Annotated in this window: 56 protein-coding genes and 3 pseudogenes (1 of these 59 running past the window's edge); 48 read left to right on the top strand and 11 right to left on the bottom strand. The window is 53.6% G+C overall.

The genetic code is table 11. The features are described from left to right. Positions 1–16, bottom strand: partial view of a ParB/RepB/Spo0J family partition protein gene (locus tag KP806_RS24660; RefSeq protein ID WP_224726415.1) — the beginning only. Its footprint begins 1136 nt before the window's first position; only the first 16 of its 1152 coding nucleotides appear in the window; its start codon is at positions 14–16; its stop codon lies beyond the left edge, outside the window. A gap of 304 nt (positions 17–320) precedes the next feature. On the opposite strand from KP806_RS24660, the gene KP806_RS24655 reads away from it, so the two are divergent. The 4 genes from KP806_RS24655 (at position 321) to KP806_RS24640 (ending at position 3981) form a co-directional block, all read left to right on the top strand. Next, positions 321–1913: a plastocyanin/azurin family copper-binding protein gene (locus KP806_RS24655; protein ID WP_224726414.1), complete on the top strand. Its 1593-nt coding sequence runs from the start codon at positions 321–323 to the stop codon at positions 1911–1913. A gap of 4 nt (positions 1914–1917) precedes the next feature. Further along, entirely contained in the window at positions 1918–2592 is a 675-nt protein-coding gene (locus KP806_RS24650) for a plastocyanin/azurin family copper-binding protein (RefSeq protein WP_224726413.1), read from the top strand. A gap of 80 nt (positions 2593–2672) precedes the next feature. Further along, the gene (locus tag KP806_RS24645) at positions 2673–3242 is read left to right on the top strand and encodes an RNA polymerase sigma factor (RefSeq protein WP_224726412.1); all 570 of its coding nucleotides are present in this window, start codon (positions 2673–2675) and stop codon (positions 3240–3242) included. Position 3243: 1 nt separating this feature from the next. Next, positions 3244–3981, top strand: a complete 738-nt coding sequence (locus tag KP806_RS24640; protein WP_224726411.1) for an anti-sigma factor — start codon at positions 3244–3246, stop codon at positions 3979–3981. A gap of 363 nt (positions 3982–4344) precedes the next feature. Here KP806_RS24640 and KP806_RS24635 read toward each other — a convergent pair whose 3' ends face one another. After that, on the bottom strand, positions 4345–5007 hold the full coding sequence (locus tag KP806_RS24635) for an AlkZ-related protein (protein ID WP_224726410.1): 663 nt from the start codon (positions 5005–5007) through the stop codon (positions 4345–4347). Positions 5008–5107: 100 nt separating this feature from the next. Here KP806_RS24635 and KP806_RS24630 point away from each other — a divergent pair, with 100 nt between their 5' ends. Further along, positions 5108–5527, top strand: coding sequence for a DUF2203 domain-containing protein (locus tag KP806_RS24630; RefSeq protein ID WP_224726409.1), 420 nt, complete (start codon positions 5108–5110; stop codon positions 5525–5527). A 101-nt stretch (positions 5528–5628) separates the two neighbouring features. Here the strand turns inward: KP806_RS24630 and KP806_RS24625 are convergent, their stop codons facing one another. Further along, on the bottom strand, positions 5629–6522 hold the full coding sequence (locus tag KP806_RS24625; RefSeq protein WP_224726408.1) for an immunoglobulin-like domain-containing protein: 894 nt from the start codon (positions 6520–6522) through the stop codon (positions 5629–5631). Positions 6523–6999: 477 nt separating this feature from the next. Between KP806_RS24625 and KP806_RS24620 the strand changes: the two genes are divergently transcribed. The 6 genes from KP806_RS24620 (at position 7000) to KP806_RS24595 (ending at position 11645) form a co-directional block, all read left to right on the top strand. Further along, positions 7000–7773 carry an IclR family transcriptional regulator gene (locus KP806_RS24620; protein ID WP_224726407.1) on the top strand — a complete coding sequence of 258 codons (774 nt, stop codon included), beginning with the start codon at positions 7000–7002 and terminating at the stop codon, positions 7771–7773. Between the two features lie 126 nt (positions 7774–7899). Further along, a complete protein-coding gene (locus tag KP806_RS24615) occupies positions 7900–8640 on the top strand; it encodes a type 1 glutamine amidotransferase (RefSeq protein ID WP_224726406.1) in 741 nt (246 codons plus the stop codon). Continuing rightward, positions 8609–9256 carry a FusB/FusC family EF-G-binding protein gene (locus KP806_RS24610; protein ID WP_224726405.1) on the top strand — a complete coding sequence of 216 codons (648 nt, stop codon included), beginning with the start codon at positions 8609–8611 and terminating at the stop codon, positions 9254–9256. The genes KP806_RS24615 and KP806_RS24610 overlap by 32 nt, the downstream gene beginning before the upstream one ends. A gap of 84 nt (positions 9257–9340) precedes the next feature. Continuing rightward, positions 9341–9745 (top strand): VOC family protein, encoded by a 405-nt coding sequence (locus KP806_RS24605; protein ID WP_224726404.1) that lies wholly within the window; start codon positions 9341–9343, stop codon positions 9743–9745. Between the two features lie 239 nt (positions 9746–9984). Further along, on the top strand, positions 9985–10428 hold the full coding sequence (locus KP806_RS24600; RefSeq protein WP_224726403.1) for an Rrf2 family transcriptional regulator: 444 nt from the start codon (positions 9985–9987) through the stop codon (positions 10426–10428). A 200-nt stretch (positions 10429–10628) separates the two neighbouring features. Next, on the top strand, positions 10629–11645 hold the full coding sequence (locus KP806_RS24595) for an LLM class flavin-dependent oxidoreductase (RefSeq protein ID WP_224726402.1): 1017 nt from the start codon (positions 10629–10631) through the stop codon (positions 11643–11645). 326 nt (positions 11646–11971) lie between these two features. Here the strand turns inward: KP806_RS24595 and KP806_RS24590 are convergent, their stop codons facing one another. Further along, entirely contained in the window at positions 11972–12613 is a 642-nt protein-coding gene (locus KP806_RS24590) for a M15 family metallopeptidase (RefSeq protein WP_318153792.1), read from the bottom strand. 168 nt (positions 12614–12781) lie between these two features. Between KP806_RS24590 and KP806_RS24585 the strand changes: the two genes are divergently transcribed. The 4 genes from KP806_RS24585 (at position 12782) to KP806_RS24570 (ending at position 16601) form a co-directional block, all read left to right on the top strand. Continuing rightward, positions 12782–13228, top strand: coding sequence for a MarR family winged helix-turn-helix transcriptional regulator (locus KP806_RS24585; protein ID WP_224726401.1), 447 nt, complete (start codon positions 12782–12784; stop codon positions 13226–13228). Between the two features lie 37 nt (positions 13229–13265). Then, positions 13266–14249, top strand: coding sequence for a ring-cleaving dioxygenase (locus KP806_RS24580; RefSeq protein ID WP_224726400.1), 984 nt, complete (start codon positions 13266–13268; stop codon positions 14247–14249). A gap of 171 nt (positions 14250–14420) precedes the next feature. Continuing rightward, the gene (locus tag KP806_RS24575) at positions 14421–15659 is read left to right on the top strand and encodes a TraB/GumN family protein (protein WP_224726399.1); all 1239 of its coding nucleotides are present in this window, start codon (positions 14421–14423) and stop codon (positions 15657–15659) included. Between the two features lie 177 nt (positions 15660–15836). Continuing rightward, on the top strand, positions 15837–16601 hold the full coding sequence (locus KP806_RS24570) for a hypothetical protein (protein WP_224726398.1): 765 nt from the start codon (positions 15837–15839) through the stop codon (positions 16599–16601). 5 nt (positions 16602–16606) lie between these two features. On the opposite strand, the gene KP806_RS24565 is transcribed toward KP806_RS24570, so the two are convergent. After that, positions 16607–17107, bottom strand: a complete 501-nt coding sequence (locus KP806_RS24565; protein ID WP_224726397.1) for a DinB family protein — start codon at positions 17105–17107, stop codon at positions 16607–16609. Positions 17108–17283: 176 nt separating this feature from the next. On the opposite strand from KP806_RS24565, the gene KP806_RS24560 reads away from it, so the two are divergent. The 24 genes and pseudogenes from KP806_RS24560 (at position 17284) to KP806_RS24445 (ending at position 42384) form a co-directional block, all read left to right on the top strand. Next, on the top strand, positions 17284–17736 hold the full coding sequence (locus tag KP806_RS24560) for a DUF4362 domain-containing protein (protein WP_224726396.1): 453 nt from the start codon (positions 17284–17286) through the stop codon (positions 17734–17736). A 299-nt stretch (positions 17737–18035) separates the two neighbouring features. Continuing rightward, positions 18036–19382, top strand: a complete 1347-nt coding sequence (locus KP806_RS24555) for a glycosyltransferase family 2 protein (protein WP_224726395.1) — start codon at positions 18036–18038, stop codon at positions 19380–19382. Between the two features lie 340 nt (positions 19383–19722). Continuing rightward, positions 19723–21558, top strand: a complete 1836-nt coding sequence (locus KP806_RS24550; RefSeq protein ID WP_224726394.1) for a cache domain-containing sensor histidine kinase — start codon at positions 19723–19725, stop codon at positions 21556–21558. Positions 21559–21563: 5 nt separating this feature from the next. Further along, on the top strand, positions 21564–23069 hold the full coding sequence (locus KP806_RS24545; protein WP_224726393.1) for a response regulator transcription factor: 1506 nt from the start codon (positions 21564–21566) through the stop codon (positions 23067–23069). Between the two features lie 119 nt (positions 23070–23188). After that, the gene (locus tag KP806_RS24540; RefSeq protein WP_224726392.1) at positions 23189–24484 is read left to right on the top strand and encodes an ABC transporter substrate-binding protein; all 1296 of its coding nucleotides are present in this window, start codon (positions 23189–23191) and stop codon (positions 24482–24484) included. Positions 24485–24560: 76 nt separating this feature from the next. Further along, positions 24561–25442 carry a carbohydrate ABC transporter permease gene (locus tag KP806_RS24535; protein ID WP_224726391.1) on the top strand — a complete coding sequence of 294 codons (882 nt, stop codon included), beginning with the start codon at positions 24561–24563 and terminating at the stop codon, positions 25440–25442. After that, positions 25439–26263 (top strand): carbohydrate ABC transporter permease, encoded by an 825-nt coding sequence (locus KP806_RS24530; RefSeq protein WP_224726390.1) that lies wholly within the window; start codon positions 25439–25441, stop codon positions 26261–26263. The genes KP806_RS24535 and KP806_RS24530 overlap by 4 nt, the downstream gene beginning before the upstream one ends. Positions 26264–26298: 35 nt before the next feature. Then, a complete protein-coding gene (locus KP806_RS24525; protein WP_224726389.1) occupies positions 26299–27243 on the top strand; it encodes a glycoside hydrolase family protein in 945 nt (314 codons plus the stop codon). A 429-nt stretch (positions 27244–27672) separates the two neighbouring features. Continuing rightward, positions 27673–28266, top strand: a complete 594-nt coding sequence (locus KP806_RS24520) for a TerD family protein (protein ID WP_224726388.1) — start codon at positions 27673–27675, stop codon at positions 28264–28266. Between the two features lie 28 nt (positions 28267–28294). After that, positions 28295–28876: a TerD family protein gene (locus tag KP806_RS24515; RefSeq protein ID WP_224726387.1), complete on the top strand. Its 582-nt coding sequence runs from the start codon at positions 28295–28297 to the stop codon at positions 28874–28876. A gap of 64 nt (positions 28877–28940) precedes the next feature. Continuing rightward, a complete protein-coding gene (locus KP806_RS24510) occupies positions 28941–29519 on the top strand; it encodes a TerD family protein (RefSeq protein ID WP_224726386.1) in 579 nt (192 codons plus the stop codon). A gap of 33 nt (positions 29520–29552) precedes the next feature. After that, positions 29553–30131: a TerD family protein gene (locus KP806_RS24505; protein ID WP_224726385.1), complete on the top strand. Its 579-nt coding sequence runs from the start codon at positions 29553–29555 to the stop codon at positions 30129–30131. A gap of 83 nt (positions 30132–30214) precedes the next feature. After that, entirely contained in the window at positions 30215–31480 is a 1266-nt protein-coding gene (locus KP806_RS24500) for a TerD family protein (protein WP_224726384.1), read from the top strand. Positions 31481–31504: 24 nt separating this feature from the next. Next, positions 31505–32302, top strand: coding sequence for a TerC family protein (locus KP806_RS24495; protein ID WP_224726383.1), 798 nt, complete (start codon positions 31505–31507; stop codon positions 32300–32302). 128 nt (positions 32303–32430) lie between these two features. Continuing rightward, a complete protein-coding gene (locus KP806_RS24490; protein ID WP_224726382.1) occupies positions 32431–33636 on the top strand; it encodes an HpcH/HpaI aldolase/citrate lyase family protein in 1206 nt (401 codons plus the stop codon). Next, positions 33578–34879, top strand: a pseudogene (locus tag KP806_RS24485) (phosphoribosyltransferase family protein); the annotation flags it as partial. The gene KP806_RS24490 and the pseudogene KP806_RS24485, both read left to right, overlap by 59 nt. Beyond that, positions 34871–36058: a cysteine protease StiP family protein gene (locus KP806_RS24480; RefSeq protein ID WP_224726428.1), complete on the top strand. Its 1188-nt coding sequence runs from the start codon at positions 34871–34873 to the stop codon at positions 36056–36058. The pseudogene KP806_RS24485 and the gene KP806_RS24480, both read left to right, overlap by 9 nt. Next, the gene (locus KP806_RS24475; RefSeq protein WP_224726381.1) at positions 36055–36849 is read left to right on the top strand and encodes an HAD family hydrolase; all 795 of its coding nucleotides are present in this window, start codon (positions 36055–36057) and stop codon (positions 36847–36849) included. Before KP806_RS24480 ends, KP806_RS24475 begins: the two co-directional genes overlap by 4 nt. A 79-nt stretch (positions 36850–36928) precedes the next feature. Next, the gene (locus tag KP806_RS24470) at positions 36929–37948 is read left to right on the top strand and encodes an ATP-grasp domain-containing protein (protein ID WP_224726380.1); all 1020 of its coding nucleotides are present in this window, start codon (positions 36929–36931) and stop codon (positions 37946–37948) included. A 66-nt stretch (positions 37949–38014) separates the two neighbouring features. Continuing rightward, positions 38015–38695 carry a hypothetical protein gene (locus tag KP806_RS24465; RefSeq protein WP_224726379.1) on the top strand — a complete coding sequence of 227 codons (681 nt, stop codon included), beginning with the start codon at positions 38015–38017 and terminating at the stop codon, positions 38693–38695. Between the two features lie 18 nt (positions 38696–38713). Then, the gene (locus tag KP806_RS24460; RefSeq protein ID WP_224726378.1) at positions 38714–39802 is read left to right on the top strand and encodes a toxic anion resistance protein; all 1089 of its coding nucleotides are present in this window, start codon (positions 38714–38716) and stop codon (positions 39800–39802) included. Positions 39803–40039: 237 nt separating this feature from the next. Next, positions 40040–40609 (top strand): hypothetical protein, encoded by a 570-nt coding sequence (locus KP806_RS24455; RefSeq protein ID WP_224726377.1) that lies wholly within the window; start codon positions 40040–40042, stop codon positions 40607–40609. A gap of 293 nt (positions 40610–40902) precedes the next feature. Continuing rightward, a complete protein-coding gene (locus tag KP806_RS24450) occupies positions 40903–41697 on the top strand; it encodes a TerC family protein (protein WP_224726376.1) in 795 nt (264 codons plus the stop codon). A 90-nt stretch (positions 41698–41787) separates the two neighbouring features. Further along, positions 41788–42384, top strand: a complete 597-nt coding sequence (locus KP806_RS24445; RefSeq protein ID WP_224726375.1) for a thymidine kinase — start codon at positions 41788–41790, stop codon at positions 42382–42384. Between the two features lie 307 nt (positions 42385–42691). Here the strand turns inward: KP806_RS24445 and KP806_RS24440 are convergent, their stop codons facing one another. Next, complete coding sequence (locus KP806_RS24440; RefSeq protein ID WP_224726374.1) at positions 42692–42925, bottom strand: hypothetical protein; 234 nt, start codon at positions 42923–42925, stop codon at positions 42692–42694. 533 nt (positions 42926–43458) lie between these two features. Here KP806_RS24440 and thpR point away from each other — a divergent pair. Continuing rightward, positions 43459–44028, top strand: a complete 570-nt coding sequence (gene thpR, locus KP806_RS24435; RefSeq protein WP_224726373.1) for an RNA 2',3'-cyclic phosphodiesterase — start codon at positions 43459–43461, stop codon at positions 44026–44028. Positions 44029–44223: 195 nt separating this feature from the next. Then, on the top strand, positions 44224–46104 hold the full coding sequence (gene htpG, locus KP806_RS24430; protein ID WP_224726372.1) for a molecular chaperone HtpG: 1881 nt from the start codon (positions 44224–44226) through the stop codon (positions 46102–46104). Between the two features lie 294 nt (positions 46105–46398). Here htpG and KP806_RS24425 read toward each other — a convergent pair whose 3' ends face one another. Then, positions 46399–46848, bottom strand: a complete 450-nt coding sequence (locus KP806_RS24425; RefSeq protein ID WP_224726371.1) for a hypothetical protein — start codon at positions 46846–46848, stop codon at positions 46399–46401. Positions 46849–46962: 114 nt separating this feature from the next. On the opposite strand from KP806_RS24425, the gene KP806_RS24420 reads away from it, so the two are divergent. Beyond that, on the top strand, positions 46963–47694 hold the full coding sequence (locus KP806_RS24420) for an aminoglycoside 3'-phosphotransferase (RefSeq protein ID WP_224726370.1): 732 nt from the start codon (positions 46963–46965) through the stop codon (positions 47692–47694). Between the two features lie 90 nt (positions 47695–47784). Here KP806_RS24420 and KP806_RS24415 read toward each other — a convergent pair whose 3' ends face one another. From KP806_RS24415 to sigJ, 3 genes and pseudogenes are all read right to left on the bottom strand, one after another. Beyond that, positions 47785–52023: a GH32 C-terminal domain-containing protein gene (locus tag KP806_RS24415; protein WP_224726369.1), complete on the bottom strand. Its 4239-nt coding sequence runs from the start codon at positions 52021–52023 to the stop codon at positions 47785–47787. 187 nt (positions 52024–52210) lie between these two features. Further along, positions 52211–52530: pseudogene (locus tag KP806_RS24410) on the bottom strand (helix-turn-helix transcriptional regulator); the annotation flags it as partial. A 170-nt stretch (positions 52531–52700) separates the two neighbouring features. Beyond that, on the bottom strand, positions 52701–53561 hold the full coding sequence (sigJ, locus tag KP806_RS24405) for an RNA polymerase sigma factor SigJ (protein WP_224726368.1): 861 nt from the start codon (positions 53559–53561) through the stop codon (positions 52701–52703). Between the two features lie 168 nt (positions 53562–53729). On the opposite strand from sigJ, the gene KP806_RS24400 reads away from it, so the two are divergent. The 6 genes and pseudogenes from KP806_RS24400 to KP806_RS28040 all read left to right on the top strand — a co-directional run bounded on the left by KP806_RS24400 (position 53730) and on the right by KP806_RS28040 (position 57447). Beyond that, positions 53730–54209 (top strand): carboxymuconolactone decarboxylase family protein, encoded by a 480-nt coding sequence (locus tag KP806_RS24400; protein WP_224726367.1) that lies wholly within the window; start codon positions 53730–53732, stop codon positions 54207–54209. Between the two features lie 19 nt (positions 54210–54228). Further along, complete coding sequence (locus KP806_RS24395; protein WP_224726366.1) at positions 54229–54984, top strand: SDR family oxidoreductase; 756 nt, start codon at positions 54229–54231, stop codon at positions 54982–54984. 120 nt (positions 54985–55104) lie between these two features. After that, positions 55105–55746: an FMN-dependent NADH-azoreductase gene (locus tag KP806_RS24390; RefSeq protein WP_224726365.1), complete on the top strand. Its 642-nt coding sequence runs from the start codon at positions 55105–55107 to the stop codon at positions 55744–55746. Positions 55747–55870: 124 nt separating this feature from the next. Continuing rightward, positions 55871–56566, top strand: a complete 696-nt coding sequence (locus KP806_RS24385) for a hypothetical protein (RefSeq protein WP_224726431.1) — start codon at positions 55871–55873, stop codon at positions 56564–56566. Positions 56567–56705: 139 nt separating this feature from the next. After that, positions 56706–57140: a GMC family oxidoreductase N-terminal domain-containing protein gene (locus tag KP806_RS24380; protein WP_263575868.1), complete on the top strand. Its 435-nt coding sequence runs from the start codon at positions 56706–56708 to the stop codon at positions 57138–57140. Continuing rightward, a pseudogene (locus tag KP806_RS28040) lies at positions 57035–57447 on the top strand (GMC family oxidoreductase). The gene KP806_RS24380 and the pseudogene KP806_RS28040 overlap by 106 nt, the downstream one beginning before the upstream one ends. A gap of 8 nt (positions 57448–57455) precedes the next feature. Here the strand turns inward: KP806_RS28040 and KP806_RS24370 are convergent. Then, positions 57456–57671 (bottom strand): hypothetical protein (locus tag KP806_RS24370; protein WP_224726363.1); only part of this gene is annotated, 216 nt, incomplete at its 5' end.

The following is a 57671-nucleotide window of genomic DNA, read 5'->3' as shown; positions in this document are numbered from 1 at the left end:
TGTTGGTAATGTCCATATCTGGTCTCCTTCGGTATGGTGGTTTTCCTATTATATCGCATGGGCGGGGATGAGCAAATGAGCCGGACAGCCTCAATGCCGCTTGGTTACTCGAGTTCAGCTCTCGCTCAGCGCCGGATTGCCTGGTTGTTTGCGGCGCGTTCAGCGGACCGTGAATCCGCTATTTTTGGAGAAAACGCTCTATTAGCGGGGGGCGAGGACAGAGGATACGTTATGGCAAATTTTTTTATTTTCGCGTCAAACCGTTCTTTCTCCCTCATCGTTATCTCTATATGAACCTATGAAAAAGGGAGGAAATGATTATGTTATCGCATTTGAAAAAAATAGCTTTAATCTCCGCCATGTGTTTGACGTTCGTTGCGGGACCGCTCGGCACGGCGTCCGCGGAAGCGGGGGCGGGCATCCGATCCGACGCCGACACGGCGTTCGGGCTGGGCCTGCTGATCGGCGACGGTTCCGGCATGAGCGAGGCTTATCTGAGCAAAAGCTCGACGAGAATGCAGGCCGCCATCATTTCACTCCGGCTGAACGGCAAGCTGCAGGAGGCGCAGGCTTTCACCGGCGGCACGACGTTCTCGGACGAAGGAAGCGCGGGAAAGGCTAACCGGCCCATACTGGCCTACCTGAAGAACCATCCGGAGCTGGGCTGGCAGGGCACCGGCGGCAACCGTTTCGAGCCGAATACCCGAATCAGCTCCCGGCAATTGTACAAGGTGCTGCTGGAAAACCTCGGCTACCGGTCCAGTCAGGACTTTGCTTACCGGGATACGGAGCCGTTTGCCGCAACGCTGGGCATAGACCGCATCGCCGGGAATACGTCCCTGGTCAACGCGCATTTGGCAACCGCGATCGTCGAAGCTTTATCGGCCGGTACGAAGGAAGGCGGCACGCTGTTCGATTCGCTGCAGGCAAGCGGCGTCATTGCACCGGGTGCGGAGCTGCCGCAGGGGGAGAGAATCGAGCTTGGCCGCAATGAAAAGCTGGGGACTTATTTTACCGATCAAAACGACCGCGCGCTCTACTTTTTCTCGAAGGATGCGGAGGACGTTAATTCCTGCACGGCGGATTGCCTGAAAAACTGGCCTGTCTTCTACAGCGAGCACCTGCAAATTCCGGCCTGGCTGGATAAAGCCGATTTCGGAGTGTTGACCCGCACGGACGGCACGAAGCAGCTTACCTATAAAAACTGGCCTCTCTATTATTTCGTAAAGGACAGCAAGGCAGGAGACGTGACCGGCGAAGCGGTAGGCGGAGTCTGGTTTGCGGCGAAATCCGATTATGCGGTTATGATCGGCGCATCAAAGACGGCGGGCCTCTACTTGACGGACGATTACGGCCGGGCGCTCTACTATTTCGATAAGGATCCGCGCGGAAGCAGCGTCTGCGAGGGCAATTGCCTGGTTAACTGGCCGGCGTACTCGACTACGGCAGCCGGCGTCCCGACTACGGTGGACGCAGATGACATCGGCACGGTTACCCGCTCCGACGGAAGCAAGCAAGCCTCTTTCAAAAGCTTCCCGCTCTATTATTTCATTAAGGACAAAGCGCATGGCGATTTGTTAGGGCAAGGTGTGGGAGATGTCTGGTTCACGGTCGACCCGGCCAAATTCGAAGGAACGAGCGCGTCGGCGGAAATGAAGACGTACCGGATCGACATCAAGGAGTTTTCGTTCGGCACCGAGCCGCTTACGATAGAAGCAGGATCGAAGGTGATTTTCACGAACCTCGACGAAATGAAGCATAACGCGGTTGCGCTGGACGGCTCCTTCTCCGTACCGCTGCTGGCCAAAGGCGACTCCTTTACCGTCACCTTCGATCAGCCGGGAACCTATAATTATTTCTGCGAGCCCCATAAGGCGTTTATGACGGGGCAAATCATTGTAAAGGGAGGGTGAGGCCATGAGAAGGAAAGCCCGCATCTATAGCTGGCTTGTTCTAATGCTTTGTCTTCTGTTTGCAGCGGGCTGCGGGGCGTCGACGGATGCTCCGGCGGCAGGGCAGGCGCAGGAAACGCCTCAGTCATCCGCAGCGGCAGCTCCTTCGGCAAGCCCTGAAGCCTCGGACGGGCACGGCGCTCATGCGACGACGGAAGCGGCGGGTACGGCCTCTCCTTCGTCAAGTCCGGAGGCAACGGCGGCTTCGACGGAAAAACCGGAGCGGACCGAAAAGCCTGAAAAAACCGAGAAACCCGAGAAAACCGAAAAGCCTGAAAAAACGGACAAGCCGCATCAGTCGGACAAGCCGTCCGCAGCGCCGTCTGCGAAGCCGACGCCAAAGGCTTCCGAGGCACCGGCGCCGGCAACCGCCAAACCGGCGGAGAAGGCGACCGCTCATACGGTCGAAATTACGAACTTCGCTTTCTCGCCGGAGACGCTGGAAATTTCCAAAGGCGATACCGTAACTTTTATTAACAAAGACGAGGTCAGCCACACGGCTACCGCGGATGACGGGTCGTTCGACACCGGTTTGCTGGCGCAAAAGGAAAGCAAGACGGTAACCTTCAACAAGACCGGGGAGTTCGGCTACTATTGCCAGCCCCATCCCGGCATGCGGGGAACGATCGTCGTGAAATAAGAAGTGCGGGAGCAGCTGTTCACGGCTGCTCCCTCTTCTGATAAGATGAACAAAACAAGCCTGTCGTGGAGGGCTATTCGATGAATAATCTGACCGATCACGAGCTGATGCAGCTCATCCGGAAGGGCAGGAATAAAGCGCTGTCCGTTCTCTATGACCGGTATGGGGCGCTTGTATATTCCTTCGCCTATAAAGCGGTCCGGGACGAAGCCGCCGCGAAGGATATCGCCCAGGCGGTGTTTATGCGGCTGTGGACGACGGAAGCGGAATACAACCCCGAGAAGGGACGTTTTACGAGCTGGCTGTTGACGTTAACCCGCAACATCACGACGGACTTTATCCGCAAACAGCGAAGAAACGCCAGCGGTCTCGTTCAGCTGACGAAGGAAAGGCTTCTGGAGCTGCCCGACACTCATGCGCTGTCGCCCGAGGAGCATGTCGTCCGCGATTCCGTGCGGGAGCAAATTCAGCAGGCTTGCCTGCATTTATCCAAGCAGCAGAAGACGCTGCTCGAGCATTTTTACTGGCAGGGGTATAGCTTAAGCGAGCTGTCGCAGCTGTACGACCAGCCGCTTGGAACTATAAAGAACAGGCTTCATCAGACTTTGAAAATATTACGAAGGCATCTGGCGGCAAAGGGGGAGCTATGAGATGAGCGGCGAAACGAACATCAACGATTGCGGCGGATTGCTCGACTACATATCCGGCGCCTGCACAGAAGAGGAAAAAGCGGCATTCGAAGCTCATTTGCAAAGCTGCGGCTCCTGCAGGCAGGAGCTGGCCGAATGGCAAATCGTATGGGAGGCGCTGCCTACGGATATGGATCTGCTCGAACCTCCGCGGGATTTGAAGGAACGGATTATGACAGCGGCCAAGGCCGCGCCAAGGCGCAGGGGGTCAAAAGTCAGCGGCTGGAGGAAGCCGGCGCTTGCTGTCGCGGCGGCGGCGGTTGTTTTTTGCGCCGGAACGCTGTGGCCTAATCCCTGGATAGAGCGGGAGCCGGCCGTGCCGACGATTGAGCAGGCCTTGGAAGTACCGGCCTCCCAGATCGTACAGCTGAACATGCTGAAGGCGGAGCCCGGCGGGAAAACCAATGCGTACGGCGTCGCCTGCATTGTCGATAACGGGCAAAGCAGGCAGTTCGTCGTCTATGTGTTCGGGGCGCAGGAGACCAAGGATGAGGAGGCCTACCAGGTGTGGCTTGTCCGGGACGGAGTGCGCACAAGCGCGGGCACGTTCCGAGTCGATGACAAAGGCGTCGGCCTGCTGACGATGGCGGTCGGTGCCGAGGAGCTGGCTTACGACCGGATCGGCATTACGCTGGAGCCCGACGAGTGGGGCGACCGGCCGCGCGGCCCGAAGGCGTTCGGAACGGAAGCTGTGCTGTAAGTTTATTATTGTTGCGGATGAGGCAGGCGGTAGGCGGGAGGTTGTCAGCGTTCTGCTGTATAAAGTACATCCAAAACCTTACATGGCGTGCTCAGGCGCAGCTTCTGCTGCATTCCCTGCAGTAGAAGCTGGTCATAATCAGGTGCAGCTGCGAATCTCCGGTGCTTCTGTTGCAAAAACTGCAGCAGAGCACTCCGCCATACAACCTCACTCGTCTTCTGATGCAAAACGTGCATTCCAGCTGCGAGAGGAAGCCGACATTGACGGCAACATATACTAGCAGGGCCATCCGGCAGCGATCGATTCGTCGAGCCAGTTGGCCCTTTTTATTATTTGACTCCTAAAGGCGTGCCGGCTCCCGGCTCACCACCCCAGCTTTTTGCCCAAATACTTCATCGCTTTCTCCGAACAAACGCCGCTTAATTCCTCCTGTACCGCTGCCCGGATGTCCGCGAGCTCCCGCTGCGGATCGGTCTGTCTGCCCAGCGTCTCCTGCAGCCAGTGCTCGGAGCTTTCGAAGCACATGCTGCTCCAGCCTCCCTCGAAATCGGCCTCCTGCGCCCCCGTAATGACGATATCCGCAAAATTTTGCAGCTCGACAAGCGCCTTCTCATACTCCTTCTTCTGCTCGTTGTCCGTCAGGCCGGACGCCTTGCGCAATTGGCGGGAGTCGATTGTGCCGGCCTCCGCGATGATCGAATACAGATGGATGGCGTGCTGCGACATCATGCCGTCCCTGTACCTTTCCTGAGGGCTTTTGCCCTTCGCCAGCAGCGCTCTGACGGAAGGGAACAGCTCCGTTTGGATAAACGTCAGCTTGGAACCGAAAAATTTCGCATAAGCCGCATGCTCGTCCTTAACGACCCGGACCCGCCACAGCCAGGGATCAAGCTCTGTGCCGGTATGCCAGGCGTTATCGGCGGTAATCGCCGTCAGCGAAGGGTGATCGGGGATCAAATCGGAAAACGGAAAAATTTTATAGTGTTTTATCTGCTGAATAAACTCGGAATAGGTTGAAATTGGCATGCGTTCACCTCTAATATAGATTCATAACCCATTCTAGTATTGCCTGCTACTATCCTGCTATAGACCATAGCCAAAATTAATATAAAAGGAGTGATCAATCGTGGTCAAGAAGCTGTTCACGCTGGAGGAAGCGAACGCGCTGCTGCCGCGGCTGAAGGAGGATCTTCGGCAGCTGCAGGACGCATCCGGCAAGTTTGAGACGCTGCTGCTGGAGTACCAGAAAATGAAAGCGATTCACAAGCAGGCGTTTCAGTCGCCTGACGGGAAGCATGACCCTTTTTTCGAAACGGAAAGCCGACTGGAATTTATGAAAATGGAAACGGATCTCCTCATTGAAAATTTCAAGCGCAAAGGCGTGCTGCTCAAAATGGTCAGCCCCGGCCTGATCGATTTTCCGGCCGAGCTGGACGGGGAAGAGGTGCTGATCTGCTGGAAGGAAGGCGAGGAGAGAGCCACCCACTATCACGGCTGGAACGACGGGTTTGCCGGACGCAAGCCGTATCCGGAGGAAGGGAATTGAACGGCCGGCCAGCTTAATGCCGGCTCTGCTCCGATTCTCGGCCGCAAATATAAGACTGTAGACGCACACTGTCGCAGTCTTTTCTTTTTTGTCTGAGAAAACTACCGTATTTCGAAGTCAGCCGCCAGCCGCGTGCTTAAGTCGGTTTCGTATCCGTCGAAGCTTTTGGCGATGCGATATTTCCCGGGAGAGAGGCTGTTAGGCAGGAAAACCTTCTCCTCGAAGGTTTTGCCTGGGTCCAGCTGGATCCCGATCGCGTCGACTGCCCGTTCGTCGTCCGGCACGATCGTCCAGCCCTCCTTCTCCAGGCGGTAGATCGAATAGCCATATCCGAAAAACAAAGAGGCCGGACCTGCATTGTACAAGCGGAGAAGGGTTTCGCCGGATCCTTTTGCCGGAGCATCCACTGTCAGCTTGACGTTCAGCTCATGATACGGGACATACAGCGGGGTTAAAAAGGTATCCTCGACCTTCCCGTCGGCCGTCAAAATTTCAATGCTCAACAAATAGTTTACGTTCGCTTCCGTGGGCAGCTTGGCCGTAAAATCAGCCCGCCCGTATACGGGATCCCCTTCCGCCGCCGTGTATTCTTCGATTAACTCCTTCCGTTTGCCGGCCTCATCCCGGCTCGTCAGCTGAAACCGGACGGACCTGTCCTTCGGCACTTCGTTTAAAGCGGCGCCGACCGTGCTGCCTGCTTCTTGTTCCCCGGCAGAAAACGAAGCGATAAGATTAAAGCCGCCGTCTCCTTCGAACCATTTTCCGGTACGCGGCCCGTAATCGCCGGCTGCCTCCAGCCCCTTGTCGCGCGGCAGCATGCCGGATTGCCGGATCGTATCTGTATTTCCGATAGTGCTGGAAAGCGCCGCGATGGCGGGATCGGCTTCCCGCGGCCGTTCCGGCGGCTGCTCGCTGGCTCCGCCTTTAGCCGAATGTCCGCATGCGGTCAGCATGAACGACAGGACAATCGCGAGAATAAGCATCAACTTTCGCATAACAGACATCGCCTCCTGGATGAGGGGGTTCGTAAATTCGACTGGCCTGCATGTCGGATTGTACTTGCTGCATGATGGATTCTATTTGCTATATGTAGAGACGTTTGCGACGGGAGAATGGTTACAGCAGTATTCGAGTTTCAGTTTGCTGAATAAACGAATAAATGGATTTTGTACATCTAATTTCAGCTTTTTCCCCCAACTAACTAAAATAACTGTATGGAGTGTATATAAATCGACGAATAACCGTGATTTTGGGCAGTTGGTGCGAATTAAATACATCAAATCCAGCTACTTCACCAAAGATGGATGCCTCCTCAAAAATAAGGGTATCCAATCCAGTTATTTTGTTGACAGGCACAGCTCAAAAAAGCCGCTTATCCCGCAAAGCCTGCGGATTTACGATTGCCGCACGAATATGAGATGATAGAGGCATAAGGCGGACCAACGCATTCAGCCGGAGAAAGGGGGAAGCGAATGTCAGGCGTCATAACCAAGGCGATTCAAATGCTGGATCTGCTGCTGCCCCAAGGGACCGAGAAGGAAATGAGCGTGACCGAAATCAGCCGCGAGCTCGACATGCCGGTGCAAAGCGTTCATCGCATTTTAGGCTCATTGGTGGAACACGGCTTTGTCTCGCAAAATGCGAAGACGAAGAAATATAAGCTCGGCCTATCGATTATGAAATACGGCTTTCTGATGTGGGACAGCTTGATGCTGCGCACCGTAGCCCGGCCTTTCATGGAGGAGCTGTCGCACAAGACGAAGGAGACGGTTTACCTGGCCACGCGCGAAAATGCGGAGGGCGTCTATATCGATTCGGTCGACTCGCCGCAAATTTTAAAAATCTCCGAGCCGATCGGCCTGAAGCTGCCTCTCTATATTGGGGCGTCGAACCGGGTCATTCTCGCTTACCTTCCCCGTAAAGCGCAGGAAGCGTTATTGGACGGGGCGGATTGGGAGCGGGCGCCGTCGCTGAAGCCGCTGACCCGGTCCTATATCGAGTACGAAATTTCACTCATCCACGAACGCGGCTATGCGATGACGGACGGAGAGGCGACCGAAGGCACGACCGGCATCGGGGCGCCGATTTTCTCCTATGAGAACACGGTGATCGGCTCCTTGAACGTGGCGGGCCCGACGCTCCGGTTCACGGAAGAGACGATCGAGCGGAACAGCCAGCTTGTCAAAAAATACGCCGAGCGCATCTCGAACGAGCTCGGATACCGCTATAGGCTGAACCGCAGCTAGCAAGCGGATTATGCCAAAATAAATTTCAGTTTTCCCGATATTCGGGAAATTCCCATTCATTATCCTGAATAACGGGATTATAATCATTGTCAAAAACCGTGCGAAGGTACGGAAGGAGACGGGACAATGAGAATCCTGGCTTTTAGACATTTTGATTTTGACGATGATTATGCGTTTGCTTCTTGGGCAAGGAAGGGCGGCCATCGCCTCGAGGTCCGCGATCCGGCTCTGGGAGTGCGCCGGGAATGGCTGGACGGCCTGGATCTGCTGATCGTATGCGGCGGGCCGATGAGTGTGTACGAAGATGCCGCATATCCGTGGCTTGCGGAGGAGAAGATGTTCGTGAAGCGGGCGGTCGACCGCGGCATCAAGGTGCTCGGCATTTGCTTCGGCGCTCAGATGCTGGCGGAGCTGCTCGGCAGTCCCGTGTTCCGCAATAGACACAAGGAAATCGGCTGGCACCGCGTATTCCGTACGGAGGAATCCCATCCGTGGCTGGAAGGGCTGGACGCTGAGTTCGTCTCGTTTCAGTGGCACGGCGATACGTTTGAGCTGCCGGAGGAGACAAGGCTGCTGGCTTACTCGGAGGCTTGCAGGGTGCAGGCTTTTTCCTATCGGGAGCATGTGCTGGGGCTGCAATTCCATCTCGAGACGACGCCGGCCTGCATGGAGGAAATGTTCAGGCATTGGTCCGCAGAGCTGGCGGACGCGCCTTATATTCAATCGGAAGAGCAAATTCGCCGGGAATCCGGCAGAAGCGGGCAGTCCGTCGATGCGCTTCACCGCATTTTGGACCGGATCGGCGCGCAAGGGGCTGTCCCGAAGGAGGAGCAATATGGAGAGGTTTATCCAAAACCATCAATTTAATGCCATAAAACGGCATACCGAAACGGTGCAGAAGACATACAATACGATCGCGGACCGGAAAGTTATTGAGGCGGTTAAATATTCGGCGGAAACCCATGTGAAGGAGCTGTTTCCCGTACTGGCGGAGGAGCAGTGGCTTCTGCTTGAGCCGTTGTTCGCGCGCAAGAGCAAGATCGAATACGAGGAAGCGCTGAGTGCGGTTGCCGCCTTCGTGCTGCCGTTTCCGGACGTCACGGAGGCCGGTCTCAAAAAATTGTTTCCGAAGGTGAAAAAACTGAAGGCGCCCGAGCTGGCGGCAGTGAATTTCGCCGCGTTAACTTATTTGGGCTGGGTCGACGGCGGTTCCTCCAAGCTGTACATCGTTTATGAGCACGCGGCTAGGCTCGTCGGGGTGGAAGCGAGACTGACGCCGACGGGCAGCAAAGGCGTATGCTCGCTCTGCAGCAGGCATGCGGAGGTCGGGCTTGTAACGGCGGTTTCCAAAGCGAGATCCGCAAGCAATCCGGATTATTACAAGGCGGTCGGCAACTATATGTGCGTCGACAGCACGGCTTGCAACAAGCAAATTACGGACCTGTCGTACTTGGAGAGGTTTATCGGGGAGATCGTGGACTGATCAGGAAAAACTGTAAAATAAACCGTTTACAGAACGTTTGTTCTATTGTATTATATTTCCAAAAGCCGAAGGAGTTGTGGGAATATGATCAATAAAATCGAATGCGCCTATGTGCCGGTATCGAATCCGGAGAAATCCGCGGAATGGTATGAAAGGGTGCTCGGCATGAAGCTCCGTTCTCCCGTAGAGCCTGGGAGGGGCGCAATCATGATCATGAAAGAGGGCGGCTGGCTGTTCCTGCTGCCGAGTGAAGGGAATACGCCGATGACCTTCTCCACGACGGCCTGGGCAGACGACGGAGCTCCGTTTGAAATGTTCCCGATTTGCTTCGAAACTTCAGAGATCCGTGCCCTGTACGCTTCCTTGAAGGAAGCGGGCGCATGGGTGGAGCAGGACATCCGCGACGAGGGAAGCTGCGGCTTCCAGCTGAACTTCAAAGACCCGGACGGGAATAAGTACCAGGCGTTTCAGGCGCCCGCTGCCGGTTAGCCGCGAACTCGAACTGAATCGGCGAACCCGACTTTTATAGCATTACGATCAGGGCACCCGGCCGGGTGCCTTTTTACGTGCCTGCCGCTCACAGCCTCTAACCAGCCAAGTCCACGACAAATCGTTCACGTCATAAATCATAAAGCGGTGATTCCACTGCCTGGCCGTAATAAACGTTTGACTTTACCAACTGTATGAAATATGATTACAGTATCCTTCCTGAGAGGGAGTTGCAAAGGATGAACAGTGAATTTACGGTTGCCGTGCACAGCCTGGTGCTGCTCGCCTACCTGCCGGAGCATATGGCCAGCAGTGAGACGATCGCCCGCAACGTCGATACGAATCCGACGAGAATCCGCAAAATTATGAGCATTTTGAAGAAAAACGGTTATGTGAAGACAAAGGAAGGCATCGGCGGCGGATATATTCTGGACTGCGAGCCTGAGGAGGTTACGCTGGCGGAAATTTACCGGACGTTGTCCGGCGGGACGCTGAAGCCCCATTGGTGCTCGGGCAACCCGGAGGAATCCTGTCTCGTATCAGCCAATATTCAGAATGTCATGGACCATTTCTTCTATGAAGCGGAGCGGCATTTCGAGGCGTATCTGGAACGTAATACCCTTCAGACGGTGCTCGACCGGATCAGGCAGTGTCAGCAGAAGTACAAGCAGGAGCAGGCTTAACGGCGTAAAAGATCGCTGCGGAAGCGCAGCGGGCATCTTTTAAAATATAAGAAAGTATAAATTTAACCTTATACGATGCTTATATTTCACCGCGAAACGAGCTTATGCCGCAAAGGCGGCGTCAGCCGTTTACGCTTGCTGTTCGATATGTATAAATAATTATCACAGTTCACGTAGTCCATAGAAAATAGGTGAATTTCATGACAGCAAATCAAACCAACCACCGGGCTTTCGAGATCCCGTTCTCCGTGCTCGACGTTTCTCCGATCGTGGAGGGCGGCACGGTCGCCGAATCGCTCGCGAACACGCTGGATCTGGCGCAGCATGCCGAGAAGTGGGGCTACAACCGCTACTGGCTGGCCGAGCATCATAACGCCCCCAGCATAGCGAGCTCCGCCACTTCGGTCGTCATCGGCCATGTGGCCGCCGGAACCTCGACGATCCGCGTCGGCTCCGGCGGGATTATGCTGCCCAACCATGCGCCGCTGGTGATCGCGGAGCAGTTCGGCACGCTGGAATCGCTGTTTCCGGGCCGCATCGATTTGGGGCTGGGCCGCGCTCCAGGAACGGACGGCCTGACCGCCGCGGCACTGAGGGGGAACCGCCGGAGCAACGGCCACGATTTTCCCGAGCAGCTGGAGGAGCTGAGAGCCTATCTCGACCCGGCCGGAGCGAAGGTCGGCATGCCTGTCCGCGCGATTCCGGGCGAAGGGCTGGACATCCCGATCTGGCTGCTTGGCTCAAGCGATTTCAGCGCGATGCTGGCCGCCCAGCTGGGGCTTCCGTTCGCGTTTGCCGGGCACTTCTCACCGAACTTTACCGTGCCGGCCATGAACTTATACCGCAGCAACTTCAAGCCGTCCGAAGTGCTGGATAAGCCTCGCGGCATGGTCGCCGTTAACGTGATCGCAGCCGATACGGACGAGGAAGCGGCCTACCTCGCGACGTCCATGCAGCAGCTGTTCCTGTCCTTCATTCGCAACACGCGGGGACCGCTGCCGGCGCCCGTCAAGGATATGGAGCAGGTGTGGACGATTCAGGAGAAAGCGGCGCTTCAGCAGCAGCTGGGATCGTCGATCATCGGCGGACCGGACACGGTCCGCACTAAGCTGCAGGCTTATATCGAGTCGACCCAGGCGGACGAAATTATGGTGGCCGCGCATATTTTTGAGCACAAGGCGCGTTTGCGCTCGTATGAAATCATCTCCGAGCTATAATCAAAGGGCCGTTCAAGAAGGTTTAATCACCTTTTGAACGGCCCTTATTCACGGTAAGCTGGATTGTGGATGGGTGCCTAGTCGACGCGAATGAATTGATGGATTTTATGTCCTTATTTTTCTTTAAACGTCAAACTGCGATGAAATAACTGTAATCGTTGTATCTAATTTGCAGATGCCATCTGGATGTATGGAAAACAGAAAATTTAGATGCACCATTTCCAGTTATTTCTCGAATACGAGGAAGAAAGCCTAAATAAATACACAAAATCCAGCTATTACTCCTTCATGAAAGGATGGTCAAGATTCATGCACCAGCTTCAGCATTACTCCACGGGAGGCCAATGCCCCCTCTTTAGCTGGCGGATCGAATAACCGAAGTCCATTTGCAAATGCGGGTAGTCGGGGAAGTTGTTCCAGTCGCCGCCCCATGTGAAGCCGAGCTTCTTGGCCGCCTTAACGACCTCCATCCAGTCGGCTTCGCCGTTGCGGTTGCCGTCATATTCCATATCCCATACCACCTCGCCTTGCTTCGTCCGGAGAGCGAAGTCAATCGCAAGACCGTAATTGTGATAGGAATCTCCGCCCTTCACCTGCGTCACAACCGGTCCCTCCGTCGTGCGCCCTTTGGCGTATATCGCATCCTGCTCTTCGCTCGAGCGGAAGCCGTCGGTAATTAAAATATCGATGCCAAGCTGTTCAGTCTCTGCGATGAGTTCGTTTTGTTTGGCAAGCACGCTGGGGTGAAGTCCGGTGATTGGTACGGCGGGCGGGTTTTCCGGAACAATGTCGTTATCGGGAACGAACCGTTCCACTTCCCAGATTCCCTTCCAAAGTAGGCCCGCAGCAAGCGCCAAAATAATAAACCCCAGCACCCGGTTCCGTTTGCGTCTATTTTTTAAAACAAGCTCCGTTCGTGCCGGCGCTGCCGGCAGCGGATGCCTCGTTAAAGGATTGCGTTCGATCATGAATGGATGAGCTCCTTACAGTTTCTTTCCGCTAATATTACCACAAGGAGCGGCATGATGCCCTAGTCCAAGGTAGGGGATTTCTGGAACGGATTCGGCTGCAGCAGACGTTGACGTTTTATCAGTTTAGGATTAAACTGATGTTACAACGAAAGCCGAGGTGTTGAAATGGCTGAACAAAGTCCGCCTGAAACTGACCGGTCCGGCCGCGATAAGCGTTTAGGCTTATTGATATGGTACCGCATATCGCGCATTTATAACCAAAGCTTGAAAGAAACCGGACGTCACTTGAAGCAATGGAGCATATCCCCGGCCCAATTCGATGCGCTGGCACAGATTGGCGCACATGGACGCCTGTCGCAGCAGCAGCTTGCGGATAAGCTGTTCGTGACCAAGGGAAATATAACCCAGCTTCTAAGCAAGCTGGAGGAGTCGGGCCTCGTCAAGCGCGAGCAGCAGTGGAAGACGAAATACATTTCATTGACCGAGGCTGGCAAAGAGCTCTTCGACGGGGCCGTCCCGGAGCAGGAATGGTTTCAGGCCTCGCAATTTGACGCACTGGACCGCGAGGAAAAAAAGCAGCTGCTTGCACTGCTGAAAAAGATACAGCATTAACCATTCGCACAATTAACGAATTTAGGAGGTCATTTCAATGCAGCTGAAAGGCATTCATCACGTATCTGCGGTAACGGGCACGGCTTCGGGTAATTTTGAGTTTTATACGCAGCTGCTAGGGCTGCGTCTGGTGAAGAAAACGGTCAATCAGGACGACACCTCGGTTTACCATTTATTTTACGGGGATGAGAGAGGGAACCCGGGGACGGAATTGACGTTTTTTGAATTTCCGGTGACGGCACGCAACCGGGCGGGCACAAGCAGCATTTCTTCTCTCTCGCTGCGCGTCTCCGGCGACGCAGCGCTGCAATACTGGAAAGAGCGTTTCGAGGCGCATCAGGTGGAGCATGACGAAATTACCGAGCGTGCCGGCCGGCTGACGCTTGCTTTCAGAGATTTCGAAGGGCAGCGCCTCGTGCTGGTATCGGATGAGCGCAACAAGGGAGTACCGGGCGGCACTCCATGGGCCAAAAGCACGGTACCGGCCGAATACGGTATTCTTGGCCTCGGTCCGGTTCAGCTGACGGTACGCGATCCGGAGCCGACCGCGCGCGTGTTAACGCAGCTGATGGGCTTCCGCATGAAGGGAGCGTACCCGTCTCCGGCAGAGGGACAGCCGGACATTCTTGTATTTGAGACGGGCGAGGGCGGCAGCGGCGCCGAGTTGCATCTGGAGGAGCGGCATGACCTGCCCGAAGAGCGGCTGGGGTATGGCGGCGTCCACCACGTGGCGTTCCGCGTGGATAACGACGAAGAGCTGCGCGAATGGATTGAGAAAGTACGCGGCGTCCGGATCCCGAATTCAGGCTTTGTCGACCGCTACTATTTCCGTTCCCTTTATTTCCGGGAGCCGAACGGCATTTTGTTCGAGCTGGCGACCGACGGGCCCGGCTTCGATACGGACGAGGAGCTTGCGCATTTGGGCGAAGCTCTCGCGCTTCCCCCGTTCCTCGAGCCGCAGCGCGGGCAGATCGAGTCGCGCTTGAAGCCGCTGCATACGGCTCCGTCCGACAATTCATGAAGGCAGGATGGCCCCGCGAAAGCGGGGTTTTTCTTTTTGTCCCCGGACTCTATTCAATAAAACTAGCATGATACGAAAATAGATAAAATATGGAACGGCAGAGAGAATCTCCCGTATTACTAGAGCCCTTCCCGGGAAAACATCATTCTAATCAGAGGAGAGAGTATGTTCATGAAAAAGTTTGCGGCATTATTAGTATCCTTCGCTCTACTATTTTCATTCGTTACAAGCGTTCAGGCTGAAGCAAAGCCGATCTCGATTTGGTTAGACGATGAACCGCTGCAGCTTGGACAATCCGAACCGATCATCGAAAAAGGGACGACGCTCGTTCCCGCAAAGCTTATTCTCGAAAAGCTGGAATTCAAGGTAAGCTGGGATCAGGAGAATAAAGCGGTCATCGCCGAGAAGGCGGGTTTGGTGCTTGCGCTGTTAACCGGCCATCAGACGGCTTATATCAATAACGTTGAAAAAGCGCTGCCGGCGGCTCCGAGAGTCATCGGCGGGACGGCATACGTGCCGCTGCGCTTCATCAGTGAAGCGGCCGGCTACAAGGTTTCGTGGAACAACGCGGAGCGCGCCGCTCTGCTGGAAGAGAAGGAAGCAAGCCGCGGGTTCCTTTGGAAAACCGAACATGCAGGCAATACCGTCTATCTGCTGGGCTCCATACATATTGCAAACGAGGCGATGTACCCGCTGCGCAAGGAAATTCAGGAAGCGTATGAGTCTTCCGACTATTTGGTCGTTGAAGCGGACATCAGCAAAGCCGGCGAGCCGGCTATCCAAAAGCTCGTCGAGGAAATAAGCACCTACAAGGACGGTACGACGCTAAAAGACCATATTTCCGCGGAAACGTACGCGGAGATTGGCAAGATTTTGAAAGGCTTCGGCTTGGAGCCGAACGCTTTCGACGCGTTTAAGCCTTGGAATGTATCGTTAGGCCTGGACGGATTGACATCGCAAAAACAAGGCTTCAGCGCAGGCATCGGCATCGACGCGTTTTTCCTGCAGCAGGCGATTGCCGGCTCGCTGCCGATCATCGAGCTCGAGTCGTTTGAGCTGCAGCTCCGCATGTTCGACGGCTTCTCGGCCGAGCTGCAAGAGGAAATGCTGAAGGGCTCCATTGAGAGCTTCTATGCCGAGGATTCGGGCATCGACGAGTTATCCGATATGTGGGTCTCGGGCAACGAGGAGGAGCTGCTCGCCTTGACGAACGAAACGGCGGGCAATGAGGAGCTTTACAAGGCGATGCTTGAGGACCGCAATCTTCCGATGGCCCACAAAATTAAAGGTTACTTGAACGGCGAAAAAGGCGAAACGTATTTTGTCGTCGTAGGCGCGGCTCATATGCTTGGCGAGCACGGACTTGTTCCGCTGCTGGAGAAGGAAGGATTTACGGTTACGCGTCAATAAGGTCCGAACCGGACAGAGGGCATGCCCGCTTTATGCGGAGCATGCTCTCTTTTTTTGCGCCTTTTGCCGAGGGACCTACAAAAGTTAGAACTGCACGCTGCGGCGGCATCGGACTAAGATGGGGAAAAGAAGGAAGACGCAGCCTCATCGCAGCGTCGCTCCGTAGGGAGGATTCCTATGACAAAGCAGCAACGTACCATACAAACTCTGGATTATTTATCGGCGAAGCTTACCGGAGCCGGCGGTGTTTTTGTCCTGTTTTTGCTCGTAGCCGGCGGCGTGGATCGGGTTCAATGGTCGGAGCTGGCTCAAATGCGAATCTGGTGGATCGTCTTCTACGGATATGCCGTCGTGTTCTCTGTTTTGACGGATCTGGCGTCGCTTAAAGCGAAGCCGCATATCCGCTATCCGCTCCGCATGCTTTTGTATACCGCGGGAGGTTTGGCTCCTTTTTTCTTTTGGTTTAATGGCAATGTTTATGCCGCGTTATTCGTCGGTCTGATTGGAGTGGCTTCCGCGTACACGTTTTATGCGCTGTCCGGCACGATAAAAGGAAAATGGCCGTATTCAGGCGCAGCGGCTGTTTTGCTGCTTATAATCCTGCTTGTATTGTCGACTTCGGATTTGACGATAAAGAAGGGATGGAAAGAGGTCCGTTCCTTGCATGTTTACGAAGCAAGCTTCACCCTGCTTCATGGGGAAGTGAAAATTCCGATTGAGGCGGTTGAAGGGCAAACGGTTACTTTTGAAGTGGACTGGGGGGCTTTGGGCAGCGGAGGTTACGGAATGAGCGTGCTGGACAGTAAGGGTGACTATACGGGGATGCGCGACATCGGCTCCGGAAAGCACAGCTTCACGGCGGAGAAATCCGCCGTGTACCACATTGTGCTGTCGGGTGACCGTTTGCGCGGGAGCTTTAAGGTGAGCTGGGAAATCGAATAAGCGGATTAATAAGCCGGCGCTTCCATGCCGAAACGCTCCCACTCCTCCTTGGAGGGGCCGTATACGCCCGCGATCGGCAGCCCGGCAATGCGCATAAGGACTGTCAGCTGGCCGCGGTGGTGGATTTCATGCTTCAGAAAAAGGTAGAGAAGATATCCTTTGGTCATCTTTCTTCCGAATTGTTCGATGGTTTCGGCCAAAAGCGCATCCGTCAGCCGTGCCTGAGCGGTTTCCAAGATCGCGTCGGCCGCTGTCTTGTACGCCTGCGCGATGGTACTCGCATAGGCCGGATGCGGGCTGTCCTTTTCGGGATGCGGGACGGTCAGGCCTGCAGGCGCCAGGATTTCGCAGGCCTGAGCCAGATGCCAGGCGATTTGCCCGAGCGGCCGGCCGTCTTTCGTTGCTTTTTGCCTTAAAGAGTCATCCGCTAATGCATCCAGCAGGCGCTGGGTAGCTATCGCCTCGTTTTTGTATTCCGTAATAAAGCTTTGTACGTCAGTGAACATTTGAAATTCCTCCTTAAAATTAGCTGTTTTCTAACGGCTAACCCCATCTTACCCGGCTATTGCTGACAGCATCCTGTCAGTATTGAATACGGCTCGTTGTTTTTTTGCGAATAGTGGAACCTATAAGAAGGACTAACCGTCTGTTTAAGCAGGGAAAGATAAAAGGGGGATTGGGAATGGGATTCAAAAAATGGCTGCTGATCGGCGCGCTGCTCCTGCTGGCTTCAGGCTGCGGTGCCCGGACAGACGGGGAGGACCCTGGAGAGCCCGGGACCGGTACGAAGAAGTATGACCATGCGGTCGACGAGTCGACAGATGTGATCGACATGCATGGCCGAATAACGAATTTGGAGAAGCTGGACGCTTTTTTCGCCGGCGAGACGGACAATCAGAGATTAGTCAGATACACCATTGAAGGGGATCCGATCTTTTACGAATTGACTCGCAAGCAGGACAGTGTCGAGGTTCGTTACGATACGTCGCAGGACAAGTTCGGCTCGCCTTCGGTGAAGACATACGGGTGCGAAAGTCTGGGGAAGAAAGAAACGGAACGCGGAGTATCGTATGTGCTGACAGGCTGTGATGCGGACCGTGAAATTGAGGTGCTGACCGTCGCCGTAGAAGGATAAGGAGAGAACTTGTGGCGTTTCTTGATATCCTCAAATGGATCGCTACCTTACTAAGCTTTGCGTTCACTATCCGGAAGCTCTATCGATGGATGAGAGGGAAGCTAAACAAGCGAAAACCCACCGCGTAAGGTTGACCGCCTAACGGTGGGTTTCGCTTATGGAACCCTGCTATTGAAAACTTCATCCTTTTGTCACAATTTAACGTTAATGATGGACTTGCCGGTCCAGTATCCCCTCTTAAGCGCCACGCTCTCCGAATGCTCTATTGGAATCGAATAATTGGAGAGTGAGAGAAGAAGATGCAGCCCAAATTAATGACCGACAGGCTTCATGGCAAACGGCTTACACGTACTGCCGAACCGAATGCGGGGAAATTTTGGATAAGCCAGATTGCGGCTTTCAGTTGGCTTGCTTTCGTAATCTGGTTATCCCAGCCGTGGATCCATCAATTATCACAATCAACGGGCATGATCGCCGCCTATATGATAATTGCAGGTATCGCTTATTTCCCTGGTTATATCAGTGCATTCACATTGACCAGCTTATTAATGGACACGAAGGTGAAGCTCCCTACAGAGAACCCCTCCACTCCAGTCACCATATTAATCGCAGCCAGAAATGAAGAAATGGGAATAGGTGCATCGCTTGAACACATTGCCCGGCAAGAATATGCAGGACTTATTGAAATTATCCTCATTGACAACGGTTCTACGGATGGAACGGTGGAAGCTGCCCGGCAAACTGCGGACAGACTGGGAATGTCCCTGACTATTCTTCATGAGGAAATCCCGGGCAAGCACAATGCCTTAAACCGCGGCTTGAAGGAAGTAAACACTCCTTATTTGATTACGCTGGATGCAGATACGTACTTACATCCTAAAGCCATCCGGTTTCTGGCAGCAAAGCTGCAGAGCTCCAGCCCCGATGTCGATGCGGTTGCCGGCTCTTTGCTTGTCCAGAATAGCAGCGGCTCGTTTCTGGCCCGCATTCAGGAGTGGGAATATTATTTGAGTATCGCCTCCATCAAAAGAATGCAAAGCATTTACCAATCCACCCTCGTAGCCCAAGGCGCCTTCAGTATCTTTCGCTCGGATGCGGTCAAAGCAGCCGGAGGCTGGCCGGATTCGATCGGCGAGGATATCGTCCTGACGTGGAAATTTTTTGAAAATCATGGTCGTGTCTGCTTTGAGCCGGCCGCCGTCGCCTTTACAGAAGTTCCTGAGAAATTCATCCATTTAATCCGCCAGCGCAAACGGTGGGCGAGGGGAATGATCGAGGCGCTTAAACAAGTTTCACCTTGGAAAATCCAGAACCCGGTAAGCCGGTTTTTTACAGGACTTGATTTGGTCGTTCCTTATATCGATTTGTGCTTTTCCTTGATTTGGATACCGGGACTTATTTTATGCGCTTTCGGGTATTACGGAATCGTCGGGCCCAATTCCCTGATCGTATTACCTTTAACGCTATTTATTTTTTATGTTCTTCATCTTTATCAGAAAAGAGTGCTCGGGAAGCTCGGCATCCGTCAAAAAAGAAGCTTTGCAGGGCTGTTAGGCTTCATCTTCCTATTTCCAATGCTCATCGCCCCTGTAGCTCTATCCGGTTATGTCGAAGAGATTTTCAAACAAAAACGTGTATGGAAATAAACGTGCTGCTCAGAACTCCTTGTGAGTAGCGCTAACCAAAGTCTTTGCCGTTACAGCGGCGAAGGCTTTTTTTGTAGCTAACGAATCTGCTTCACGCTAATCGGCCTCAAAACAACGAATTGTACTTCTGCAGAACTCAGCGCACGTTATTACCCAAAATTGAACCGATTCAGGCAGCTTAACACCCAAATTAGAATTGCGCGGTTCGTTACATCTCAATAGCCGGCCTAATCGTCTAAATAGCGACTGTGCGGTTCGTCAGCGAGTAATGCTATAATACCCTCTAATGACATGACCGGGGATTAGTCCGACTAGCCCGAAGGTCGGGGAAGGTGACATCATGAAGAAAGCGGCTCTGTTTTTGCGGCATACGTTTTTGGACCGGACGATCGTGAGGACGATTCTGGTTTCTTATTTGCTCGTCAACGTCCTGCTGCTGCTGTTGCTGGGCTATTTGTCGATCAAGGATTCCACCAAAATGATGACGGACGAAATCATCCGCTCCAGCAACAAAGTGATGGAGCAGGCGGCGCTCGGGCTCAGCTTCAATCTGGAGGAATCGAAGCGCTCGCTTGTCATGCTGGCCGGCAATTATTCCGTTATTACGATGATGAAGGAGCATGACAAGATCGAAATCCCGAACAGGCTGCAGCATGAGCGGAACATCGCGGAGATCGCCCACGGCGTCAGCACCTACCAGACGCTGATCAGCGATGTGCTGATGATCGGCAAAACCGGCTACATCAACAATCTGGACGGCCGCAAAACGCTGCAGTGGGATTTCCCGTTCCTTACCCAGGACTGGGTACAGGATACGTTCCGCGCCCACCGGGAAGGAAGCTTCTTCAGCATCGGCGTGCACAAGCAGGACTATTATCTCGAAACCAACTTTACCCGTTACAACCAGCCCGCTTTATCCGTCGTCATGCAGGTGAAGGGGTATCAGGGGCAGACGCTCGGAGCCGTGATTGCGAATCTGAATTTGGGCAAAATCAACGGCATGTTCGAGCAAAGCACCTATCAGAACCGGGGCAGCATTTTCCTTGTGGATGAGAACCGCAACATTATCGTTCATAAGGATAGCGCCAAAATCGGCGAGACGCTGGAGTTCCCCTCGGAGGAGAAGCTGTACGAGCAGGCCGCCGGCCATTTTACCGAAACGATCGACGGGACGGAGACGCTGGTCATCTATCAGCCTACGGCCGTCAGCGGCTGGAAAATGATCGCGACCGTGCCGATGTCCGACATTACGGCGCAATCGCAGCCTCTCAAATCGAATTTGGCCCGTCTCTTGTATTTATGCCTAATTGCCAATACGCTGATCAGCCTGCTCATTACGCTGCGCATATCGCTGCCCGTACGGAGGCTGCTCGCAACGCTCGACCGGATGGGCGAGGACGATTCCCTGTACGTGAAGCCGCGCGACTACCGCTACCGGGAGCTCAACCATATCGGACACAAGTTCAAGGAGCTGATGGGCCGTATCGACCTGCTCATCAAACAAAATTATTTGACTCAAATCAGTTTGAAGGAAGAGGAGCTGAAGACGCTCCAATCCCAGATCAATCCTCATTTTTTGTTTAACACGCTGCAGCTGCTGCAAACGGAAATCGTCTGCGGCAACACGGAAGAATCGAATCACATCGTCTTGTCGCTCAGCAGCTTGTTCCGGTACTCGATGAAAAGGTCGGAGGAGGAGGTGGCGCTGGAGCGGGAAATCAACAACGTCAACGATTATCTGTATATTTTGAACAAAAAATATAACGGAGGCATCTCGGTTTCCTTCCGGATCCCGGACCGGAGCGTGCTCCGCTGCCGCATTCCGAAGCTGACCCTGCAGCCGATAGTCGAAAATGCCATCCGCCACGGCTTCGGCGACCATGTCCGGGAAGGGAAGATCCGGATTACAGCCGTCTCCGGCCGCAAAGGGCTGCTGCTTGTCATCGCAGACAACGGGCGGGGGATCGAGCCGTCCGAGGTTAAACGGCTGAACCGGCATGTGAACAGCCAAGGCCAGAAGTCGGACAATATCGGCCTGTACAATGTGGGACAGAGAATTAAGCTGAAATACGGGGAGGATTACGGCATCCGAATACGCAGCCGGCCTGGAAAAAGCACTTCGATATCGATCCTGCTTCCGATTCACGGCGAACCGGCATTTGACCGAAAGGAGTAAAGCTCATGAAACTGCTTATAGCGGACGATCAGCAATCGCTGCATACGTTTTTGGACAAGGTAATGAAATGGGAGGAGCTTGGCATCACGGAGATCAAGCATGCTTACGACGGGAAAGAGGCGGCCGAGCTTGCGGAGGAGTATTTGCCCGACTTGATGATTATCGATATTCAAATGCCTTACATGAACGGAATTCAGGCGTTAACCCGGCTGCAGTCGCTGCCCCGCAAGCCCAAAACCGTTATTTTGAGCTCGTATGACGAGTTCGAGTATGCCCGGGATGCGCTAAGGCTGAGCGTTGCGCAGTATTTGCTTAAGCCCGTCGACTCGGCGGCGCTTGAAGAGGCGCTGAGGGAGCTGATCGGAGAGATTAGGGAGGAGCGCGAAAAATCGCTGGAGCCTGTCCTCGCCGGCCTTCAGCAAGGGGAGTCCATGCAGCCGGAGGCGCTCGCGGCCGTTCAAGCCGCCTTTCGGACGTTCGGCATACGCAGCTACTCCGTGCTGACCGTATCGGGAATCGCGCCGGAAGCGGCCGCGGTCAAGGAGACGATCAACCGCCATTCGCCGCATGCGATACCTCTTCCGTTTCATACCCATGCGCAGGGCTGCACCGTCATCCTCGGAAATGGCGGCTCCTGGCGGCAGGAAGAATTGATGCAGCTGTGCCGGCAGGCAGCGGAGTCGTTTGGCGGACTTGGAGCGGATGCCGGCGTCAGAATCGGAGTCGGCGGCATCGGCGATGCGCCGGCCTTGCTGCCTGAGCTCGTTCTGCATAGCCGCCAGGCGGCGGCGTCAGCCTTCTATTCGGAAGCTGCGGTACATGCCTATTCGGAGAAGGAAACGCCCGGACAATGGACGGCGGCCCATTACCGGAAGTTCGATCAGGCGTTCGAGGAGAAAATCGACCTTTCCTTTTCACGCGAAGCTCTAAAGGAGCTCGTATCCGGTCTGTTTCGGGAGTTCGCCGGCCTGAGGCTTAGCCCCTTCCGCGTTTACGAGCTTGCCGGCCATTATATGATTCTGACGGAGCAGACGCTGAAACGGTCGAACCGGCTGCCCGCCGAATATGCCGGAGTGCCTTTGGACAGGCTGAGGTCATATGGCACGGCCGACGGGCTGGAACGTTTTTTTCACTCCATAATCGACGAAATCGCGGACGATACGAGTCCGGCGGCGGCTATGACAGAGGAAACGATCGGGAGGATCAAGCGTTACGCGGAGCTCCATCTTGCCGAGGATCTGTCGCTCCAGACCGTCGCGGCCGCATTCGGTATCGACAAATACCAGTTAAGCCGATTGTTCAAGCAGCAGTACGGGATCAACTATTGGCCGTTTGTGACCGAGGTCCGGATGAAGAAGGCGGCCGAGCTGCTTGCGGGAACCGCTTTGAAGAACAGCGCGATCGCCGAAATGACGGGTTTTGTGGACGAGAGCCATTTCAGCAAGGCGTTCAAGAAGTTTTACGGCGCATCGCCGAAGGAGTACAGAGCGGGACCGCAGCGGAATCAGTAAATGTAAGCGTGCAACAATATACAATAAATCGTGCAACAATGTAAATTCATCGCCTCCTGCTCATGCGGTATCCTAATATTGAAAGTGCTTACAACAACAATAGCCAGGGGGAATGAAACATGAGAAAAACGAGCTATATGCTGCTGGTCGCGATGATGGCCGTTACCCTTCTGTTGTCCGCATGCGGCGGCAGCGGAAATAACGGGAACGGCAATCAGACGGGGGCTGCGGACGGAGAAGGAACGGCTTCCGAACAAAAGGTCAAGCTGAGCCTGCTTTCCTGGAACAACGAGACAGAGATGAAGCCGGTTATCGACGGTTTTACGAAGAAATACCCGAACATCACGATTGACTTCCAGACGGCGCCGCCGGTCAAGGACTATATCGCCAAGCTGCAGACGATGCTGCTGTCCAATTCCGCAACCGACGTGTTCATTATGGCGGCGGAAAACCGCAACGAGCTGATCGACGGCGGTTACGCGCTCGACTTGACGGATCAGCCGTTCATGTCGCAAATGACCGATGCCAGCAAAGGGATGTTCACCCGCGACGGCAAAACGTACGCATTCTCCCAAGCAGGCTGGGTGGGCGGCATCTATTACAACAAAGACCTGTTTGCTAAGGTCGGCGTAACGGAAGAGCCGAAAACCTGGCAGGAGTTCATCGATCTCTGCTTAAAACTGAAGGAAGCGGGCATTGTGCCGCTTTATGATAACGCTGGAGATATTTCCACGATTCAAGGGGCTTTGGTGGCGAGCATGACGCTGTCCAACGATCCGGAGTATGACGCTAAATTGTTCACCGGCGAAAAAACGTTTGCCGACGGCTGGTCCGAGCCGCTTAAGCTGTGGAAGGAAGGCCTCGTCGATAACGGCATCATCGATTCCGGCATGATCGGATTGACCGGCGACCAGATCGTCAACGAGTTTGCGGTAGGCAATGTAGCCATGATTCAAGGCGGACCGTGGAATATTCCGGCTATCGAGAAAGCGAATCCGGAGCTGCAGTTCAGCATGATGGCGGTACCGGGCGTGGAGCCGGGCCAGGAATTTTACGCAGGCGCGCCTAACGTTGGTTTTGCGGTGAACAGCAAATCGAAAAATCAGGATGCCGCGCTGAAATTCGTCGAATATCTCTCCACGCCGGAAGGGCTGGAGCTGTTCGAGAAGGGAACCGGCCAGATCATCACGGTAGCCGGCTATGAGAGCAAGGTTCACCCGGCTCTTGAAAAAGCGTATAAAGAAGGCTTGCTCGCAGGCAAATTCTATCTCCCTATGGTTTCCTGGCCGAGACATCAGGAAGCGCTTCGCAATCAAATGGTTGTCTCCGTTCAGGACTTGCTTGTAGGCAAAGGATCGCCGGAGGATGTCACCAAGGCGCTCGATCAGAAGCTGAAAGAGATGGAGAGCAAATAAATAAAGACCGTTAAAGCAAACGGAGGGGGCGCCCACGCGTTGCCCCCTTCCTGCTTTAGAGGAGGGAGCCTGCGGGATGAAGCTGCTTAGAGGATTACAGTATCAACTATTTCTGCTGCCGATTTTGTTTTTCTATACGATCTTCACCATTTACCCGCTGATTAAGTCATTCTTCTTCAGCCTTACGAATTTCAACGGATATTCGAAGGAATACGATTTTGTCGGGCTTGCGAATTACCTGAAAATATTCAAGGACACAGCCATTATGTCCGGCATTTCGTACACGCTGCTTTTCGCGATTTCGACTACGGTTCTGACCACGCTGCTTGCCATCGTGCTTGCGCTAGTGCTGGATCGGAATTTCTATACAAGAAACATTCACCGGGCGATCTTTTTCTTTCCGTCCATTCCGAGCGGTCTTATTCTGGCCTATGTATGGGGTTTTATTTTGTCGCCGATCGCATCTGGCGTACTGAACAGCGTGCTGCACGATTTGTTCGGCATGGGACCGCAGCCTTGGCTTTCGGAGCCGTTTCTGGCGAAGCTGTCGACCATCCTGGTGGCCGTATGGGCGGGAGCCGGCTGGCATGCCGTGCTTTATCTCGCCTTCCTGCAAGGGATCTCGAAGGATTATTACGAAGCCGCCGCCATCGACGGGGCGACGCGCTTCCAGCAAATCCGCAGCATTACGCTGCCTCTGCTTGCGCCTGCCATGACAATCAGCGTCATGCTGCTCTTGACCGGAGGGCTTAAGGTGTTCGAAATTCCGTTCGCGCTCACCAAGGGCGGACCGGGCTTCGAGACGCATACGATCACGCAGGTCATTGTGCTCCGCGGCATATCCGAGGTGCAGTTCGGGCTTGCTTCGGCCATGTCGATCGTCTTTTTCCTGATCGTTCTCGCCCTGACGTACTTCCAGGTGACCGTAATGCAGCGTAGAGAGGAGAAAATGTTATGACGGAATCCGCCCGCAAAAGCTGGCTGCTGGACATACTGATGCTGCCGGTCGGACTTGTTACGTTTTTTCCGTTTTATTTAATTATCGTCAATACGCTGAAGTCGCCGGTCGAAACGGCCGCCAATCCGATGAGCCTGCCGACGAAGCTGAATTTCGATACCTATGCAAGGGTGTTCAAGGAGATACCGCTGGCGCAAAGCTTTGGCAACAGTCTGGTCATTACGATCGTTTCGGTGCTCTTGATGGTGCTGATCGGCGCGATGGCCGCCTATCCGATCGTCTTTAATCCGGGAAAGCTGAACCGCGTCATTATGGGTTATTTGCTGGCGGGCTTTCTCATTCCGTTCCAGACGACGCTGATTCCGCTGTTCGAGCTGATGACGGATTTCCGGCTGATCGACAAGCTGTACGGGCTTATCTTCATTTACATGGGCGGGGCCGTGTTCGTTTTTTTCCTGATGATGGGCTACATGAAGACGATTCCGAAGGAGCTGCCCGAGGCGGCGATTATCGACGGCTGTACCGTAGGGGGCATTTTCTGGCGGATCATTTTCCCGCTGCTCAAGCCGATTACCGTAACGGCGATTATTTACCAGACGATGTGGGTATGGAACGATTTTCTGGCTCCTATGCTGTTCCTCAATTCTTCCGATAACGCTACGCTTGTGCTGCAGGTGTATAAAGCGAAGGGAGAATTCGCCGTCGATTGGCCTCTATTCATGACCTTGACGGTGATCGTGCTTATTCCGATCTTCATTTTCTTTATTTTGATGCAAAAGCAAATCGTAAAAGGAATTGTCGGAGGAGCAGTAAAGGGATAAGCCGGCTACATTAACCTGAGAGGACGATACGAACGATGAACGCACCAAACGCACCCTTATTCCGTGATCCGATTTACGACGGCGCAGCCGACCCGGTTGTCGTCTGGAACAGAGAAGCCAAGGAGTGGTGGATGATTTATACGAATCGCCGGGCCACCGCCGAGGGGCCGAAATTTTCATGGGTGCACGGTACCGACCTGGGGGTAGCCTCTTCCCGCGACGGCGGGCAAAGCTGGCTTTACCGCGGCACGCTGCAGGGGCTCGACATCGAGTGGGGCCGGAATACTTTTTGGGCTCCGGAGATTTATTATCACGACGGCGTCTACCATATGTATGTCAGCTATATTCAGGGAGTGCCGTCCGATTGGCCGGGTCACCGCCGCGACGTTATGCATTATACAAGCTCCAATCTGCTTGATTGGACCTTTCAGTCCAAGCTGAAGCTGAGCTCGGACCGCGTGATCGACTCGTGCATTCATGCGCTGCCAGGCGGCGGCTTCCGTATGTGGTACAAGGACGAGGGCAACGGCTCCGCAACCTATGCGGCGGACAGTTCCGATTTGTACGAATGGAAGGTTATCGGTCCGGTCATAACGGGGCGCGGCCACGAAGGACCTAACGTATTCCGGTTCAAAGGCTCTTACTGGATGATCGTGGACGAATGGAGAGGCCAGGGCGTGTACCGCTCGGACGATTTGGACAAGTGGGAGCGGGGCGGTCTCATCCTCGATCAGCCGGGCAGCCGGGAGGACGACGGGGGAATCGGCCTGCATGCGGATGTGGTTGTGCAGGGCGATGAAGCTTATATTTTCTATTTCACGCATCCGGGCAGAAACGGCGCCCTTAATCAGGAGGGGCAGGAGCAGCGTTACGAGAGCAGGCGCTCCTCGATTCAGGCAGCCAAGCTTGAGGTCGAGAACGGCGTGCTCGTCTGCCGCCGCGACGAACCGTTCGAGCTGAAGCTTCTCCCGGAAGAATAGCAGCAGCAAGGAGGACCGGTCCTGCAGCCGTTTGGCTGTCGGGCCGGTCCTCCGCTCGTCGATCCGCTTGGACTAGTCCTTCGGCAGAAGAACCGCAAGCAGAAAGATTCCGTTAATCAGCAGCAAAACCCCGAAGATGAGGGCGGTTTTGTTCTTTTTCAAAAATGCCATGGAACCACCCCGAACAAATGATTTACTGCCTTTATTATCTCGCTTAAAGATTCCTTTTTCCAGCTTATTTTTTCCATTCGGCGGCGTTTGTCATCAGCCTTCTTGAATTGTTGAAATTTGTAAAGCGCAGGTCCTATGATATAAAATAAATAACGGAGCGAAAATAACGATTTCCTTAAATTTTTTGGAACCCCGGTGTCGAATGGGCGTATTTCTTGTTATGACTGTTGAACCTTATGGAAAGGGGGTGCAAATACGATGGGAATCTCTCTCGTGAAAGGCCAGAAGGTTGATTTGACGAAGGGCAACGCAGGTTTGACCAAGGTGATCGTCGGCCTCGGCTGGGACCCTGCGGAGCAGAAGAGCGGCTTTTTCGGAATGAAGAAGGCGGCTAACGTGGACTGCGACGCATCGGCCCTGCTGCTGGATGCGAACGGCAAGCTTAGCGGCGAGCGCAACCTGGTATGCTTCTACAATAAGCAAAGCGGCGACGGCTCCGTCATCCACAGCGGCGACAACATTACGGGACAAGGCGAAGGCGACGATGAGCAAATCCACGTTCAGTTGGACCGCGTTCCTGCGAACATTCACAGAATTCTTTGCGTCGTTAATATTTACGAATGCGAATCGAGAAAACAGGATTTCGGCATGATCAAATCCGCGTTCATCCGGATCGTTAATCCGGCGAACAATCAAGAGCTGGTCCGTTTCAACCTGACCGAAAACTATTCCGGCAAGACCGCACTGGTCGTCGGCGAGCTGTACCGCCACAACGGCGAATGGAAGTTTAACGCGATCGGCGAAGGCACGCATGCTGCCCATGTCGATATCCTTGCTCGTCAATACCAATAATTCTATTGAGAAAGAGGGCATCTTATCAATGGCGATCAGCTTATCCAAAGGTCAAAAAATCGATCTTACGAAAACGAATCCCGGCCTAACGAAGATTATGGTAGGCCTCGGCTGGGATACCAATAAATATGACGGCGGCAAGGATTTCGACCTTGACGCTTCCGTGTTCTGCCTGAACGCTCAAGGCAAAGCAAATTCCGAATCCGACTTCATCTTCTACAACAATCCGAAGAACAGCAACGGCTCCGTTGTCCACACGGGCGATAACCGTACGGGCGCCGGCGACGGCGACGACGAGAAGGTTGAAGTCGATCTTGCGGCCGTTCCTGCCGAAATCGACAAAATCGCTTTCTGCATTACGATTTATGAAGGACAAGCCCGCAGCCAGAATTTCGGTCAGGTATCGAACGCTTTCGTCCGCATCGTGGACGAGCAAAGCGGCACCGAGCTTATTCGTTACGATCTGGGAGAAGACTTCTCCGTAGAAACGGCTGTTGTCGTAGGCGAGCTTTACCGTCATTCCGGCGAATGGAAATTCAGCGCGGTAGGCAGCGGCTTCCAGGACGGCCTTGGCGGACTTGCGCGCAACTACGGCCTTTCAACCAACTAACAGACTACCCGTGAAGGGTCGCCGGCGGCGGCCCTTTTAAAATGACAAGAATGGAGGAAATCCGATGGCCGTTAATTTGTCGAAAGGACAGAAGGTCGATCTGACCAAATCCAACCCGGGACTTACCCAAATCGCAGTCGGATTGGGCTGGGACGTGAACAAATACGACGGGGGCAGCCAGTTTGACCTCGACGCCACCGCGTTTTGCTTGAATGCGGCCGGCAAGGTGAACAGCGAGAAGGACTTTATTTTCTATAATAACCGTTCCAATTCGAACGGCTCCATCGTATCGTCCGGGGATAACCAAAGCGGCGTGGGCGCCGGCGACGACGAGACGATTAAGGTGAATTTGGCCGCCGTGCCCGCCGATACGCAGAAGGTGGCGTTTTGCATTACGATTCATGATGCGGCGCAAAGAAATCAAAACTTCGGCCAAGTGGCGAATGCTTATGTGCGCGTCATGAACGAAGCGACAGGGGCGGAACTGATCCGTTACGATCTCGGAGAGGATTTCTCCGTGGAAACGGCAGTCGTCGTAGGCGAGCTGTACCGCCACAACGGCGAGTGGAAATTCAGCGCGGTAGGCAGCGGCTATCAAGTCGGCCTGGCAGGCCTTTGCAATGATTTTGGCGTCCAGACGTAAAATCAAGCTTGCCCGATAAGGAGGAGTAAAGCGATGTCGATTAATCTTTCCAAAGGACAACGGATTGATCTTACCAAGACGAACCCGGGGCTGACCAAAGCCGTGCTCGGTCTGGGCTGGGATACGAACAAGTATGCCGGGGGCGGTGAAATCGACCTCGACGCGAGCGCATTTCTGCTGCATCAGGACGGCAAGGCGAAGGACGAGAAGGATTTTGTTTTTTACAACTCCCTCATCGCTTATAATGGAGCAGTCGAGCATACGGGGGACAACCGAACGGGAGAAGGCGACGGGGACGATGAGCAGATCAGGATCGATTTTCAGAAAATCCCGCCGCACATCCACCGGATCGGCATTAGCGTAACGATCCATGACGCCGACAGCAGGCATCAGAACTTTGGACAAGTGTCGAACGCTTTCGTACGTCTGGTTGACGAGACGACCGGGAGGGAAGTGCTCCGCTACGATTTGGGAGAAGATTTCTCTATCGAAACGGCAATCGTGTTTTGCGAGCTGTACCGCCATGGGGCGGACTGGAAATTCCAGGCCGTCGGTTCGGGTTTCTCGGGCGGCCTCGCGGCGCTTTGCCGGAACTACGGCCTGCAGGTTTAATTCATAGGCAAGCGGGTGACGCCTTAAGCCGTCCTGGCGGAGCCGTCACCCATTTCCGATCATTATCGAAAGGCGGTTTATGCATGGAGCTTTCTTTGACGAAAGGCCAGAAAGCGGATATAACGAAAAACAATTCATCCTACAGAAACCTCCTGGTTGGCATGGGGTGGCAGAGCGGCGCAGGCGTGGACGTAGATTTCTCCGCTTTTTTGCTGCGGGCTGACGGCAAGGTCGCCGGCGACCGGGATTTGATCTTTTACGGCAATCCGAAAGGGGCGGGCGGGGCAGTCGAAATTGCCGGCTCGGACAAGCGCACCCTTGCGGGCAAGACGGACCAGGAGCAGGTAAAGGTAAGCCTGTATGACATCCCTCGGGATATTGAACGACTTTCTTTCACGCTGACCATCTATGAAGGCGAAGCCAGGAAGCAGAGCTTTGCAAATGTGGACGACGCTTATATTCGAATTTTGGACGAAGGAACGGGACGCGAAATTTTGCGTTATGAGCTGGGAAAAAACTTCTCCGTAGAAACGGCAATTGTCGTTGGAGATTTATATAGATATAACGGCGAGTGGAAGTTTAATGCCATCGGTTCCGGATACTCGGGCGGGCTGGGAGCGCTTTGCGCCAGCTTCGGCATCGAAGTAAAGGCCGATGCGCCTACGCCTCCGCAGACCTCGCCGCAAGCGGCGCCTAAGGCTGCCGCACCGCCGCCGCCTCCGGCTCCTCCAGAGCGGACGACCGCGCCGGTTAATTTGAGTAAAATTTCCCTTACCAAACGCGGGGACGTTATTAACCTGCAGAAAGGGACAGGCTCGCTCGGGGAAATCGTCGTGAACCTGAACTGGAATCAGAAGAAAACGACCGGCTTCTTCGGACGCTCAAGCGGTGTCGATCTGGATGTAGGCTGTCTGTTTGAACTGAAAAACGGGATGAAAGGCTCCGTTCAAGCGCTGGGGAACAGCTTCGGGGATTTTGCGAGAGCTCCTTACATATCGCTTGACGGAGACGACCGGACAGGCTCTATCAAGACGGGCGAGAATTTGAGAATTAACGGCAATAAGGTTTCGGAGATTAAAAGAATCGTCGTGTACGCTTATATTTACCAGGGCGTAACGAATTGGGCGGAGGCGGACGGTGTCGTTACGATCAAGCAGTCGGGCGGCCCCGATATCGAGGTGCGGATGGACGAGCATAATAACCGGATGGGCATGTGCGCGATCGCAATGATCGAGAACGTGAACGACCAAACCTTCAGCATCCGGCGTCTCGTGCAGTATTTTTCAGGACACCGCCAATTGGACGAGACGTATGACTGGGGACTCAGATGGGTACAAGGCAGTAAATAATCGCATTATGCGGAGGTTATGGCAATGGCTGATTTTTTTCATGATTTGATCTCGAATTTCGGTAATTTCTTCAGCTGGGAAAATCTCTCCCACGTATTCACCGATCCGACGAGCTGGGGCATTATCGCGACCCTGGTCCTTTTGGAAGGACTTTTGTCCGCGGACAATGCTCTCGTGCTGGCGGTCATGGTTAGGCATTTGCCGAAGGAGCAGCAGAAGCGGGCTTTATTCTACGGCATTATCGGGGCTTATATTTTCCGGTTCATAGCGATCGGCGTAGGCGTCTACCTCGTCAAAATTACGTGGATCAAGGTAGCGGGCGGCTTGTACCTCCTATGGATCGCGCTGAGCAATCTGTTCCATCTGGAATTTAAGATGGCCCGTGTAGGCGGCGTCCCGCTGCTACCTTACATCGGCAAGAAGAACGATGACGAGGAAGAAGAAGCGGTCCAGAACAAGGGCTACGGCTTCTGGCGTACCGTGCTGGCCGTTGAAATGATGGATATCGCCTTCAGTATCGACAGCGTTCTTGCGGCGTTCGGCGTCAGCGAAGAGGTATGGGTTCTGTTCCTGGGGGGTATCCTCGGCGTCTTGATGATGCGCGGTGTCGCCCAAGTGTTCCTGAAGCTCATCGACAAGTTCCCCGAGCTCGAGAAGGCTGCTTTTATTCTCATTATCATCATCGCGGCCAAGATGATCGCCGGAGCATACGACTTCCATGTTCCTCACGCCTATTTCTTCGGTTTGATTGTCGCCGTATTCGTAGGCACGATGATCTTCAGCGTCATTCGTCAAAAAAGAGCTTCCGAATCCGCACAATAAGCTCACACATATTCATGCAGCCGGAATATCCCTCCATGTAATGCGAGGGATATTTTTTCTAGAAATACAAGAAAGTATTCCCCGCGAAACGCGCCCAGGCAGTCACCATTTTTGAGGAGGTATGTCCCATGAGGTATTTTAACTATCTTAGCAGAGAAGACGAGCAAGCCTTCTTTTATTCCCTTCCGGGACAGTTCGGTAACGACGCGGACAAAGAAACGCTGGCGCATGCCGTCGGTGCGGCGCTTTACATGCCGGCCACCAGGCTGACCATAGCGGACGACTTGGCTGCGGGCAAGCATGAGGGTCTGGTGTCGATGGTGATTGATCTTGAAGACGCGGTAGGCGACAACCAGCTTGAAATGGCGGAAGATACGCTGCTGCAGACGCTGCTGCAGATCGGACGTTATACGGCGGCAGGATTGCTGCATGAGGACCGGATTCCGCTTATGTTCATCAGAGTGCGGTCCGTGGAGCAGCTGAGGCGGCTGCTTGATTTATGCGGGGAGGAAATCGGATATATAACGGGAATCGTATTCCCGAAATTTAACGCATGGGCCGGAAGCGAATATTTTCGGGTGCTGGACGAGTTTAACAGAGGCCGGGGGCCCGGCGGCAAAGTGCTTTACGGCATGCCAATATTGGAAAGCGCGGAGATCATTTACCGCGAGGCACGAATGGACAGCCTGCTCGACATTTCCTCGCTGTTGAAGGAGTACAGGGAATACGTGCTGAACGTCCGGATCGGCGCGACGGATTTCTCGAGCCTGTTCGGGCTGCGGAGAAGCCCTGACCATACGATTTACGATATCGGGGTGATCAGGGACTGCATCGCGGATATCGTGAACGTATTCGGACGTATGGACAATCACTATGTCATCTCCGGTCCGGTCTGGGAGTATTTCAAGAGCGACCGCGTATTCAAGCCCCAGCTGCGCCAAACGCCTTTCGAGGAAAGCATGGGCAGGCACGGGCGGATTTTGCGAATGTCCTATATTAACCGTTATGTGGACGGGCTTATTCGCGAGGTAGCGATGGATAAGGAAAACGGAATCATAGGCAAGACGATCATTCATCCGTCGCACATCAAGCCGGTTCAAGCTATGTACGTCGTGACGCACGAGGAGTATATGGACGCGCTGCACATTATCGAGAACGGACAAGGCGACCTTGGCGTCATGAAGAGCCGGTACGCCAACAAGATGAACGAGTTCAAGCCGCATATGACATGGGCCGGACGCATTATGACCAGAGCAAAAATATACGGGGTGCTAAATGAAAACCAGAACTTCACCTGCTTACTTGCAGAAGAACGGGAATCCGCTATCGTATAAGATCATCGGCGATTTGGAAGTATCGATATCGATCACCGGCAATCCGTACGGCCTTCCGCCCGGCAGGCTGTTTCAGATGGCCGCCAGAATGAACAAAAAAAGAAGCTTTTTGTTTGTCAGCAAGGTGCTTGGCAAGCATATCCCCGTGGACCCGCATGTACCGCTGCTTGCGGGCGCGGCGCTCGGCCTGCTCTACCGCGAGTCGCTGGGCGAACCGCTTCCGGTTCGGATGGAGGAGCTGCTGCACGCATTGGACGACCCGGAAGCCGCGGAGCGCGTCTACGGCGCCCTTAAGCGGAGCAAGCTCCGGCTGACGGAGAAAACGTTGTTTATCGGCTTTGCCGAGACGGCAACGGCGCTTGGCCACAGCGTGTTCGACATGTTCGAGGGCGAGGCGGCTTTTCTTCATACGACGAGGGAGAGCATTGGGGCTATGAGCTCCTGCATCGATTTCGAGGAGGAGCATTCCCATGCGACGGCGCACCGCTGTTATGCGGAGGATCCTGCCATTTTTGAAGGTGCGGAAACGATTGTCCTTGTGGACGACGAAATGACCACCGGCAAAACGGCCATCAACATCATCCGCGATCTGCATGCGAAATACGGCAGGAAGAACTATGTGCTTGCCAGCCTGCTGGATTGGCGCTCGAAGGAGGATATCCGGCGCTTAAGCGACACAGAGCGAGAGCTTGGCGTCAGCATTGGCTGCCTTTCGCTCATGTCCGGTGAAATTGCCGTTACAGGGGCTCCGGTAGAGAGCTCGCCGGCATCGGACGAGCCTGCCGAGCTGCAAACGGAGCCGGTCATCGATCGGATCGAGGCTTACGGCTGCTTCTCGGCTTTGGCTTCCAGCGAGCCGAAGACCCCTTATCTCCGGGATACGGGGAGATTCGGCTTAACGGCCGAAGGAAGCGACAGGCTGGAGCGGGAGCTGGAGCGGACTGCAGAGTGGCTGAAGGGGAGGAGGTCGGGATCCAATACGCTGTGCATGGGCACCGGCGAGTTTATGTACATCCCGATGCGGATCGCCGCCTTGCTAGGTGTTGGGGTCAAGTACCAGTCCAGTACGCGCAGCCCGATTCATCCTTACTCAGCCCCGCATTACGCGGTCCATTCCGCCTGCCGTTATGCCTCTCCGGAGCATGAAGGCGTCATGAACTTTATGTACAACATTCCTCACGGCCATTACGACGAGCTGTTTCTGTTCATAGAAAGGCAGATGCCTGAGGAGAGGATGGCGGAGCTGCGGAATGCGCTTCAAACGCTCGGCATTCCCCGGATTCATTTGGTTTTTTTCAGCAAAACCATTGCGCAGCCGGATCCGATCGGCAGCTATAAAAGCGAGGATGCGGTTTTTCTGCTGAAGGATTTGAGCGGGGTACCGCTTGAAAGGAAGACGGAGGAACGGGAGGCGAGCATGCAATCCGGCGGCCATTATTCGGAAAGCCTGCCGATCGAATACGAGCCTACTCCGGAGTATATTCGGCTGTTCGAAGCCTCGCTCGAACAATCGTCCGGCATTTTGGCCCAAGCGGCCGGAACGGTGTCCGAGCTGCTTCTCAGGAAGCACGGCCCGGATATCGTGCTCGCTTCCCTGGCCCGGGGCGGAACGCCTGCAGGGGTGCTGATCAAACGCTACTTGAAGCAGGTTCATCGCCTGGAAGTGCCGCATTACAGCCTATCCATCATCCGCGGCAAAGGCATCGACGAGAATGCGCTGCTCTACATTCGCCGGCTGCATCCGGAGCGAACCGTTCAATTCGTGGACGGCTGGACGGGCAAGGGCGCTATCCGCAAGGTGCTGAGCGAAGCCTGCGCGGAAATGCGCCGCAAATACGGCCTGAAGCTGAACGACGAGCTGGCCGTTCTTGCGGATCCCGGACGGTGCGCGGATGCGTTCGGAACGAGGGAGGATTTTCTCATTCCAAGCGCCTGCCTTAATTCGACCGTGTCGGGCCTGATCAGCCGGACGGTGCTGCGCTCTGACCTGATCGGAGAGGAAGACTTCCATGGCGCGAAGTATTATCGCCAGTACAGCGGATCCGATCTTACGGCCCGGTTTATCGATACGGTATCCTCACGTTTCGAGGAGGTGCGCGAAGAGGCGCAGAGCGCGGCGGAGAAGCTGTGGGCGAGCCCGGAAAGCTTGCGTCCGACCTGGCAGGGGCTGGAGGATATCCAAACCATTCAGGACGAATTCGGAGTAGCGGAGACAAATTTCATCAAACCCGGAGTAGGGGAGACGACGCGGGTTTTGCTGCGGCGGGTGCCGCGCGTCATTCTCGTCGACCGGTTGGATAATCCGCATCTGAAGCATATTCTGCTGCTCGCGAAGGAACGCGGCGTACCCGCGGAAATTTACCCGCATATGTCTTATTCCTGCTGCGGCATTATTAAGTCGGTAAAGGGGGACCAGGAATGATATTTGCGAGCGATTTGGATCAAACTCTGATTTATTCGGTTCGCTCCAAAGGCGATATCAGTCTCGAAGAGATGGTTCCGGTAGAGCTGCATGAAGGCAGGCATATTTCTTATATGACGAAGCCGGCTCTCGACAAGCTGCGCCTGGTCGCCGGGACAATGCATTTTGTTCCCGTAACGACGCGGATTCCCAGGCAGTTCAACCGCATATTCGGCATCACGGAGCAGCTTCGGCCCGAATATGCGATTGTGAGCAACGGGGGAACGGTAATGGCGGGCGGGCAGATCGACCGGGAATGGCAGCAATTCGTCCGGGAAGCCGTCAGCAGCCATTGTGCGGAAAATACGGAAATTGCCGAATTGTTTGCGAAGATCGCCTCCGACCACTGGGTGAAATCCTCCGATCTTTGCGACGATTTATTTTATTCCATCGTAGTAGAGAGAGACCGGCTTCCGCTGGAAGCGCTGGAGGAGCTTAAGAAGCAGCTTGCGGCCCTCGGCTGGAGCTACTCGCTGCAGGGCAGGAAGATCTATCTCGTGCCCGAGAAGGTGAGCAAGGGCGCAGCCATCCAATATGTGAAGGAGAAGCTCGCTTCGACGTACGTATATGCGGCGGGCGACAGTCTGCTCGACGAAAGCTTGCTGCTCGCGGCCGATTACGCGATCGCGCCGGTACACGGCGAGCTCGGCCGCTTTTATGACAGTCATCCGCATATCCGCTTTACGTCGGCCAGAGGCGCATTCGCCTCGGAGGAGCTGCTCGACCGCATTCTGGAGCATGCCGGCGCGTAAGGAGCTAACTTACAACTGCAGCTGAAGGCTCGCGCTAGTCGGGCCGTTTACGCTAGAGACACGGAAGAAGGGATCAGACATGACGACGCGCATTTATATGAACCGCTGGTTTTCGGTGGCTTACCATTATATCAATATGATCAGGAACAATCCGGACGGGGAGCGCTTCGAATTTTTCGGCACCCATCCGGACATTAACCACATGTCGCTGGTGGCGGCCGATCACGCCGGCACCGAGCCCGCGCTGCTAGGCAGGGAGTACGCGGAGTTTTGCGCGGATTACTGCAAAAGGAATGAAATCGATCTGTTTATTCCCCGCCTGCATATGGAGGAAATCTCTCGTTACGCGCATTTATTCGACGAGATCGGCACGAAGGTGATGGTATGCCGCGATATCGCTTTGCTGGACGCCATGGTGGAGAAGGATAAGTTTTACGAGGCTTTGGAAGGAAAAGAGCTGGTCGCCATCCCCGATTACCGGGTCGTGAACACGGCCGCTCAATTCAAGCAGGCTTACGAGGAGCTGATCTCCGCCGGCCACCGGGTGTGCTTCAAACCGACGAAGTCCGAGGGCGGAATGGGCTTTCGGATCATCGATAACGAACGCGATGCGCTGAAAGAGCTTTACGGCTATGTGACCTTGTCGACCAGCTTTCAGCAGGCGTTCGACACGCTGTCCCGGACGGAGCGCTTCGACGACTTAATGGTCATGGAGCTTCTGAGCGGCACCGAGTACAGCATCGATTGTGTCGCAACGGCGGACGGGGAGCTGATCACAGCCATTCCAAGGCGGAAGTCGACGGGACGGACCTATTTGCTGGAGGACGAACCGGAGCTGCTGGATATCGCAAGCCGCATCGCAAAATCGCTGCGCATTCCTTATGCCTTTAACATTCAAGTCCGTTACAGCGGCGGCGTACCCAAATTGCTTGAGATCAACCCGAGGATGTCGGGCGGCCTCTACATCACCTGCTTATCGGGGGTTAACATGCCGTATTTGGCCGTTCAGGCGCTGCAGGGTAAACGGATTGAGCCGCCGGCTCCACGGTTTGGCATTCAGGCGGGATATGTGGAGCAGCCGCTCATCATGAAGCAATAGGACTTGCATTGACTTGCGTGCCCGAAAGACGCGATAATTGAAGGAGCAAGAATTGGAGGTGCAGCGATGAGTGCGATGAACAAAAAATTAGCCATTGCATTAGGCAGCTATGTGCTGGCCCTGATCGCATATTGGCTGGTCTCTCCTTATATAGCGATCGCCATACCGGCGGCCGGCCTGTTCGGAGCTCTGCTTTGGGGCAGCCGGAACGGAAGGGCGATTGCGGAACCGCCGCGGGGTTCGGAGCTGCAAAGCCCGCAGGAGCAGAGGCTGCCGCAGCAGAGCCCGGCAGCGCCCCACAGCACTGCGGCCGCTCCGCAGGCCGACGCGCCGAAAGGGCCGCCGATGGACCCGGAGCTGGCATCGGCACTCGAATACATCGGCGTAATCGAAGATATGATTTTGCTGGAAGGCGAGCAGAACAATCTGGACGATGAGATCGTCCAGAAGTCGCTCTCGCTTCTGACACGGCTCAACCGGCTGATTCCGGATTTGGCCGCGCTCGGCGATTCAAGCATTAATCATAATATTTTGAGGCTGGTCAGAAAGGATCTCAATTCGACGATTAATCCGTTCCTGCGGCTCAGCGGCGAGGCCAAGCGCCAGAACCGCCGTCTGCTTCTTGACGGCATTAAGGATATCGATTCCAAGCTGACCTTTTATACGAAGACGATTGAACAGAAGGACTTGATGGAGCTGCGCACCAAAGCGGAGCTTATTCAGCAGCGGTACCGCCTGAACGACTAACAAAGGAGGAAAACGACGATGGCAACACAGCTCGTGCAAATTAAAAGCGAGGACCTGAACAAGCTGGAGCAAGAGGTGCAGAGCACCATGCAGAAGGTAGCGACGACAGACGCGATGCATCTGGATACCCTCATGGACGAAATTACGAAAAAAGGCCAAAAAACGCTGGAGCGTTCCAGCCAGACGCTGACGATGCTGGAGCGTCCGTTATCCGACCTGATGTCCGGCAAGCGGAACGAGGTTGCGAACAATATGCTCAAGCTTCGCAGCGAGGTGGAGGATCTCAGCCGCAGCAAGCAGCTGAGCCTCGTTCAGAAGCTGCTGCGCAAAGCGCCGATGAAAAATTACATTTACAAATATCAATCGGCCAAAACGAACGTCGAGGTCATCGTGAAATCGCTTCGCGACGGCCGGGACAATCTTGAAGAAAACGTCATTCACATGAGAAATTTGAAGCGGAGCAGTCTGGACAACGTCTACGATCTTCAACTGCTTGTCGAATACGGGAACCGGCTGAAAGCGATGTTCGAGGAAGAGATCGCGAAGCCGGAGAACGAGCACCGGAAATCGTATTTGGAGCGCGGCCTGCGTAAGGTCGTCACGAAGCTTCAGACGTATACCGAAATGATTATGCTGTACCAGCAGGCAATTGCGGCGACGGATATCATTAACGACACGAACGACAAGCTGATGGACGCGCTGGACAGCTCGATCGACAAGACGCAGCATTTGATGTCGGTGTCCGTGCTGATCGCAAGCGCGATCGACGATCAGATGAAGGCAATCGAAGCGGTAAATTCGACGAACGAAATGCTCGGCAACCAGTTTGCGGAAAACGCCCGATTGTTGAATGAGACGAGCGCGAAGGCAAACCAGGCGCTCACGAAGCCGGCCATGAGCATGGAGCTTGTGGAGCGCGCCATGAACGATCTGTTCTCGGCCATGGACAAATACGAGAATTCGAACCGTCAAATCATTCAAACGGTATCGCAGCAGACGGAGAAAATGACCCAAATTAACCAGCAGGTCGGACAGCGGCTGGGCATTCAGGGCGGACCCGGCCGCGGAGAGCTGCCGGCCGGAGCCGCCAAAGGCTTTTTGGAATAGAGTAGAGTTACGCTTGTCATAATCGAGCCATAGCCGGCATAGCCTTAAAGAAAAAATGAGGTGATCTGGCTATGCTGGGTTCAATCGTTCTAGGTATGCTCGTGCTTGTGCTGATTGTGGTCGCAAGCTCGGAGAAGGCGGAAGGAATTATGGAGCAGTCCAAATAAGCTCTGTCTGCGTATCCCGCCCATTTGGTATAATAGGGAAAAATCTGCCGTTTAACCGGAGGGATCGCGAATGGAGTTTACGTATGAAATCGTTTCGGAGACGAATATTAACGTCCGCTTCGTGTACGGCGGGGAATGGTTCACCTTCGATCTCTTCAACCAGGACCGGCAGTGGATTCTTCATCCCTTCGATTCCTCGTTGATCCGGAACAGGGATATGAGCAGGCTCGTCATTTCCGATCTGCTGCAGCACAAGCCCTTTCAGGTTATGCTGGCGAAAGAAGGCATCATTTTGTCCGAGCTTGCCGTATCGATTCCGCTCGATGATCCGGAGGAAGAGGAAATCGCCTATGAGGAAATCGTCCGGAACGGCCGGTATCCGGGTCATCTGTTTGACGAGCGGCAGGGGCTCGGCTTCAGCACCAAGGAGCCCGATCTCGATCATCTGATTGAGGAGTATGACCTGGAAGATTTAATCGCGATGGAAATGCAGTTTCTCGAGGATCGCCGGGATCTATACAATCAGATACTAAATAAAATGTTTATGGCCGATTTCGGTCCTTCCGATCCCGAGTTCAAGCGGGTGCAGCAAATCGTCCGAATATACGGCGAGGCGGCGGCCAAGCTGGGGGAAGCGTGAGCCCGAATATTTTTTTAAAAAAAGTGAAACCTATGTTAAAATAGGCTCGTATCAACATGTATGCGAATAGCAGAGCATTGAATACCGGTTAGTACCAAGCTCCAAAGGGGAGTAGCTGCCACAATAAAGTCGTCAATACGAGAACTGACCTTCTCCGGCTTTATTGGCAACGTGAATGCGTTGTTAGCGAGACCTTTGCCTATCCAAGGCAAAGGTCTCTTTTTTTGGGCTTTTGCTCCGATGGACGGCGCGGCGCTTGGGTAACAACCGAACACAAACAAGGAGGAAAAACAATGGATTTAGCATTATTGTTGGAGTACGGCTGGGTACTGCTTGTCTTGGTAGCCCTTGAAGGCCTGCTGGCGGCGGATAACGCGCTCGTACTCGCGATCATGGTTAAGCATTTGCCTGACGAACAGCGTAAAAAAGCGCTGTTCTACGGCTTGGCGGGAGCATTCGTCTTCCGTTTCGGTTCCTTATTCGTCATCTCGTTCCTGGTGGACGTATGGCAGGTGCAAGCGATCGGCGCACTGTATCTTTTGTTTATTGCCTTAAACCACATTTTCAGAAAGTTTATCGTGAAGAAAGCGGAGGAAGAATCCGCAGGGGAAGAGAAGAAAGCAGGAAAATCGAGCGGCTTCTGGCTGACGGTACTGAAGGTCGAAGTGGCGGACATCGCATTCGCGGTCGATTCGATTCTCGCGGCGGTTGCGCTGGCGGTCGCACTCCCGACGACGAATCTGCCGAACATCGGCGGAATGGACGGCGGACACTTTATCGTCATTTTCCTTGGCGGCTTTATCGGACTTGTCATTATGCGTTTCGCGGCTACCTTGTTTGTCAAGCTGCTGCACCGCAAGCCCGGTCTTGAAACGGCGGCATTCGTTATCGTCGGCTGGGTAGGCGTAAAGCTCGCCGTGTACACGCTGTCTCATGAAGCGGTAGGCTTGATCCCGCATGATTTCGCACACTCGACGGCCTGGAAGCTGACGTTCTATATCGTCCTCGTACTGATTGCGGTTGTCGGCTACTTCTTGTCGAGCGACAAAGAAAAAGACAACGAGGGCGTAGCGGAAACGGCGCATTAATCGGATTGTTTCAAAGGCGAGTCCCGGTGTCGATAACGATGTCTCTTCCTGTATAATAGGTGTATTGAACTGTTTCTGGAGGAGATGGGATTGGCTCAGCTTTATTACAAATATGGAACGATGAACAGCGGCAAATCGTTCGAAATTATTAAAGTGGCACATAACTACGAGGAGCAGGGCAAGCCGGTCTTGATTTATTCGCCATCCGTCGGCGCGAGGGGCGGCGAGGACCGGGTCGGCTCCAGAGTAGGGTTCGAGCGGGCGGCAATTCCCGTCCATGAGGATACGGACCTGTTCGAAAACGTGAAATCGCAGATCGAGGCCTCGGCCCACGACAACATTTATTGCGTCCTCGTCGACGAAGCGCAGTTTTTGAAGAAACATCAGATCATCGGTCTTACCAGAATCGTGGATGAGCTGAATATACCGGTCATGGCTTTCGGCCTGAAGAATGATTTCCAAAATCGGCTGTTTGAGGGGAGCTACAATTTGCTCGTCCAGGCGGACAAAATCGAGGAAATTAAAACGATCTGCTGGTACTGCGACCGGAAAGCGACGATGGTCATCCGCTTTCGCGACGGACAGCCGATGAATGAAGGCGCTCAGATTCAGATCGGCGGCAACGAGGATTATAAGCCCGTCTGCAGGCGCTGCTACAACGAGGCTTTCCGGACGGCGCAAGCTTGAGGCTCGAACCCTTTGCGGGTACTTACAGCTAGGCATAGGAAACAAAACGGACACCCTCCGGCACAGGCGTCGAATCAGCTTTTGAGGCTGATTCGGCGTCTGGGTTCATGGGGTGTTTTTGCTGTTGTTTATTCTCGGAAGAATGAGTTTTGATATACGATGTAAGCGTTGTCGCGGCCGTTTACGGGGTATGCCATAACGGTCAGGGAGTGGACAAACATGAGGTAGGGGCTTCGCCAAAGGTCTGAATGGACCTGGCGCAAGCCCCTTTCGTGTGGAGACTTGACGGTACACGTAACGGGAATGCTTATTTCGAGCAGCGGGTGATGCCGAGATGCCAGCTGTCGGAGCGGCTTAAGAAGCGGGTGTTTTTCGCCGTATTTACGGCGCTTACCGTCAGGAAAATGATGACATCTTCGCTGCTTTTGTTGTGGAAGAGCACTTTGTTCGGCTTCAGATCGCCGAAGCCGCCTTTGGCGATGAAGACGCCGGGCGACGGATTCGCCTCGATTTTGATAGCAAACGCCTCATTGTTGAACAAGAAAATAACGCTCCTTAACGTCAGCTTTTGCCCGCCTTTGACGGTCAGGACAATTTGCTGCAACAGAAAGTTTTGGCGCGGAGCGACCCTTACGGCTTTGGTTCCGCCTACGATTCCGTTGAGCTATAGCATTCTCTACCACCTCCATGAACTCTCTTATACAAGCTATTCGCTAGAGTCCGGATTGGTAACGGGCTGGAAATCTATTTTTACGACGGCACTTGATACCAATGCACTTACTGCAGCAGAAACCTAACATGGAGTCGGCTTTTTGGAGCTGGCCTGCACTTTTGCAGCAGAATTGCCCTCACAGAGCTTGATTTGGCGATTTTGGAGGAATCTGCTGCAGAAACTGCAGCGGAGCGGCAAGCTGGCTGGTTATTGCTTGATTCCAATGCACTTACTGCAGCAGAGCCGTGCGGATTATAATAGTAGTGGCAGGATTTTCGATAGGGCGGGAATGTTTTGCCGCAAATTCATCCATAATGGATCTAGTTCGATCAACTAGCCTATAGAGGAGGTTTAAGGAGCAAATGACGAAATCAGACGAAGCCGCGATGCGTTTGTTCGTTGCCTTGCCTGCGCCGCCGCCTGTCGCGGACGAGCTGGAGTGCTGGACCCGGGAGCAGAAGAAGAGGTTGTCCTTCCGCAAATGGACGCACCCGCGTGATTACCACCTTACGCTGCAGTTTCTCGGCGATGTGCCGGTGAGCCGCGCGGAGGAGCTGGCGGGTGCTCTTCGCACGGTGCAGACGGGTCCGATCCGATTGGAGCTCGGCGGGATCGGCACCTTCGGCCAGCCGTCCGCGCCCCGCGTGCTGTGGGCTTCGGTGACCGGCGATCTGGAACGGTTGACGGCGCTTCACAAGGCGGTAACCGAAGCGACCGCACCGCTGGGGTTCGAGGCGGAGAGCAGGCCCTATGCGCCGCATATTACTTTGGCGAGAGGTTTTGCCGGCGGGTCGCCCGAAGGCGGCTTCGGGGAATTGGCTGCGCCGTCCGGCGCGGGCTGGGTGGCAGACCGCTTTGTACTTATGCGCACGCATATGCATCAATCGCCGATGTACGAGGTGATCGGTGAGTTCCCTCTGGCGGGTGAGTAAGCAGAAGCAGACGTTCAGTAAGCTAATTTTCGGGCTTAGGGGAAAGACTGGCGCTCCCCTGCCCTTTTCCGCCTGCGCGCAACTTATTGACATGGAAATTTAAGATATGATATATAAAAAGAAGGGTTAGCACTCATCTGGTTCGAGTGCTAACCGGCAAAACGGCTGATTTTATAATCGAAGGGAGTCTTAACCGTGGTTCAAAAGCAGTTCCAGGCAGAATCAAAGCGATTGCTGGAGATGATGATTAACTCCATTTACACGCAGAAGGAGATTTTTTTAAGAGAGCTGATCTCCAACGCAAGCGACGCCATCGACAAAATCTATTATAAAGCGTTAACCGACGATTCGCTCGTTTTCAACAAAGAGGATTACTATATTAAAGTAACGGCCGATAAGGCTGGCAGAACGCTGACGATCTCGGATACCGGCATCGGCATGACCGAGGAAGAGCTGGAGAACAATCTGGGCGTTATCGCGAAGAGCGGCTCGTTTGCGTTCAAGAAGGAAAATGAGCTGAAGGACGGCCATAACATTATCGGCCAGTTTGGTGTAGGCTTTTATTCCGCTTTCATGGTAGCCGATGAGGTAATCGTGACGACGAAAGCGCTCGGCAGCAGCCAAGCGTACAAATGGGTATCAAACGGGGCGGAAGGCTATACGATCGAGCCTGGGGAGAAAGAGTCGGTCGGCACCGAAATCGTGCTGAAAATCAAGCAAAATACCGAGGACGAGCAGTATGACGAGTTTTTGGAGGAATACCGCTTAAGGTCCATCATTAAGAAATATTCCGATTTTATCCGTTACCCGATCAAGATGGACGTCTCCGGCCAGCGCCCGAAGGAAGGCGACGACAAGGAGCTGGAAAGCTACACGGAAGAGCAGACCGTCAACAGCATGGTGCCGATCTGGCGCCGGAACAAAAACGAGCTCAAGGACGAGGATTATGAGCAGTTTTATTTCGAGAAGCGCTATGGCTTCGACAAGCCGATCAAGCATGTGCACATCAGCGCCGACGGCGCCGTCGTCTACAACGCGATTTTGTTCATCCCGGAAAATACGCCTTTCGACTATTACACGAAGGAATACGAGAAGGGGCTTGAGCTGTATTCCAATGGCGTCCTGATTATGGACAAATGCGCCGACCTGCTTCCGGACTATTTCAGCTTCGTGAAGGGCATGGTCGACTCCGAGGATTTGTCCTTGAACATTTCCCGCGAGCTGCTGCAGCATGACCGCCAGCTGAAGCTGATCGCCAAGAACATCAAGAACAAAATCAAAGGCCAGCTGCAGAGCCTGATTAAGGACGAAAGAGACAAATACGAGAGCTTCTACAAATCGTTCGGCAGACAGCTGAAGTTCGGCGTCTATAACGACTACGGCATGAACAAAGAGGATCTGCAGGATTTGCTTCTGTTCTACTCCTCTAAAGAGAAGAAGCTGGTCTCGCTGGACGAGTACGTCTCGAGAATGCCGGAGGATCAGAAGTTTATCTACTACGCGTCCGGCGAATCCGTGGAGCGTCTGGAGAAGCTTCCGCAAACCGAGCTGGTATCCGACAAGGGTTATGAAATTTTGTTCTTCACCGACGATATCGACGAGTTCGCGATCAAAATGATCGGCAAATACAAGGAAAAAGAATTCAAAAACGTATCGAGCGGCGACATCGGCATCGAACCCGACGAGAGCGAGAAGCCGTCCGAGGCGGAGGAGAACGACAACAAGGAACTCTTCGAGCAAATGCAGGCGATTCTTGGCGGCAAGGTCAAGAGCGTCAAAGCGTCGAAGCGGCTGAAGAGCCATCCGGTCTGCTTGTCCGCTGAAGGCGAGCTGACGATCGAGATGGAGAAGATTCTGAAGGCGATGCCGAACGCCGGGGACGTGAAGGCCGACAAGGTGCTGGAAATCAACGTTAACCACGACGTGTTCCAATCGCTCAAAGCGGCCCATGCCGGAGACAAGGAGAAGCTGAGCCTGTACACGAACCTGCTGTACAGCCAGGCGCTTCTGATCGAAGGCCTGCCGCTGCAGGATCCGGTGGAGTTTACGAACGACGTTTGCAAAATTATGGTTTAAAATGAACGGCAGCCGGGAGCATGCATGCATTGCGTGCCCTCGGCTGCCGTTTTTGTTTGTAGGGAGGCTAACGAACCTCACAGGCTTTATTCGGGTGATTTGAGCCGCATTCCAAGCCTAACGAACTCTGCTATCGTTATTGGGGTGAACAGCGGCGGAATAGCCCCGATTTTCGAGCAATAACGTCACCTGAGTTCGCTGGAAATTAAAATATTCCGATTGATGACCGATAACGATGACTGGGTTCGTTACGTTAGCCCAATTGGCGGTTCCTATCTTATATGCTTATAATAGTTACAGATGGCATTTTTTTCGGAATTGAGGAACATTTTTTTGCGATAAAATCCGAGCCGCTTTTTTCAAATCGGACACATCTACAAATATCCTATTGTTTTCTCCGGTGTATATGGCTATGACTCTTACCTTGCAGCTTAGGGCTCCGAATAGAGCGCCCAGTCCGCCAGGAACGCCTGGTGCGATTCCATGTACTTGAATGACCTTTTTCTCTATGAACCTGACGCAATAGGATCGCAGCACCTTTCTTAAGATCCGAAGATCGTTTGCGCTTTCTGCCTCAACAGAACCAAGTACGAGTCTGACCAGATAACAGCGTTTGGTTTTTTTGGACAGATCAAATCCATTAATGTTTACTCCCTTTTCGGCAATGCTGCTTAAAATACAATGAAGCGTACGGTCCGGTGCAATAAACGTAAATTGTGTGCGGATGGAAATTCGGAACCCCAATGCGATCACCCCTATGAAATAAAGTCTACTAAAATAGTATTCTAGTATTCCGAATAGGAGCTCGGCACTTATCTGCCTCAGCCGCCTATTTACCGCACACATAGGAGGGGAAATATGAAAAAAACGGAAGTCTCGTTTGATATCGGAACCTCACCGCCGGCAATCGCACGATATATGCAGAGCGCCGCGATTTACGACAGCAGTTGTTCAGAAACGGCTAGGACCCTTTTTGTGAAGGGTGCGCAAAGCGCTTTCTTAAAAATAAGCCCCAAAGGCACGCTTGAACGGGAATATAAAATGACGGATTTTCTGCACAGCTTCCAAGCAGCGCCGAAAGCGATTGCCTATGAATCGGATTCGGCTTACGATTATTTATTAACGGAGGTAGTAAGCGGCGATGACGGCGCGGAGCAGCTGCATCTTGAAAATCCTGAAAAGCTGGCAGCCGTATTCGGCCAATATTTAAAAATGCTGCACTCCCTTCCCGTCGAGGGCTGCCCGTACCGCAACAGGACGACGGAGCTGCTGAATGATGCAATTAACAAAGGGATCGACCTGAGTGCCGTACATGAAATCGCGTATTCCCCGGTCGATAATGTGATTATTCATGGCGATTACTGTTTGCCTAACATTATTATGGACCATTTTGCGTTCAAGGGCTTTATCGATTTAGGAGACGGCGGGGTAGGAGACAGGCATAACGACCTTTATTGGGGGTTATGGACGCTTCGGTATAACTTGAAGACTGATAAATACAAGGACATCTTTTTGGATGCTTATGGAAGAGAGAAGATTGATGCTGCCGGTCTGAATTATTTTACGAGGCTGATGGAGCTGGCCGGTTAGCACAGGGATTGCATCAAAGGTGCTTTGTCCGATGTTTACTTAGACAAGCAGCGAGGGGCAGACGTCATGTTGACGCCTGCCCCTTATCAATTACAGCTTAACTAGCTGCCACTTCTGAGCGGGTGATCCGTTGCCCGAGTAGATTTGCACGTTCGTGCCGTCGGCGGTTCCGCCGCTTGCGACATCGAGCGCTTTGCCGCTGTTTGATGCTTTCAGCTCAAAGGTACCGTCGCTGTTCGGCGAGATGATCCACTTCTGATTGGCATTGCCGAGGCTTTGCCACACCTGGACGTTCGCGCCGTCACCGGTACCCGCCGCGTCAAGCGCCTTGCCGCTGGCTGCCGAGGTGAGCGTGTAGGTGCCGTCCGTATTGTCCGTTAACGTCCATTTCTGGTTATTGTTTGCAAGCCAGGACCAAATTTGAACGTTGGACCCGTCGGAGGTGCCGGCCGCGTCAAGCGCCTTGCCGCTGCCGGTGTTGGTCAGCCGGTAGACGGCGCCGTTCGTCAGCTCCGCCCACCAGTATACATTCTGATAATGGACGATGCCTCCGAACGCGTTTAGCCCGAAATAACCGCTGGAGAACGCGCTGTCGTTTACGTCGATAGCAGGCGTCGCTGCTTGATCGAAGTAAACCTTTATATTCGTGCCGCTGGCGACAATTTTGACATGATACGTTCTGCCCGGCTGAATAAAGGCAGGAGCGCTGGCCAGCATCTGGCTCGGGCTGAAGCTGCCGTTCAGCTTGTAGAACAGGCGGATCATGCGGAAATTCGGATCTACGTTGAGGTAATACCCGCTAGACCCGTCCGAATTGGAGCGGAAGAGCAGGGAGCCTGCGCCTCCCGAGGCGTCGATGCGAATATCCGCTTCATACGTGAAGTTGTCCGCCGAGACCGTAGAAATATAGTTCGTATCTTGATCGAATGTGCCGGCAATGCCGTCCGCAGAGCTGTACCAGCGCCCGTTATCCGGCTCCGCCAAGCCGGTCAGGTTCGTGTTGAAAGCGCCTCCAACCTCAACGACGGTTTGGCCGATGATGCCGCCGGACTGCGTCACAGCCGTAATGACCGCCCGGCCGCGTGCGACGCCCGTCACGTTGGCGCTCCGGGAATCCACTGCCGACACCGTTGCAATCGCAGTGTTGCTGGAGCTCCATGTGACGTTTTTGTTGGTTGCGGTTTGCGGCAAAACGTTGACGTACAGCTGCTCGCTTGCTCCCGGCGCCAAATCGATGCGCGTACGGTCCATGACCACCTTCTGCGGAGCCGTCCCGGAGGACGGTTCGTTCCGCCAAGTATTGGCAAGCGGGTACACATTCAACGAGACAATCTTCACATTGCCGCCGTTTGTATAGAAGGTGAGCCCGTCTCTTGCGTCGCCCGGCAAAATCACATCGGAGAAGACGACCTTGCCGTCGTTCCCGAACACCTCGACCGAGGATTGGTCGACGAAAATATGCAGCTTGATCCGGTTGTTCACCGGCGCAACCGTTGCATCCTGCCACCCGGAAAAGTAGGTCGTAAAATCGTCCTTTCCGGCATCGGTCCGATTAACGAACATTTGGTTCAGTCCCGGCTTGTAGCCGACATAGGTCTTCTGATCTCCCAGCTCGCGAAGGCGGAAGCCGAATTCCGCAGAAACGCCGGTCGCCGGAAGCTCGAATTCGCCGACGATTTCATAGGCGGTGCCTGAGAAATTCGCCAATAGATTCGGCGTCGAAGGAGTGACGGTCGTATTGCTGAAGGAAGCGGCCGTTCCGCGCAGCGACTGCAGCTCGGATACCGGCGTTTGCACGAGCCGGATGCCTTCGCCTGCAAAGCTCTTAAGCGTCAGGGCTCGCGGAATGGACAGTTGCCCTTTCCACGGGCGGGTAGGATAGCTGAACGGATAGTCCCAGTTCGTCATCCACCCGAGCTGAATGCGCCGTCCGTCCGCAGCGGGGATGTCCGCGAACGACATGGCGGCGTACATATCCTTGCCCCGCTCGCTGCGAAGCACCGTTGAAGCGGGATTGTCGCTGGTGAACGTCGTTCCGTTAAAGCTGCCGACAAAATATTCCGAAGACGAGCCGTCCGTCTCCCGGACCCCTCCGGTGCTGACCGTCAGCACCCACTTTTTGTTCGCCGGATTGCCGTCCACTGGGAGCTGGAAGAAATCCGGGCATTCCCAAATTCCGCCGTGCAGGTAATCGCCGTAGCCGAATGAGCTGGCATACGTCCAGTCAAGCAGGTTCGTCGACGTATAGAACTGTACGTGATCGGCGCCGGAGACGACCATGACCCACTTGGAATGGTCTTCATTCCACACGACTTTCGGGTCGCGGAAATCCCAGCTGCCGTTTACGCCGCCCGGGTTTTCAATAATGGCGCTGCTGCCGTAGAACGACCATGTGCGGCCCTTGTCCGTGCTGTAGGCGAGCCCGATCTTTTGATTGCCCTTCGTTTTATCCGGATTAAACGAGGTGTAGTAGGCGAGCAGCCCTGATCCGCCGCCGAACAGTCCGGTGACGTCCTCCTCGTCGGCGATCGCCGAGCCGGACCATACATGTCCCATATCGTTCCACGGCAGCGCGATCGGGAGGTTTTTCCAGTTGGTGAGATCCGTACTGACCGCATGCGCCCACTTGCCGCCTTCTTGATGGAACAGATGGTATTCCCCATCATAATAGACAAGCCCGTTCGGATCGGCGACCGCGTATCGCGGCGATGTGAAATGGTATTGCGGACGATAAGGCTCGTTATACCATTCGCTTGCTTCCGTAACGAATACGTTCTGGAAATAGGCCGTGCCGTTGTAGGCGTTCATCCCGATTTTGCCGCTAGCGTAGCTTGTATTCGTCACCGATATGACCGGTGCGGCGACGCCATCGAGATATATCTTGATGCTGGAGCCGACGGCGTTCACCTCCAGATGATATGTCTTGCCCGGTTCGATCGTACGGCTTGCCGACGCGATCGTGGCGCCTCCGCTGGCGTTAAAAAGGCGCACCTGGTCGAGGTTCGGGTCGATGTTCACCACGTAGCCGGAGGTGCCAGCCGCGTTACCCCGGAAGACGAGAGCCGCCGTCCCGAGCGGGGTCGCCGCATCGACCTTCAAATCGCCCTCCAGCACAAAATCGGACGAGGCATTCTCCGCCATGCGGAACGTATTGGCCGTACCGGCGCTGACGGCTTTCACTCCGCCAAGATGCGGCGTCCAGGCTCCGCCCGTGTCGGTCCAGCCGTACAGGTTCGTGTTCAGATCGCCGATCCGGATATTTTGGAACACGGCGCTGCCGTTGTAAACGGCAAGGCCCAGCTGGCCGGAAGCGTAGCTGCCATCCGTCACCGAGATCGCCGGCGTGTAGCCGGTCGAGACCTGCGTTCCCGCCTGCTGGATGTATACCTTGATCGAGCTGCCCTCCGCGTTAATCCGGAGCTGGTAGACCTTCCCCGTATCGAGCGTCACGTTATGGGTGGCCAAGGTCACATCGCCGCTCGTCTTGAACAAGCGGAGCCGGTCCAAATTCGCGTCAACCTGGAGCCCATAGGCCTGTGTGCCGGCCGAATTGGAGCGGAACAGCAGCGTGGCGGCGGCATAGCTGCTTTCGATGATCACGTCGGATTCATACGTAAAGCTGTCCGCGCTTGTGCCGGCCATGAAGGAACCGCTCTGGCCGCTAGCCGCCGAAGCCCGCAGGCCAAGCGGGGTTGAAGTCCATGTGCCGGAGGAGGCCGTCCAGCCGGTTAAATTCGTATTTATATCGTAAGCGTTTACATTTTGGAAATAAGCCGTTCCGTTATACACGTTGTAACCGTAGTTGCCTTCGGCGTATTTGGCGTCGCTTACGGATATGGCAAGCGTGCCGGCCAAATAGACCTTGAGCGCAGGTCCGTCTGCCGTCACCTTCAGATGGTAGGCTGTTCCTGTATTCAGAGCCGTGCTGTATGGAGTTCCGACGTCCGAGCCGGTCGCCAGATCGAACAGCCGGATCCGGTCCAAATTCGGATCGACGCTAAGCGCATAACCCTTGCTGCCGTCCTCCGCCGCCCGAAACACGAGCGAGCCTACGCCGTAAGGAGTGGAAGCGTCGACCTTCACATCCGCTTCCAGCGTAAAATTCGTTTCGCTTGCCGCATTCGTCATGCTTAGCGCATTGGCGTTTGCGGCGCTGGCGCCTTTTAATCCCTCGCCGGCCTGCTCGGACCAGTTGCCCGTTACCGGCAGATAGCCGGGCACGTTTGAGCGAAATTCTGCGGCGGCAGCCGAATGAAGCGCGAGAAGCATCGAGCCGACAATGACCGCAGCCAGAAGCGAGCTCATTTTGAAGAAATTTGTTCTTCTCATCATTAGCCTTCTCCCATCATATCAAATGGATAGTGCTGTAAGCGTGTACAAGGCAGTCCGCGTAAAACCTCTTATCCGTCCGATCTTCCTCCTTTCCGGGTATACGAGCCAACGCTTTTCTTGCCGATTCTTGAGTGAGCGCCCGCTCTTCTTCGCCAGTATATAAGCAGCCTGCGCGCAAAAACTTTCAATTTCCTCTGTTTTTTCTTTTACTTTTCATAAGAAGCGGGTCATTTCTAAGCTTTCGGAAGTCTTTAGGCGTAATTTTCTGGTGTTTTTTAAATGACTGAATAAAATGATTGACATGATTAAAACCGACCCTGCGGGCAAATTCGGTTATCGTAAATTCGGTTGCTCCTAACAGCTCGCAGCTTTTTTAATACGGTACTGAACCAAGTAGCTGTAAGGAGTCATATGGATGCTTTTTTTAAAGCCGCGGGTACATTCCAAAACGTTTAAATGGGCTGCATCGGCAATTTGCTTCAAAGTTATATTGCTTGTGTAGTTGGTAATCCCGACTATTTTGGGACAATATATTTTTAATCTGCTTCTAAAATCAATCGGGGCAACTACCGTCTCGGTAGGGATTATTGGTTCTAAAAAAATAACCGCCGGTGCGTACGATTTTACGCCCGGCGGTTGTCTATTATTATCGTTCGGCAGATGAGCATAGCCGCTTAACCTACATGCTTCAGCTTATCCGGGTTCCGGATAATAAACAAGTTTTGAATGTGATTCCTCCTGATATGAAGCATCGCCACCGTATGAATTCCCTCGTTTGAACGAAGAATAAGCCCTGGTTGTTCATTAATATGTCCAATTTCAATAACCGCGACTCCTTCTTGCATAGAAGCTTGGCGTATCGGGCCAAGAAGAGCCTGCGCAACGAGTTCACGCGTTTCAATCGGCTTGACGGCGGCGGAAGCTTTGCCTCCTCCATCGGCGACAAGAACAACATCTTGATCAAGCATAGACAAGATTTGATTTGTGTTTCCTTGCTTGAGTGCCGCCATGAAGCTGTAAACCCACTCATAGTTGGCTGCTTCAGGGCGAACAAGCTCTTCGGAAGCCACTCCCATCTTTGTTTTTGCTCGGCTGAGCAGCTTCCGGCAATTCACTTCGCTTTTTTCCAGCAGCTCAGCTATTTCACGGTGCTCAAAGCCAAGCGCCTCATGAAGGACAAAAACGGCCCGTTCGGCAGGAGATAGCCTTTCAAGCAGCACGAGCATCGCATAAGACAAAAGATCTTCTTGAATGACCGAGTCCATGGAGTCATCTTCCGAACTAAGAAAGGGCTCCGGCAGCCATTCACCATAATATTGCTCACGCTGCTTTCGGGCTGACTTGAGTAAATCCTTGCAACGATTCGCGACCATTTTGCAAAGATAAGCCTTCGGCTCAGTCAGCTTCTCCTGGGGGACGTCATAGATCTTTACAAACACGTCCTGTACAACATCCTCAGCGTCGGATACCGATCCGGTCAACTGATAGGCGAGCTTAAACAACAGTCCTTTGTACTGATTGTACATCTCTTGCATGATTCCACCCCTATTTCTCATCCTATAATCACAAGACAAGATTGGGTTTTATTTTGTGACAAACAAAAATTGATCATAGCTTGTCACGGAATAAACAGGAGCATCGTTATATGTTCGTGGCACGGATTTGCAGGTGCTATTACTACAACAGAAAAGTGAGGTACCGTTATGACGCAACGTATAAATTACATGCAGCAATCGCCGGATTTTTTCAAAAAGTTAATGAGCTTAAGCAATGCCGAGAAGGAAAGCTCAATTGAAGAGAAAATCCTTCATCTGGTTCACATCAAGGCTTCGCAAATGAACGGGTGCGGATTCTGTCTGGATATGCACGTCAAGCAAGCGAAAATTCATGGGGAGAGCGAGCTTCGTCTCTATCACCTTTCGATCTGGAGAGAGTCTACTCTGTTTAGTCCGCGCGAGCGTGCGGCACTGGCATGGACGGAAATTCTGACCAGGCTGCCCGAGCATGGCGTTTCTGACGATGTATATAACCGGGTTCGCGAGCAGCTGTCTGAAAAAGAAATCTCGGACCTGACCTTCTCGGTCATGGATATCAATGCCTGGAACCGAATTAACGTCGCATTCAAAACGGTGCCCGGATCGTCCGATGCGGCATTTGGATTAACAAAAGCCGGTCTCAGCTAACAAAACCAGGAGGATGAACATGAAAATAGTTGTTATCGGCGGTACCGGACTTATTGGTAAAAACCTTGTAAGCAACCTTCGTACGCTTGGCCATGAGGTCGTGGCGGCATCGCCTTCTGCGGGCGTAAATGCCGTTACGGGTGAAGGACTGGCTGATGCGCTTAGCGGCGCTCAAGTGGTCGTAGACGTGGCGAACTCTCCTTCATTCGAAGATCAGGCAGTTTTGGAGTTTTTTGAAACGTCCACCCGAAACCTTCTAGCTGCTGAAGCGGCAGCCGGAGTAAATCATCACGTTGCGCTATCGGTCGTCGGCACCGATCGCCTTCTCCAAAGCGGTTATTTCCGTGCGAAGATGGCTCAGGAAGAACTGACCAAGGCGTCAGACGTTTCCTATACCATCGTTCGCGCGACGCAGTTTTTTGAATTTATCGAAAGTATCGCTTATGTCGCTACCGAAGGGCAAACCGTTCGTTTATCATCCGATCCTATTCAGCCCATCGCTGCGGCTGACGTTTCTGCCGCATTAGCCGATTTCACTTTGGCGGTACCTGTGAACGGCATTGTCGAGCTGGCCGGTCCGGACCGGTTTCGTCTCGACGAGCTTGCCCGTCGATTATTGAGTGTTCGGCAAGACACACGTCAGGTCATCACAGACGACAACGCCCTCTATTTCGGCGCAAAGCTGGACGAGCAATCCCTTGTCCCGGGCTACAACCCACGCATCGCTCCGACGCATTTCGAGGACTGGCTCAGCCGTTCCGTTCCTCAAGCATAATTACTATTCTTTTAAGCATAGCCGTCCTTCTCCGCGGAAGGGCGGCCATTGTTGTCACAAATACGCTCCTTCAATTGTCTTCTTTGGTGTACAGATAAAAATAACGGGAGGAACCGTCAAGTGAATAAACTGCTTATCATTAATGCCCATCCGGAGGTCGATTCCACATCTTCGTTTAGTTTAAATGTTTTTCATTATTTCATGAAAATTTATAAAGAGCAGCATTCTCATGACGAAGTCATTGAACAGATTAATTTATACGATGACGTTGTGCCCATGATAGATCAGACTGTTTTAAGCGCATGGGGAAAATTAAGAAACGGGCAGGAGCTGACAAGTGAAGAGCAACAAGTGACAGGACGCATGAACGAGGTATTGTATCAATTCAAAAGCGCAAATAAGTATATCATTGTTTATCCGCTGCATAACTTTAATATCCCATCAAAGCTAAAGGATTACATGGACAATATAATAATCGCGAGGGAGACCTTTAAGTATACCAAAACGGGGTCCGTCGGCCTTCTTAAAGATGGACGAAGCATGCTTGTGATCCAAGGAAGCGGTGCAATCTACACCAATGGCGACTGGTATACCGAAGTGGAATACTCCAATAAATACTTGAAGTCGATGTTTAATTTTCTGGGTATTGAAGATTACGAAATCCTTCGGGTTCAAGGCACTTCTATGCTGGATAAAGACGAGCTGTTGCAGAAAGCTTATAAAGAGGCAGAAGAAGCAGCTTCAATACTAGCCGTAAAATAACTTTTCAGGAGGCTGTCTCAAAAAGGTCATAAGGCGACCGGAGAGACGGCCCTTTTTCATTTGGCATAAGACCGGAACGAGACGAATCCCATAAATTATTTATGGGATGAAGGAGAGAAGCTGGATGAGGATATATGTTGCCGGTATGCATGATACCCTTCGGACGATAGCGGTCAAATATAAAGTTGATTTGTCAGCGATCACCATTCTGAATCCGCTAATTCCGGACATGGATTTTAATCTGGCAGGAATACCAGTGAACATCCCGGACGAGCCTGCCCCCGAGGAAATTATGGAACGCTTTCCTTGGAACCCGCCGCGTGAGGGATACGCGGAGCTTTGGATCCCGCTCACCCCGATCGAACAAATGGCGCAGACGGATTACGATGTGCTGATCATCGGCTCAGGAGGGGGAGGGAGCACAGTAGCCTGGAGGTTATGCGAACAATGGGAAGGCAGCGGAAAAAGGATCGGTATCGTTGAAGCGGGGGATTTATTGCTGCCTACTAATATTTTAAATATCCCGACATCCGATCTTGATGAAGTGGACAGAGTCTGGATGGATCCGAAATATTCGAAACGGATTTTGGAGGCCTTCCCGACCATAGGGGGCCGTCCGGTGCCCGTAGAATATACGATATCACACGTACTTGGGGGGAAGATGCTGCACTGGGGGGCTGCCGCTCCACGCATGGACCGCATTGATTTTGAGCAGTGGCCGGTTTCTTACAAGGAGATGGAAAACTACTACAATATCGCCGAACAGGTCATGACCGTCACCCCTTTTTTTGCAGCAGGGTCCGCAGCCGACCCGATTTGACCGTATACATTCCAACGTATTTTTCAGTTCCATCCTCTTCCTGGCCATGGCGATGAGCCGGCGGCCGGTGGATCTGGCTGTTTAAGCGCGGGTTGTCCAAGTGCTTCATGAGAAAGGGAAGGCAGTCGGCGTTCAGGTGATGACTCCGGACAAAAAATCGTATGTCATAAAATCGAAAACGGTCGTGTTGTCCGCAGGTACGCTGGAATCCCCGCGAATCTTGCTGAATTCAGGGATTGAAGGTAACGCGATCGGTTATTATCTCGCGAATCATTCCAGGCTGTCTGCCGGAGGAATCTTGGCAAGAAACGATTTGCCGGAGAATCCTGGAATACTTGATTTAGTGGTTCCCCGTACGGAAATCCGTCCTTTTTTAATACAGATTTTGTCGCTGCGGCTGCACCATTATAACGAAATACCGGTCTCAGAAAATTTAAGGGTTGGCATCGATGCTAACGGTATAGTCGAATCCAGTATGACAACAGAATCACCCTCGATCCCGTGCGAAAGGATGAGTATGGGGTACCCGAGCTGCAAATTCATTTTTCTTACAGTGATAGGGACTGGGCGTTGATCGGCCGGATGGGCGAAGCTTTAAAACAGGTCGCAACAGCTATGAATGTTACCCTTTTCGAGGAAAACGGAAGGCCCGATATGACCTTAAGGCGTCCAGGCGGAGAAAATCATGAATCGGGTACTTGCCGTATGGGGACCGATCCTGCCCTTCGGCGACAAACCTGTACGGTCAAATTCACGGCATTTCCGGCCTTTATGTCGCTGACAACAGCGTTCACCCTACGACGGGTGCCGCCCATCCGACTCTTACCACCGTTGCATTGGCGATCCGCACGGCAGATTATTTCGTTGGTCAAACCCGATAATACACATGCTAAAATTTTTTTAAAATTAGTTGTTGCTTTTCTAAAAAGATGTATGTTATGATACTTCTCGCCGCTGAAAAAAAGGCGGAAGCAAATAAGATGATTGTTCCTTGAAAACTGAACATTGAGCGATATGTTAAATAGCTAGTAACGAAATGAGTCACAAACTTTTTATGGAGAGTTTGATCCTGGCTCAGGACGAACGCTGGCGGCGTGCCTAATAC

It is taken from the genome of Paenibacillus vietnamensis (assembly GCF_020169515.1).
Taxonomy (GTDB): Bacteria; Bacillota; Bacilli; order Paenibacillales; family Paenibacillaceae; genus Pristimantibacillus; species Pristimantibacillus vietnamensis.
This window is presented reverse-complemented; position numbering and strand designations above follow the sequence as displayed.

Bases quoted from the DNA above. Each gene is read 5' to 3' on its own strand.
- KP806_RS24475 (WP_224726381.1), top strand. From the start codon at position 36,055: ATGATATTTGCGAGCGATTTGGATCAAACTCTGATTTATTCGGTTCGC.
- KP806_RS24565 (WP_224726397.1), bottom strand. From the start codon at position 17,107: ATGTTCACTGACGTACAAAGCTTTATTACGGAATACAAAAACGAGGCG.
- KP806_RS24530 (WP_224726390.1), top strand. From the start codon at position 25,439: ATGACGGAATCCGCCCGCAAAAGCTGGCTGCTGGACATACTGATGCTG.
- KP806_RS24655 (WP_224726414.1), top strand. From the start codon at position 321: ATGTTATCGCATTTGAAAAAAATAGCTTTAATCTCCGCCATGTGTTTG.
- KP806_RS24500 (WP_224726384.1), top strand. From the start codon at position 30,215: ATGGAGCTTTCTTTGACGAAAGGCCAGAAAGCGGATATAACGAAAAAC.
- KP806_RS24470 (WP_224726380.1), top strand. From the start codon at position 36,929: ATGACGACGCGCATTTATATGAACCGCTGGTTTTCGGTGGCTTACCAT.
- KP806_RS24515 (WP_224726387.1), top strand. From the start codon at position 28,295: ATGGCGATCAGCTTATCCAAAGGTCAAAAAATCGATCTTACGAAAACG.
- KP806_RS24550 (WP_224726394.1), top strand. From the start codon at position 19,723: ATGAAGAAAGCGGCTCTGTTTTTGCGGCATACGTTTTTGGACCGGACG.
- KP806_RS24415 (WP_224726369.1), bottom strand. From the start codon at position 52,023: ATGAGAAGAACAAATTTCTTCAAAATGAGCTCGCTTCTGGCTGCGGTC.
- KP806_RS24610 (WP_224726405.1), top strand. From the start codon at position 8,609: ATGGAGAGGTTTATCCAAAACCATCAATTTAATGCCATAAAACGGCAT.
- KP806_RS24545 (WP_224726393.1), top strand. From the start codon at position 21,564: ATGAAACTGCTTATAGCGGACGATCAGCAATCGCTGCATACGTTTTTG.
- KP806_RS24575 (WP_224726399.1), top strand. From the start codon at position 14,421: ATGAAAAAGTTTGCGGCATTATTAGTATCCTTCGCTCTACTATTTTCA.
- sigJ (WP_224726368.1), bottom strand. From the start codon at position 53,561: ATGCAAGAGATGTACAATCAGTACAAAGGACTGTTGTTTAAGCTCGCC.
- KP806_RS24645 (WP_224726412.1), top strand. From the start codon at position 2,673: ATGAATAATCTGACCGATCACGAGCTGATGCAGCTCATCCGGAAGGGC.
- KP806_RS24615 (WP_224726406.1), top strand. From the start codon at position 7,900: ATGAGAATCCTGGCTTTTAGACATTTTGATTTTGACGATGATTATGCG.
- KP806_RS24395 (WP_224726366.1), top strand. From the start codon at position 54,229: ATGAAAATAGTTGTTATCGGCGGTACCGGACTTATTGGTAAAAACCTT.
- KP806_RS24540 (WP_224726392.1), top strand. From the start codon at position 23,189: ATGAGAAAAACGAGCTATATGCTGCTGGTCGCGATGATGGCCGTTACC.
- KP806_RS24635 (WP_224726410.1), bottom strand. From the start codon at position 5,007: ATGCCAATTTCAACCTATTCCGAGTTTATTCAGCAGATAAAACACTAT.
- KP806_RS24600 (WP_224726403.1), top strand. From the start codon at position 9,985: ATGAACAGTGAATTTACGGTTGCCGTGCACAGCCTGGTGCTGCTCGCC.
- KP806_RS24450 (WP_224726376.1), top strand. From the start codon at position 40,903: ATGGATTTAGCATTATTGTTGGAGTACGGCTGGGTACTGCTTGTCTTG.
- KP806_RS24490 (WP_224726382.1), top strand. From the start codon at position 32,431: ATGAGGTATTTTAACTATCTTAGCAGAGAAGACGAGCAAGCCTTCTTT.
- KP806_RS24385 (WP_224726431.1), top strand. From the start codon at position 55,871: ATGAGGATATATGTTGCCGGTATGCATGATACCCTTCGGACGATAGCG.
- KP806_RS24605 (WP_224726404.1), top strand. From the start codon at position 9,341: ATGATCAATAAAATCGAATGCGCCTATGTGCCGGTATCGAATCCGGAG.
- thpR (WP_224726373.1), top strand. From the start codon at position 43,459: ATGACGAAATCAGACGAAGCCGCGATGCGTTTGTTCGTTGCCTTGCCT.
- KP806_RS24455 (WP_224726377.1), top strand. From the start codon at position 40,040: ATGGAGTTTACGTATGAAATCGTTTCGGAGACGAATATTAACGTCCGC.
- KP806_RS24580 (WP_224726400.1), top strand. From the start codon at position 13,266: ATGCAGCTGAAAGGCATTCATCACGTATCTGCGGTAACGGGCACGGCT.
- KP806_RS24460 (WP_224726378.1), top strand. From the start codon at position 38,714: ATGGCAACACAGCTCGTGCAAATTAAAAGCGAGGACCTGAACAAGCTG.
- KP806_RS24420 (WP_224726370.1), top strand. From the start codon at position 46,963: ATGAAAAAAACGGAAGTCTCGTTTGATATCGGAACCTCACCGCCGGCA.
- KP806_RS24620 (WP_224726407.1), top strand. From the start codon at position 7,000: ATGTCAGGCGTCATAACCAAGGCGATTCAAATGCTGGATCTGCTGCTG.
- KP806_RS24650 (WP_224726413.1), top strand. From the start codon at position 1,918: ATGAGAAGGAAAGCCCGCATCTATAGCTGGCTTGTTCTAATGCTTTGT.
- KP806_RS24495 (WP_224726383.1), top strand. From the start codon at position 31,505: ATGGCTGATTTTTTTCATGATTTGATCTCGAATTTCGGTAATTTCTTC.
- KP806_RS24480 (WP_224726428.1), top strand. From the start codon at position 34,871: ATGGCGGAGCTGCGGAATGCGCTTCAAACGCTCGGCATTCCCCGGATT.
- KP806_RS24590 (WP_318153792.1), bottom strand. From the start codon at position 12,613: ATGATCGAACGCAATCCTTTAACGAGGCATCCGCTGCCGGCAGCGCCG.
- KP806_RS24595 (WP_224726402.1), top strand. From the start codon at position 10,629: ATGACAGCAAATCAAACCAACCACCGGGCTTTCGAGATCCCGTTCTCC.
- KP806_RS24510 (WP_224726386.1), top strand. From the start codon at position 28,941: ATGGCCGTTAATTTGTCGAAAGGACAGAAGGTCGATCTGACCAAATCC.
- KP806_RS24520 (WP_224726388.1), top strand. From the start codon at position 27,673: ATGGGAATCTCTCTCGTGAAAGGCCAGAAGGTTGATTTGACGAAGGGC.
- KP806_RS24555 (WP_224726395.1), top strand. From the start codon at position 18,036: ATGCAGCCCAAATTAATGACCGACAGGCTTCATGGCAAACGGCTTACA.
- KP806_RS24400 (WP_224726367.1), top strand. From the start codon at position 53,730: ATGACGCAACGTATAAATTACATGCAGCAATCGCCGGATTTTTTCAAA.
- KP806_RS24625 (WP_224726408.1), bottom strand. From the start codon at position 6,522: ATGCGAAAGTTGATGCTTATTCTCGCGATTGTCCTGTCGTTCATGCTG.
- KP806_RS24505 (WP_224726385.1), top strand. From the start codon at position 29,553: ATGTCGATTAATCTTTCCAAAGGACAACGGATTGATCTTACCAAGACG.
- KP806_RS24380 (WP_263575868.1), top strand. From the start codon at position 56,706: ATGACTCCGGACAAAAAATCGTATGTCATAAAATCGAAAACGGTCGTG.
- KP806_RS24525 (WP_224726389.1), top strand. From the start codon at position 26,299: ATGAACGCACCAAACGCACCCTTATTCCGTGATCCGATTTACGACGGC.
- KP806_RS24640 (WP_224726411.1), top strand. From the start codon at position 3,244: ATGAGCGGCGAAACGAACATCAACGATTGCGGCGGATTGCTCGACTAC.
- KP806_RS24585 (WP_224726401.1), top strand. From the start codon at position 12,782: ATGGCTGAACAAAGTCCGCCTGAAACTGACCGGTCCGGCCGCGATAAG.
- KP806_RS24560 (WP_224726396.1), top strand. From the start codon at position 17,284: ATGGGATTCAAAAAATGGCTGCTGATCGGCGCGCTGCTCCTGCTGGCT.
- KP806_RS24535 (WP_224726391.1), top strand. From the start codon at position 24,561: ATGAAGCTGCTTAGAGGATTACAGTATCAACTATTTCTGCTGCCGATT.
- KP806_RS24570 (WP_224726398.1), top strand. From the start codon at position 15,837: ATGACAAAGCAGCAACGTACCATACAAACTCTGGATTATTTATCGGCG.
- KP806_RS24465 (WP_224726379.1), top strand. From the start codon at position 38,015: ATGAGTGCGATGAACAAAAAATTAGCCATTGCATTAGGCAGCTATGTG.